The sequence below is a fragment of the uncultured Winogradskyella sp. genome, assembly GCF_947495255.1.
Classification (GTDB): domain Bacteria; phylum Bacteroidota; class Bacteroidia; order Flavobacteriales; family Flavobacteriaceae; genus Winogradskyella.
In genome coordinates, this window is the sequence record NZ_CANLYI010000005.1 from 230,686 (window position 1) to 288,356 (window position 57,671).

At 32.1% G+C, this 57,671-nt stretch carries 55 protein-coding genes and 1 tRNA gene (2 of these 56 only partly in view); 18 read left to right on the top strand and 38 right to left on the bottom strand.

Going from position 1 to position 57,671, the window contains the following annotated elements; genetic code table 11:
* From Q0807_RS09570 to Q0807_RS09600, 7 genes are all read right to left on the bottom strand, one after another.
* Window positions 1–262, bottom strand: partial view of a chloride channel protein gene (locus Q0807_RS09570; protein ID WP_299109049.1) — the start only. Its footprint begins 1,523 nt before the window's first position; only the first 262 of its 1,785 coding nucleotides appear in the window; the start codon lies at window positions 260–262; the stop codon falls past the left edge of the window.
* A 119-nt stretch (window positions 263–381) separates the two neighbouring features.
* Entirely contained in the window at window positions 382–2,169 is a 1,788-nt protein-coding gene (locus tag Q0807_RS09575) for a chloride channel protein (RefSeq protein ID WP_299109051.1), read from the bottom strand.
* Between the two features lie 45 nt (window positions 2,170–2,214).
* Window positions 2,215–3,969: an aspartate--tRNA ligase gene (aspS, locus tag Q0807_RS09580; protein WP_299109053.1), complete on the bottom strand. Its 1,755-nt coding sequence runs from the start codon at window positions 3,967–3,969 to the stop codon at window positions 2,215–2,217.
* Between the two features lie 78 nt (window positions 3,970–4,047).
* Window positions 4,048–7,590, bottom strand: coding sequence for an efflux RND transporter permease subunit (locus Q0807_RS09585; protein WP_299109056.1), 3,543 nt, complete (start codon window positions 7,588–7,590; stop codon window positions 4,048–4,050).
* Entirely contained in the window at window positions 7,583–8,770 is a 1,188-nt protein-coding gene (locus Q0807_RS09590) for an efflux RND transporter periplasmic adaptor subunit (protein WP_299109058.1), read from the bottom strand. Before Q0807_RS09590 ends, Q0807_RS09585 begins: the two co-directional genes overlap by 8 nt.
* Window positions 8,771–8,776: 6 nt before the next feature.
* Window positions 8,777–10,123 (bottom strand): TolC family protein, encoded by a 1,347-nt coding sequence (locus Q0807_RS09595; protein WP_299109060.1) that lies wholly within the window; start codon window positions 10,121–10,123, stop codon window positions 8,777–8,779.
* A gap of 3 nt (window positions 10,124–10,126) precedes the next feature.
* Window positions 10,127–10,729, bottom strand: coding sequence for a TetR/AcrR family transcriptional regulator (locus Q0807_RS09600; protein WP_173302018.1), 603 nt, complete (start codon window positions 10,727–10,729; stop codon window positions 10,127–10,129).
* A 151-nt stretch (window positions 10,730–10,880) separates the two neighbouring features.
* Here Q0807_RS09600 and Q0807_RS09605 point away from each other — a divergent pair, with 151 nt between their 5' ends.
* The 5 genes from Q0807_RS09605 (at window position 10,881) to Q0807_RS09625 (ending at window position 14,809) form a co-directional block, all read left to right on the top strand.
* A complete protein-coding gene (locus tag Q0807_RS09605) occupies window positions 10,881–11,855 on the top strand; it encodes a polyprenyl synthetase family protein (protein ID WP_299109063.1) in 975 nt (324 codons plus the stop codon).
* Complete coding sequence (locus tag Q0807_RS09610; protein WP_299109065.1) at window positions 11,855–12,205, top strand: hypothetical protein; 351 nt, start codon at window positions 11,855–11,857, stop codon at window positions 12,203–12,205. The genes Q0807_RS09605 and Q0807_RS09610 overlap by 1 nt, the downstream gene beginning before the upstream one ends.
* 76 nt (window positions 12,206–12,281) lie before the next feature.
* Window positions 12,282–12,716 carry an Rrf2 family transcriptional regulator gene (locus Q0807_RS09615; RefSeq protein ID WP_299109067.1) on the top strand — a complete coding sequence of 145 codons (435 nt, stop codon included), beginning with the start codon at window positions 12,282–12,284 and terminating at the stop codon, window positions 12,714–12,716.
* Between the two features lie 50 nt (window positions 12,717–12,766).
* Window positions 12,767–13,498 (top strand): iron-sulfur cluster repair di-iron protein, encoded by a 732-nt coding sequence (ric, locus tag Q0807_RS09620; RefSeq protein ID WP_299109069.1) that lies wholly within the window; start codon window positions 12,767–12,769, stop codon window positions 13,496–13,498.
* A gap of 114 nt (window positions 13,499–13,612) precedes the next feature.
* Entirely contained in the window at window positions 13,613–14,809 is a 1,197-nt protein-coding gene (locus Q0807_RS09625; protein ID WP_299109070.1) for a hypothetical protein, read from the top strand.
* Here Q0807_RS09625 and Q0807_RS09630 read toward each other — a convergent pair.
* The 13 genes from Q0807_RS09630 to Q0807_RS09690 all read right to left on the bottom strand — a co-directional run bounded on the left by Q0807_RS09630 (window position 14,779) and on the right by Q0807_RS09690 (window position 26,479).
* Window positions 14,779–16,779, bottom strand: coding sequence for a TonB-dependent siderophore receptor (locus tag Q0807_RS09630; protein WP_299109072.1), 2,001 nt, complete (start codon window positions 16,777–16,779; stop codon window positions 14,779–14,781). The two genes, Q0807_RS09625 and Q0807_RS09630, sit on opposite strands and share 31 nt — an antisense overlap.
* Window positions 16,780–16,881: 102 nt before the next feature.
* On the bottom strand, window positions 16,882–17,727 hold the full coding sequence (locus tag Q0807_RS09635) for a hypothetical protein (RefSeq protein ID WP_299109074.1): 846 nt from the start codon (window positions 17,725–17,727) through the stop codon (window positions 16,882–16,884).
* 99 nt (window positions 17,728–17,826) lie between these two features.
* Window positions 17,827–18,225 carry a hypothetical protein gene (locus tag Q0807_RS09640; protein WP_299109076.1) on the bottom strand — a complete coding sequence of 133 codons (399 nt, stop codon included), beginning with the start codon at window positions 18,223–18,225 and terminating at the stop codon, window positions 17,827–17,829.
* Between the two features lie 44 nt (window positions 18,226–18,269).
* Complete coding sequence (locus tag Q0807_RS09645) at window positions 18,270–18,695, bottom strand: hypothetical protein (RefSeq protein ID WP_299109078.1); 426 nt, start codon at window positions 18,693–18,695, stop codon at window positions 18,270–18,272.
* 30 nt (window positions 18,696–18,725) lie between these two features.
* Window positions 18,726–19,508, bottom strand: coding sequence for an ABC transporter permease (locus tag Q0807_RS09650; RefSeq protein WP_115817051.1), 783 nt, complete (start codon window positions 19,506–19,508; stop codon window positions 18,726–18,728).
* Window positions 19,501–20,208 (bottom strand): ABC transporter ATP-binding protein, encoded by a 708-nt coding sequence (locus Q0807_RS09655; RefSeq protein ID WP_179318964.1) that lies wholly within the window; start codon window positions 20,206–20,208, stop codon window positions 19,501–19,503. The genes Q0807_RS09650 and Q0807_RS09655 overlap by 8 nt, the downstream gene beginning before the upstream one ends.
* Window positions 20,202–21,437 carry a nitrous oxide reductase family maturation protein NosD gene (locus Q0807_RS09660; RefSeq protein ID WP_299109088.1) on the bottom strand — a complete coding sequence of 412 codons (1,236 nt, stop codon included), beginning with the start codon at window positions 21,435–21,437 and terminating at the stop codon, window positions 20,202–20,204. The genes Q0807_RS09655 and Q0807_RS09660 overlap by 7 nt, the downstream gene beginning before the upstream one ends.
* A gap of 4 nt (window positions 21,438–21,441) precedes the next feature.
* Window positions 21,442–21,879 carry a nitrous oxide reductase accessory protein NosL gene (locus Q0807_RS09665; protein WP_299109091.1) on the bottom strand — a complete coding sequence of 146 codons (438 nt, stop codon included), beginning with the start codon at window positions 21,877–21,879 and terminating at the stop codon, window positions 21,442–21,444.
* A 26-nt stretch (window positions 21,880–21,905) separates the two neighbouring features.
* Window positions 21,906–22,526 carry a hypothetical protein gene (locus Q0807_RS09670; RefSeq protein ID WP_299109093.1) on the bottom strand — a complete coding sequence of 207 codons (621 nt, stop codon included), beginning with the start codon at window positions 22,524–22,526 and terminating at the stop codon, window positions 21,906–21,908.
* Between the two features lie 151 nt (window positions 22,527–22,677).
* Window positions 22,678–24,648, bottom strand: a complete 1,971-nt coding sequence (gene nosZ / locus Q0807_RS09675) for a Sec-dependent nitrous-oxide reductase (protein WP_299109095.1) — start codon at window positions 24,646–24,648, stop codon at window positions 22,678–22,680.
* A 28-nt stretch (window positions 24,649–24,676) separates the two neighbouring features.
* Window positions 24,677–25,243, bottom strand: a complete 567-nt coding sequence (locus Q0807_RS09680) for a fasciclin domain-containing protein (RefSeq protein ID WP_299109098.1) — start codon at window positions 25,241–25,243, stop codon at window positions 24,677–24,679.
* 6 nt (window positions 25,244–25,249) lie between these two features.
* Entirely contained in the window at window positions 25,250–25,735 is a 486-nt protein-coding gene (locus tag Q0807_RS09685) for a cytochrome c (RefSeq protein ID WP_299109100.1), read from the bottom strand.
* Between the two features lie 252 nt (window positions 25,736–25,987).
* On the bottom strand, window positions 25,988–26,479 hold the full coding sequence (locus tag Q0807_RS09690) for an alpha-ketoglutarate decarboxylase (protein ID WP_299109102.1): 492 nt from the start codon (window positions 26,477–26,479) through the stop codon (window positions 25,988–25,990).
* A gap of 164 nt (window positions 26,480–26,643) precedes the next feature.
* Here Q0807_RS09690 and Q0807_RS09695 point away from each other — a divergent pair, with 164 nt between their 5' ends.
* Window positions 26,644–29,403, top strand: a complete 2,760-nt coding sequence (locus Q0807_RS09695; protein WP_299109103.1) for a 2-oxoglutarate dehydrogenase E1 component — start codon at window positions 26,644–26,646, stop codon at window positions 29,401–29,403.
* 43 nt (window positions 29,404–29,446) lie between these two features.
* The gene (odhB, locus tag Q0807_RS09700; protein WP_299109105.1) at window positions 29,447–30,661 is read left to right on the top strand and encodes a 2-oxoglutarate dehydrogenase complex dihydrolipoyllysine-residue succinyltransferase; all 1,215 of its coding nucleotides are present in this window, start codon (window positions 29,447–29,449) and stop codon (window positions 30,659–30,661) included.
* A 531-nt stretch (window positions 30,662–31,192) separates the two neighbouring features.
* Here odhB and Q0807_RS09705 read toward each other — a convergent pair.
* Entirely contained in the window at window positions 31,193–31,816 is a 624-nt protein-coding gene (locus Q0807_RS09705) for a response regulator transcription factor (protein WP_299109107.1), read from the bottom strand.
* A 65-nt stretch (window positions 31,817–31,881) separates the two neighbouring features.
* On the bottom strand, window positions 31,882–32,322 hold the full coding sequence (locus tag Q0807_RS09710; RefSeq protein WP_299109110.1) for a retropepsin-like aspartic protease: 441 nt from the start codon (window positions 32,320–32,322) through the stop codon (window positions 31,882–31,884).
* Window positions 32,323–32,358: 36 nt separating this feature from the next.
* Between Q0807_RS09710 and Q0807_RS09715 the strand changes: the two genes are divergently transcribed.
* From Q0807_RS09715 to Q0807_RS09750, 8 genes are all read left to right on the top strand, one after another.
* Window positions 32,359–33,126 (top strand): TatD family hydrolase, encoded by a 768-nt coding sequence (locus tag Q0807_RS09715; RefSeq protein WP_299109113.1) that lies wholly within the window; start codon window positions 32,359–32,361, stop codon window positions 33,124–33,126.
* The gene (locus tag Q0807_RS09720; protein ID WP_299109117.1) at window positions 33,127–34,155 is read left to right on the top strand and encodes an asparaginase; all 1,029 of its coding nucleotides are present in this window, start codon (window positions 33,127–33,129) and stop codon (window positions 34,153–34,155) included.
* 74 nt (window positions 34,156–34,229) lie between these two features.
* A tRNA-Ser gene (locus tag Q0807_RS09725) sits at window positions 34,230–34,317 on the top strand.
* A 76-nt stretch (window positions 34,318–34,393) separates the two neighbouring features.
* A complete protein-coding gene (locus Q0807_RS09730; protein WP_299109121.1) occupies window positions 34,394–35,161 on the top strand; it encodes a MotA/TolQ/ExbB proton channel family protein in 768 nt (255 codons plus the stop codon).
* Window positions 35,162–35,172: 11 nt separating this feature from the next.
* Window positions 35,173–35,619, top strand: coding sequence for a hypothetical protein (locus Q0807_RS09735; protein WP_299109124.1), 447 nt, complete (start codon window positions 35,173–35,175; stop codon window positions 35,617–35,619).
* Window positions 35,620–35,625: 6 nt separating this feature from the next.
* Window positions 35,626–36,261 carry a biopolymer transporter ExbD gene (locus Q0807_RS09740; RefSeq protein ID WP_299109126.1) on the top strand — a complete coding sequence of 212 codons (636 nt, stop codon included), beginning with the start codon at window positions 35,626–35,628 and terminating at the stop codon, window positions 36,259–36,261.
* 11 nt (window positions 36,262–36,272) lie between these two features.
* Window positions 36,273–36,737 (top strand): biopolymer transporter ExbD, encoded by a 465-nt coding sequence (locus Q0807_RS09745; RefSeq protein ID WP_299109128.1) that lies wholly within the window; start codon window positions 36,273–36,275, stop codon window positions 36,735–36,737.
* A gap of 95 nt (window positions 36,738–36,832) precedes the next feature.
* Window positions 36,833–37,531, top strand: a complete 699-nt coding sequence (locus tag Q0807_RS09750) for a porin family protein (RefSeq protein WP_299109129.1) — start codon at window positions 36,833–36,835, stop codon at window positions 37,529–37,531.
* Here the strand turns inward: Q0807_RS09750 and Q0807_RS09755 are convergent.
* The 11 genes from Q0807_RS09755 to rplM all read right to left on the bottom strand — a co-directional run bounded on the left by Q0807_RS09755 (window position 37,526) and on the right by rplM (window position 49,374).
* Complete coding sequence (locus Q0807_RS09755; RefSeq protein ID WP_299109132.1) at window positions 37,526–38,134, bottom strand: hypothetical protein; 609 nt, start codon at window positions 38,132–38,134, stop codon at window positions 37,526–37,528. The genes Q0807_RS09750 and Q0807_RS09755 overlap by 6 nt on opposite strands.
* Window positions 38,135–38,144: 10 nt before the next feature.
* Window positions 38,145–39,611: an RNA polymerase factor sigma-54 gene (rpoN, locus tag Q0807_RS09760; RefSeq protein ID WP_299109134.1), complete on the bottom strand. Its 1,467-nt coding sequence runs from the start codon at window positions 39,609–39,611 to the stop codon at window positions 38,145–38,147.
* 77 nt (window positions 39,612–39,688) lie between these two features.
* Window positions 39,689–41,134: an asparagine--tRNA ligase gene (gene asnS, locus Q0807_RS09765; RefSeq protein WP_299109136.1), complete on the bottom strand. Its 1,446-nt coding sequence runs from the start codon at window positions 41,132–41,134 to the stop codon at window positions 39,689–39,691.
* A gap of 108 nt (window positions 41,135–41,242) precedes the next feature.
* Window positions 41,243–43,651 carry an RND family transporter gene (locus Q0807_RS09770; protein WP_299109138.1) on the bottom strand — a complete coding sequence of 803 codons (2,409 nt, stop codon included), beginning with the start codon at window positions 43,649–43,651 and terminating at the stop codon, window positions 41,243–41,245.
* A 64-nt stretch (window positions 43,652–43,715) separates the two neighbouring features.
* A complete protein-coding gene (locus Q0807_RS09775; RefSeq protein WP_299109141.1) occupies window positions 43,716–44,996 on the bottom strand; it encodes a DUF5686 family protein in 1,281 nt (426 codons plus the stop codon).
* 72 nt (window positions 44,997–45,068) lie between these two features.
* Window positions 45,069–45,623: a ribosome recycling factor gene (gene frr, locus Q0807_RS09780; RefSeq protein WP_299109144.1), complete on the bottom strand. Its 555-nt coding sequence runs from the start codon at window positions 45,621–45,623 to the stop codon at window positions 45,069–45,071.
* 48 nt (window positions 45,624–45,671) lie between these two features.
* The gene (gene pyrH / locus Q0807_RS09785) at window positions 45,672–46,376 is read right to left on the bottom strand and encodes a UMP kinase (RefSeq protein WP_299109147.1); all 705 of its coding nucleotides are present in this window, start codon (window positions 46,374–46,376) and stop codon (window positions 45,672–45,674) included.
* A 129-nt stretch (window positions 46,377–46,505) separates the two neighbouring features.
* Window positions 46,506–47,480: a translation elongation factor Ts gene (gene tsf / locus Q0807_RS09790; protein ID WP_299109150.1), complete on the bottom strand. Its 975-nt coding sequence runs from the start codon at window positions 47,478–47,480 to the stop codon at window positions 46,506–46,508.
* Window positions 47,481–47,562: 82 nt separating this feature from the next.
* Window positions 47,563–48,360 (bottom strand): 30S ribosomal protein S2, encoded by a 798-nt coding sequence (gene rpsB / locus Q0807_RS09795; protein WP_299109153.1) that lies wholly within the window; start codon window positions 48,358–48,360, stop codon window positions 47,563–47,565.
* A gap of 171 nt (window positions 48,361–48,531) precedes the next feature.
* On the bottom strand, window positions 48,532–48,918 hold the full coding sequence (gene rpsI / locus Q0807_RS09800; protein ID WP_020894710.1) for a 30S ribosomal protein S9: 387 nt from the start codon (window positions 48,916–48,918) through the stop codon (window positions 48,532–48,534).
* On the bottom strand, window positions 48,919–49,374 hold the full coding sequence (gene rplM / locus Q0807_RS09805; protein ID WP_299109163.1) for a 50S ribosomal protein L13: 456 nt from the start codon (window positions 49,372–49,374) through the stop codon (window positions 48,919–48,921).
* A gap of 285 nt (window positions 49,375–49,659) precedes the next feature.
* Here rplM and Q0807_RS09810 point away from each other — a divergent pair, with 285 nt between their 5' ends.
* Genes Q0807_RS09810 through Q0807_RS09820 form a run of 3 tightly spaced genes read left to right on the top strand, consistent with a single transcriptional unit; the run spans window position 49,660 to window position 52,624 of the window.
* Window positions 49,660–50,409: a hypothetical protein gene (locus Q0807_RS09810; RefSeq protein ID WP_299109165.1), complete on the top strand. Its 750-nt coding sequence runs from the start codon at window positions 49,660–49,662 to the stop codon at window positions 50,407–50,409.
* Complete coding sequence (locus Q0807_RS09815) at window positions 50,402–51,448, top strand: glycosyltransferase family 2 protein (protein ID WP_299109167.1); 1,047 nt, start codon at window positions 50,402–50,404, stop codon at window positions 51,446–51,448. Before Q0807_RS09810 ends, Q0807_RS09815 begins: the two co-directional genes overlap by 8 nt.
* A 39-nt stretch (window positions 51,449–51,487) precedes the next feature.
* Window positions 51,488–52,624: a hypothetical protein gene (locus Q0807_RS09820; RefSeq protein WP_299109168.1), complete on the top strand. Its 1,137-nt coding sequence runs from the start codon at window positions 51,488–51,490 to the stop codon at window positions 52,622–52,624.
* Here the strand turns inward: Q0807_RS09820 and Q0807_RS09825 are convergent.
* The 5 genes in view from Q0807_RS09825 to Q0807_RS09845 are tightly spaced (each overlapping or abutting the next) and all read right to left on the bottom strand, a layout consistent with a single transcriptional unit that may run on beyond the window.
* Window positions 52,621–53,370 carry a bifunctional 2-polyprenyl-6-hydroxyphenol methylase/3-demethylubiquinol 3-O-methyltransferase UbiG gene (locus Q0807_RS09825; RefSeq protein WP_299109169.1) on the bottom strand — a complete coding sequence of 250 codons (750 nt, stop codon included), beginning with the start codon at window positions 53,368–53,370 and terminating at the stop codon, window positions 52,621–52,623. The two genes, Q0807_RS09820 and Q0807_RS09825, sit on opposite strands and share 4 nt — an antisense overlap.
* The gene (locus Q0807_RS09830; RefSeq protein ID WP_299109171.1) at window positions 53,370–54,758 is read right to left on the bottom strand and encodes a radical SAM protein; all 1,389 of its coding nucleotides are present in this window, start codon (window positions 54,756–54,758) and stop codon (window positions 53,370–53,372) included. The genes Q0807_RS09825 and Q0807_RS09830 overlap by 1 nt, the downstream gene beginning before the upstream one ends.
* Window positions 54,755–55,531, bottom strand: a complete 777-nt coding sequence (locus tag Q0807_RS09835; protein WP_299109173.1) for a class I SAM-dependent methyltransferase — start codon at window positions 55,529–55,531, stop codon at window positions 54,755–54,757. The genes Q0807_RS09830 and Q0807_RS09835 overlap by 4 nt, the downstream gene beginning before the upstream one ends.
* The gene (locus Q0807_RS09840) at window positions 55,524–56,987 is read right to left on the bottom strand and encodes a radical SAM protein (protein ID WP_299109175.1); all 1,464 of its coding nucleotides are present in this window, start codon (window positions 56,985–56,987) and stop codon (window positions 55,524–55,526) included. Before Q0807_RS09840 ends, Q0807_RS09835 begins: the two co-directional genes overlap by 8 nt.
* Window positions 56,980–57,671: the 3' portion of a nucleotidyltransferase domain-containing protein gene (locus Q0807_RS09845; protein ID WP_299109177.1), read on the bottom strand. The gene runs 214 nt beyond the window's last position; only the last 692 of its 906 coding nucleotides appear in the window; its start codon lies beyond the right edge, outside the window — the gene reads right to left on this strand; the stop codon is at window positions 56,980–56,982. Before Q0807_RS09845 ends, Q0807_RS09840 begins: the two co-directional genes overlap by 8 nt.

Below are 57,671 nucleotides of genomic sequence, written 5' to 3' on the forward strand. Positions count from 1 at the left end.
TTAACCAAGTCTGTTTGATGATATAAACTAATAACAACCCAATGATTGGAAATATAAAATAGAGTGCCTGGTGATGATTTCTAAAAGCCCTTAACTCAAACAACATGCGAATGTAGTGTGTTAAGTTTTTTAATACTACAGTACCTATTCCTGCTAAAAACCCTACGAGAATACTAAGAATATAAACAAATTGACGTTCGGAAATATGTTTATATTTCCAAATTAAAAATTTACGTAATAAACTTTTGGTTGATATTGACATTAGTTAATTAGTTCACAATAAAATTACTAAAAATTACACTATTGAGTTAGTTTTAAGAGTTTAACTTTAATAGGTGCTTATTTTAAACAAATATGTACGGTCGCTTTCTTTTTCAACAATTAGTCTTGCAGATTTATTAGTTGTCGTCTATAAGCAGTTAATAGTTTCGACTTTGTAATGAAACCATAATATTTTCCATCTTTTATTACAGGTAAATTCCAAGCACCACTATCTTGAAATTTTTTCATTATATCTGTCATTTTATCATTATTCAAGTTAATAACTTTGAGTGGTTTTTGCATCATGTCTGATGCGATAACATTTTGATACAAGCTCTGGTCAAACATTATAGGACGTAAATCGTCTAAAAGAATAATTCCTTGTAGTTTTTGATTTTTGTTATTTACAACAGGATAAATATTACGTTTCGATTTTATTACCCCTTTTTGAATAATTTCTTCTAATGTCATATTCGGGCCTAAGACAGTGAAATTGGTTTCAATAACTTTATCAATATTCATTAAGGTTAAAACCGCATGATCTTTATCGTGGGTTATTAATTCGCCTTTTCGTCCTAGTTCCATATTGTAGACCGAATGTGGTTTAAAATACTGGGTAATACTAAACGATATGGTTGAGGTAAGCATTAACGGTATAAAAAGTTCGTAACCACCTGTGAGTTCTGCAATTAAGAAAATAGCCGTAAGTGGAGCGTGTAAAACGCCTGCTAATACGCCAGCCATTCCAACTAATGTAAAATTACTTTCAGAAATCGATGTCCCAAACAAGCCAATATTATTTATTGTTTTAGACATGCAAAAGCCTAGAATACTACCCATAAATAAAGTTGGTGCAAAAATTCCACCAACGCCTCCTGCTCCAAAAGTGAGCGCACTTGCAACAATCTTAAAAAGCATAAGTATTGTTAGAAGTATAACTATATTCCATATGTTGCTTAAATCGATATGAAATAAATTGTTCTCTAGTGCCTTTTCAGGATTTCCAATTATGAGGTTATTTATAACATCGAAACCTTCGCCATATAAAGGAGGTATTAAAAATACTAACACTCCAATACCAACACCTCCTACAATTAGTTTTTTTATGGGACTCGTTAACTTATCAAATAATTTCTGAATGCGATCGTACACTTCCGTGAAGTATATAGAAACAAAAGCAGCAACAACTCCCAGAATGATGTAAAAAGGAGCATCAGAAAGGTAGAATTTATCTTCAATTCTAAATGGTAAAAGCACATCACCTCCGAAGAAAAATCTTGAGGTTAATATTGCAGAAAGTGATGCCAATAATAAGGGTAGCATAGAGGCTATTGTTAAATCTAGGCTAAACACTTCAATAGCAAAAATAATTGCTGCAATTGGTGCTTTAAAAATTGAACTCATAGCACCTGCTGCTGCACATCCTATTAGTAAAGTTCTGTTGGTTTGGTTCATGTGAAACATTCTAGAAATGTTAGAACCTAAAGCAGCACCAGTTGCAACAGTTGGGCCTTCTAAACCAACAGAACCACCAAAGCCAACGGTTATTGGAGCTGTTAAAATAGAGCCAAACATTTGAAAAGGTTTCATGATGCCTTTGCGTTTAGAAATGGCATAAAGCGTTGATGGTATACCATGACTTACTTTGTTGCGGATAATATATTTTATACTAAAGTAAACGAGAGTTAAACCTAAAAGCGGAAATAAAAAGTAAAATGCATGGTGGTAATACTTTATTAATTTGGTTTCTAATAAATGCTGAATGAAGTGTGTGAGGTTTTTTAAGATAACAGCACCCATTCCTGAAGCAAAACCAATAATTATGCTTAATAGGTAAACAAATTGACGTTTGGAAATGTGTTTGGCTCTCCAAATAAGAATTTGTTTTAAAATGCGTTTTCTGGGCATAATTATATAGACTAAAAAATCCTGCTAGAAGCAGGATTTTTTATTTTATGATTTCAAATTAAGTTTTAAACTTAATTCGGTTAATTGTTCATCGTCAATAGGAGCAGGAGCGTCAATCATTACGTCTCGTCCTGAATTGTTTTTTGGGAAGGCAATAAAATCTCTAATGGTTTCTTGTCCTCCTAATATTGCAACTAGTCTATCTAATCCAAAGGCTAAACCTCCATGTGGAGGAGCGCCATACTCAAAAGCATCCATTAAGAATCCAAATTGTGCTCTAGCATCTTCTTCAGAAAAGCCTAAGTGTTTAAGCATTATTGCTTGAGTTGCTTTATCATGAATTCTAATAGAACCACCTCCAATTTCGTTACCATTTAATACTAAATCGTAAGCGTTAGCTTTTACGTCGCCAGGATTAGTATCTAGCAATTCTATTTGTCCTGGTTTTGGTGATGTAAATGGATGATGCATTGCATGGTAATGACCAGTTTCTTCATCTAATTCTAATAATGGGAAATCAATAACCCATAATGGAGCAAATACTTTAGGGTCTCTTAATCCTAAACGTGTTGCTAATTCCATACGTAATGCACTTAATTGTGCTCTTACTTTATTAGTGTCTCCCGATAGTACACAAACTAAATCTCCTTTTTTAGCACCTGTAATTTCTGCCCATTTTGCTAAATCATCTTGATCGTAAAATTTATCTACGGATGATTTGTATGTTCCATCGTCGTTACAACGAGAATAAATCATACCTAATGCACCAACTTGTGGACGTTTTACCCAATCAATTAATTTATCAATTTCTTTTCTGGTGTAACTGTTTCCTCCAGGAACTGCAATACCAACAACCAATTCAGCATTATTAAAAACACCAAATTCTTTATGTTGTGTTACAGCATTTAATTCACCAAACTCCATTCCAAATCTAATGTCTGGTTTGTCATTTCCGTACAAACGCATAGCGTCGTCGTAAAGCATTCTTGGGAATTTTTCAACTTCAACACCATTCACTTCTTTTAATAAGTGACGTGTTAAGCCTTCAAAAACATTTAATATATCTTCTTGCTCAACAAAAGCCATTTCACAATCTATCTGTGTGAATTCTGGTTGTCTGTCTGCACGTAAATCTTCATCTCTAAAGCATTTTACAATCTGATAATACTTATCCATGCCACCAACCATCAATAGTTGTTTGAAGGTTTGAGGCGATTGTGGTAATGCATAAAACTGACCTTCATTCATACGAGAAGGTACAACGAAATCTCTAGCGCCTTCTGGTGTAGATTTAATTAAATAAGGTGTTTCCACTTCAATAAAACCATCACTAGAAAGGTAATTTCTAACTTCTTGCGCCACTTTTGCTCTAAAAATCAGACTGTTTTTTACAGGATTACGACGAATATCTAAGTAACGATATTTCATACGTACATCGTCTCCACCATCTGTTTTGTCTTCAATAGTAAAAGGTGGTACTAAAGAACTGTTTAATATGTTAAGCTCAGAAACTAAAACTTCAATATCTCCTGTTGGAATATTAGGGTTTTTTGAAGCACGTTCAATTACATTTCCTTTAACTTGAATAACAAACTCGCGTCCCAATTTAGAAGCCTGTTCCATAATGGCTTTTGGTGTGCGTTCTTCATCAAAATATAATTGTGTAATTCCGTAGCGATCACGAAGGTCTAAATAAATCATAAAACCTTTATCGCGAACACCTTGAACCCAACCGGAAAGTGTAACTTCTGTATTGCTGTGTGATGCTCTTAATTCACCACAATTGTGACTTCTGTACATAGATTTTTATTAGAAATGCAAAAGTAAAAAATCCGAAGTAAAGACTTCGGATTTTTCTATTTAATTAAAAAATTATAATTAATTGTTGATTGTGATTGTTGAAGTATCTTCAATTTCACTAAACGTTTCTGTTTCAGAAGTCCTCAATGGTTGTGATGTAAACTTTACTCTCAACCACATTTTAAGTCTTACACTTAAGAAGAATAAAATTGGAACTACAATTAAAGTTAAGAACGTAGCAACAAATAAACCGTAAATAACAGTCCAAGCTAAAGGTCCCCAAAATACCACGTTATCTCCACCCATATAAATGTTAGGGTCAAAGTCTGCAAACAATGTAAAGAAGTTAATATTTAAACCAATTGCCAACGGAATTAAACCTAAAATAGTTGTAATTGCCGTAAGTAAAACTGGTCTTAAACGGGCTTTACCTGCTTTTAAGATACTATCAAATAAATCTTCTGTTGTTAAATAATCAGTTTCACCAAGATTTAAGTCATTCTTCTTTCTGTCAATTAGTAATTGGGCGTAATCTAAAAGAACCACACCATTATTCACTACAATACCAGCAAGCGAAATGATACCAACCATGGTCATCATAATTACGAATGCACTACCCGAAATTACAATACCACCAAATACACCAATGAAGCTTAAGAAAATAGCAATCATTATAATGGTTGGTCTAGAGATAGAGTTAAATTGAAATATTAATATGAAGAATATTAATCCGAGACCAGTAAAAAATGCACCCATTAAAAATGCCATTTGCTTGTTTTGCTCTTCAATTTGTCCTGTGTAATCAATATGAATATCTTCAGATAAACCTTCATAACTCTTCATTTCATTCTGAATCTGAGTTACAATAGCTCCAGCATCAGTAAAACCAGGTGCTAATGCAGAATAAACTGTAACGACACGTTTGGCATCTTTATGTTTTATGGCATTAAATCCTGAGTTATTTTTTTGTTTTGCGACAGCAGATAATGGTACTTCTTTTAATTGACCAGTATTATCTCTAAAGGTTATATTTTGATTGAATAAGGCACTTGTATTATATCTGTTTTCTTCATTAAAACGAACATAAATATCAAAATCGTCACCATCTTCTTTATAAATTCCGGCTTTAGATCCAAAAATAGAATTTCTTAATTGGCTACCAATTTGATTTGCAGTCACACCTAATTCACCAGCTTTTTGTCTATCAATTTCAACAAGCATTGTTGGCTTATCTTTATTTACATCAATCTTAAGCTCGTCTATACCTGCGACGTTTTTAGAGTTTATAAACTCACGCATTTTTTCTGCAGTAGCAATAAGCTCAACATAATCATCGCCTTCAATTTCTATATTAATTGGTGATCCAGCAGGTGGTCCATTAACATCTTTTTCAACTGAAATTAAAACGCCTGGATAAATACCAACCAAAGCAGCTTGTACTTTTTGACGTAAAATTTCACTGTCTTCACCACGACGATATTTATACTCTCGCATCGACGCTGTAATTTTTGCTTTATGCGGCATTTCTGCAGCAGAACCAGAATCGGTATTTGGATTTCCGGCACCTTCACCAACTTGTGATACAGCACTTTCTACTAAGAAGTTTCTGTCGCCATCCATGTAGTAATCATCATTGATAACCTCATAAACGCGATTCTCAATTTGTTTAGTAATGGCGTTTGTTTTTTCTATCGCAGTTCCTTCAGGATATTCGATGTAAACAATAATCTGATTTGGTTTATTATCTGGAAAGAATTCAACCTTTGTACGTTGAGTCGCTAAGGATACAACAAATACAACTACGGCTATAATTAATAATAAAACTGTACTTGCGCTTAGTATTTGAGGTTTCCAACCAGATAAGGCCCAACGTAATTTACGCTCATACCAATTTTCTAATTTTACTAAAGATTTGTTTTGGAAACTGTTAGCCCATTTTCTTATGAAAAAACGATAAGCCCAAAGCATTACAGCTGTGAAAATCATTATGGTTCCTAAACCTCGGTATGTGCCTCCAAAGAGAAGAATAAGTAAACCAATAGCACCAACAATAACGGTTATTTTAATGATTTGACTTATTGGCATATCCTTATCTTCAATAGTCATGTATCGTGATACTAAAACGGAGTTGAAAAATATGGCAACAAATAATGAAGATCCTAAAACAATAGATAATGTTATTGGTAAAATTTTCATGAATTCTCCCATGATTCCTGGCCAAAGACCTAATGGAACAAAGGCAGCAACTGTTGTTGCTGTAGAAATAATAATAGGAAAAGCAATTTCACCAATACCTTTTTTAGCAGCTTCAATTCTGCTCATGCCTTCCTCTTCCATTAATCTGTAGACATTTTCAACAACTACAATTCCGTTGTCTACCAACATACCAAGTCCCATAATTAAACCAAAAAGTACCATAGTGTTTAAACTATAACCAATAAGGCTTAATATCATTAGAGACATAAACATTGACATTGGTATAGCAAACCCAACGAAAAGTGCGTTTTTAAATCCTAAAAAGAACATTAAAACGGTAACCACTAAAATAACTCCAAAAATGATATTGTTAACCAAATCATCTACTTGCCCAATAGTTTTTTCAGATTGGTCGTTGGTAATAGAAACCACTAAATCTTGAGGAAATACATTCGCTTTAGCTTCTTTTACAATTTCTTGAATTTGCTCAGCAGCAGCCACCATGTTTTTTCCTGCTCGTTTTTTAACATCGAGCATAACTACTGGTTTGCCAGATTTTCTAGCAAAAGTTGTTTTGTCCTCTTCTTCAAAAGAAACTGTAGCCACATCTTTTAGATAAATAGCATTTCCGTTTTCAGATTTTACTACAAAGTTTTCTAATTCAGACGGTTTTTCTATTTCTCCAATTATTCTAATCGTACGACGTTGACCACTACTTTTTAAATTACCAGCGGATTGTGTAACATTACCATTACCAATAGCGCCAAGAATATCATTAAATGTAACCTTAGCAGCCATCATTTTATAAATATCAACAGCAACTTCTACTTCTTTTTCTTGAGCACCTCTAATGTCAGCTTTTTTAATTTCTTGTAAATTTTCAATTTTATCTTGAAGATGTTCGGCAAAATCCTTTAATTTTTCGATAGGATAATCCCCTGAAATATTGATGTTAAGAATTGGCATTTCTTCTGAAAGGCTTAATTCAAAAACATCTGGTTCTACTTTTGCACCATTAAAAGTTGGCCAATCTTCACTAGCGGTTTCCGTATCAATTTCGTCCTTTACTTTTTGTAAAGCACGTTCTACAGTAATATGCTCGTCAAACTCAACAATTAACATTCCGTAATCTTCTTGAGATGTAGACGTTGTTTCTACAACATTACTAACCGTTTTTAGTTTATCTTCTAAAGGGTCTATAATTAGCTTTTCAATATCCTCAGCTGTATTACCAGGATAAATTGTACTAACGTAAATTTTAGTTTCGTTTACTTCTGGGAAGTTTTCTCTAGGCATGCTAAAAAATGCAGATACACCTAAATAGAAAAAGACAGCAATAAGAACATACATTGTAGTTTTATTGTTAATTGCCCACGACGAAAGTCCGAATTCTTTTTCGGTATTTTTTTTGTTTTTCTTACTCATTACCTTTCTCTTTATAACTGATTACCTCAACTGATTGTCCGTCTTTTACACTACGAGCACCTTCTTTCACAATTTCAGCTCCTGGTTCTAGATTTTTTAAAACTTCAATAACATCACCTTGTGTTTTTCCTGTTACAATAATTATACGTTTAACAGTACCTATTCCTTTTGCATTTTTATCGGTAACAACGTAAACATATTGTTCTCCATCTGCATTTTCTGAGATTACACTTTGCGGAATTAATATTGCATTGTCGCTCGTGTAATCATTAATTTTTAGACGCGCTGTAAGGTTAGGTTTGATGTCTTTATCTTTATTAGCAACTTCAATTTCTGCTTTAAATGTTCTGTTAGCAGGATTAATAAAATCACTTGCTTGGCGAATTTTTGTTTCTATTGTTTTTCCAAGAACAGGAATTTCAACTTCAACCTTTTTACCTTTTACAACATTAGAAATGTAGCTTTCTGGTACTTCAACCTCAATATACATTTCATCAAGATTTACAATACGCATTAATGGCGTTTGTCCGGCAGCAACAACACTTCCTTGCTCTGTAATAACATCGTCAATTGTTCCAGAAAAAGGTGCTTTAACAGCTGTTTTAGCAATTTGTTGTTGTAATTGACTTACGGCTTCTTGTTGAGACTCATAAGTAGACTTTGCTTGTAAATACTGAATTTCACTACCAATGTTTTGGTCCCAAAGACGCTTTTGACGCTCAAAAGTTGTTTTAGCTAATTCAGATTGAATTTTTAATTGAGCAACTTGCTGACTTAATCCTCCATCATCAATTTTGGCAAGTAGCTGGCCTTTTTTAACGCGTTGTCCTTCTTTTACATAAACACGAGTTAAAATTCCGTTATACTCTGGTGTTATAGTTAAAAGGTTTTTTGTAGTTACATTACCTTGAAGATCCAATACATGTTCAAACTTTTCAGCCTTAGCAGTAAATGTTGTTATTAATGGTACGTTTTGGGTTGTATCTAAAGTCTTTATTTTTTCGTCTAATAATTTAATTTGATCGTGAATAGCTTGTTGCTCATTAACTAATTCGCCTCTTTTTTTACGAATAGTTTCTAAACTATTACTTTCTAAAATGTTCTCTGTAGAGTTTTTTTTGTCGCCTCCACACGAGACTAAAAGTAATGCGATTATTACGATTGAATATATGTTTTTCATGATTGGTTAGTTTAATGTTGTAGTGTTTAATGCAGTTTCTAAAGTTGCTTTTTTGTTGATAACGTCTAGCATAGCTTGAAGCAACTCTTGCTGCGCAGAATATAATTGAGTTTGTGCTTGGCGTAACTCAAAACTAGAGCCTATACCTTCAAAAAATTTGGTTTGATTTTTTGTTTCTATACGTTCTGCTAATGCTAAATTTTCTTTTTTATTTTCATAATCTTCAATTGCGAATTGATAATCGCTTTTTGCGGATGCTATCTGAAGTTTTATGCGTTGCTCAGTATCTGTTAAATCTGTTTTAGCTTTTTCTAGATTGATTTCTGCACGCTGCGTAGAAGCATTTCTCATACCTGAACTGAAGATTGGGATATCTAAGCTTACACCAAATAATGAGGATCCAAACCAATCTTGACTTTTCTTAGTGAAATTAAACTCGTCACCATAACCAGAATACCCTCCATTAATAAAAGCATTAAGCGTTGGTAAAGCTTTACTTTTTTCTAGTTTAACCAATAACTCCTTTGCTTTTGTATCATTTTTGGCAATTAAGTAATCAATGGTGCTTTCTGGGTTGTTTTCTGCTTCAAGAATTGACAATGAGATATTTTGATCAGTCAATGTTTCTAGATTGTCAGTTAATACTAGGTCGTTGTAAACATCTAAACCTAAGTTGATATTTAGCATTTGGTAAGCTAAAGTCTTTAATCTTTCAACATTATTTAAGTTGCTTTTTACGCCAGATAATGTGATTTGAAGTTGCTCAACGCTTTCTTCTTCTCCCAGTCCGTTTTCGTATATTTTTTGGGTTTCGAAGAGATTTTTTTCTAGTACTTCTATATTGCGCTCAAAAATTTGAATGCTTTCTTCTGCTAAAAGCACATTTCCATAAGCTTCAATTACTGCTTTTCTTACTTCAAGATCTGTTTTTACTTTAGCATTTTCTGAAATCTCTAAAAATACTTTCGCAGACTGTAATCCTACAAGGTAAGAACCATCAAATATTTTTTGATTTAAAGTAGCAAAAGCAGTTAAGCTCTGTTTAGTACTAAAAACAACTTCTTCATAGGTTCCTGGAGCACCTCCAAAGAATTCTGCAGGTATTACTGAAACCTGTTGTTTTAAAAAGTTTTGGTAATCTATACTTGCGCTTACTTGTGGTAATCCACTTGCTGTAGTTTCCCATTTCTGTTGTTTAGCAGCTTCGATATCTCGAGCTGCATTAATGGCAGTTCTATTGTTCTCCAGTGCATAGTCAATGGCTTCTTGAAGCGAAAGACTTTTGGGTTGGTCTTGCGAAAATCCCATTTGAAAAAAAATGAAACTTAAGACTATTATTAGTGTTTTTTTCATTACTTATTTTTGGTTGGTATTTAATTGTGTTAGTTTTTCTAATCCTTTTGTGGAGCAAATGCCTCTTAAGTGGTATTCTAAATAATTATTCATTAACATCACCATCGAGAAATTCTCGCGAGGAAAAATGTTTTGGTCTTTTAAAGACACCATGCCATTAAAATAAAGTCGCGCTACAAAATCTATTTCTATAGAATCTCTATAAAGACCTTGAGTTACACCACGTTCTAAATTTTGTGTTACGCAGCCTAACATTTTTTGAAATTGCTTACCTTTTACAGAGGCATAGATCTTGGGATAATACTTTTGAAGTTGGTATTGTGGAGACGATTTCTCATCCTTAAGATTGTGCATTACAAATCTTTTAATTTCATAAACCTCTTCAATTGGGTTTTTATTTAACGCACAAATATTATCAATACCACAAGAAATATTTTCAAAAACATGCAAAGCTGTGGCTTCAACTAATTTTGTTTTATTCTGAAAATGCTGATATATGGTTTTTTTAGAAATACCCATTTCATTAGCAATATCATCCATCGTAACGCTCTTAAACCCTAAGTTTAAGAACAAGTCCGTAGATTTAAATATTATTTTTTCTTTCATTTTTTAAGTTCCGTTGGTTCGGAATCATTTTAATTATGGCGCAAACTTACAACAGGAAACTTTAAAAACCTAAAAAGTTTCCAAAGTTTTAATGATTTTTTAACATAGCCAACATTAGCTTAAAATATGTTTAAAACATTATTTTTGTCTCATGCAACAAATAGAACACTATCAAGAGTCGTTTCTAAACCATTTAGAAGGATTTACAGTACACAAAGAGCCAAAAAATTTATATAATCCTATTAACTATATATTAGAGTTGGGCGGAAAAAGGTTACGACCAGTTTTAACTTTAATGACGGCTGAGGTTTTTGGAGTAAACGCTCAAACGGCTATGGATGCTGCCTTATCTATTGAGGTGTTTCATAATTTTTCTTTAGTACATGATGATATTATGGACGATGCACCTTTACGCAGAGGAGAAGAAACTGTGCACGAAAAATGGGATTTAAATACAGGTATTCTTTCAGGAGATGCTATGCTTATTATGGCATATCAACTTTTTGAGAATTATGAGGCTGAAACGTTTCAGGCTTTAGCTAAACTTTTTAGTAAAACCGCTTTAGAAGTTTGTGAAGGTCAACAGTATGATATTGATTTTGAAACACGAAATGATGTTACTATTTCTGAGTATCTAAAAATGATTGAATATAAAACAGCTGTTTTGGTTGGTGCTGCTATGAAAATGGGAGCTATTGTTGCTAAAGCGTCTAATGAAGACCAGAATTCTATATATGAATTTGGAAGGCTTTTAGGAATTGCTTTTCAGTTACAAGACGATTATTTAGATGCTTTTGGTAATCCTGAAACTTTTGGAAAACAAGTAGGAGGCGATATTATTGAAAACAAAAAGACCTATTTATATCTTAAAACGATGGAATTAGGAACCAATGAAGATGAAAAGGAATTTTTGTTTTTGATGCAGAACAATGTGTTATCTAATGCAGCCAAAGTTAAAGCTGCTAAGCAATTTTTTGAGGATACTGGTGCAGCCAAAGCAACGCAAGAAGCTGTAAAAGATTACACCAATAAAGCCTTTAAAGTTTTAGAAGGTTTAAATATACCTGAAGACAAAAAACAATTACTTAGAGTATTTGGAGAACAATTAATGACCAGACGTGTTTAATGAGTTTACCATCGAATTTTGAAGATTTAATTTCTGAAGCCGAAGGTTTAAGCTTGTACAAAAAACTTATTGTTCAGCTTAATAAAGATTTGTTATACGCTAATATTGATTTAGAATTTGATGAGGAAACGTTGCCAACGAGTTTAAAATTTGTGTTACAAGAAAGCGTTTTTAACCTCATAAATTCTAAATTTTCAGACTATCTTAATTTACTTTATATCGTAGATGTTTCCGAAGCTAAAGTTAGAAGTTTAGATGGTGGTGATACATTAAAATTATCCGAAGATGTTACGTTTTTAATTCTTCAACGCGAATGGCAAAAAGTGTGGTTTAAAGCAAAATATTCTTAATAATAAATTATATCGGATAAAATTATCTCATATTAAAATAATTAGTATTTTTGTATTATAATTTAGTCTCAAAAATATGTTTTCTAAAGCTTGTGAATATGGAATTAAAGCCGCAATTTTTATTGCTGTAAACTCGTCTGAAAACAATAGAGTTAGTCCAAAAGAAATCTCAGAAGAGATAGATTCACCACAAGCATTCACAGCCAAAATTTTGCAAGCCTTAGTAAGGAATCATGTCATAAAATCTGTAAGAGGTGCTCATGGTGGTTTTGAAATAGCAAAGGATAAAATTGCAACGACTAAATTATCTGAAATTGTTTATGCAATTGATGGTGATGGTATTTATAAAGGTTGTGGTTTAGGCTTACATACGTGTAATGAAAATCATCCTTGTCCTGTGCACGATAAGTTTAAAGTGGTAAGAGAAGAATTGAGAGAGATGCTAGAGAATACAAGTTTAGAACAATTAGCTCTAGATATTAAAGCTGGAGTTTCATTTTTAAAAATCTAAAAAAAATTTGAATATAAATAGGATAAATTTATCCTAAATAAAACTATAATATGGAAACACTTCAAGAAAATACAACAAAAGAAATAGGGCAGTATGTTGCAGACGATTTTAGAACAGCAGCAATTTTTTCTAAATACAAAATTGATTTTTGTTGCAATGGTAACAGGACAGTAGAAGAGGCTTGCGACAAAAAAGGCATTGATAGCACTATCTTATTAGATGAATTAAACCAAGTTTTAGATTCTAAAGGTGGTGAAAGTATAGATTATAAATCTTGGCCATTAGATTTGTTGGCTGAGTATATAGAAAAGAAGCATCATAGATATGTAGAAGAGAAAATTCCTGTATTGCTTCAATTTTTAAATAAATTATGTCGTGTGCATGGTGAACGTCATCCCGAATTATTTAAAATCAATGAATTGTTTACAGCTTCTGCAGGCGAATTAGAATCACATATGAAGAAGGAAGAATTAATTCTTTTTCCTTTTGTAAAAAGAATGGTAAACGCTACTCTAAAAAATGAAGCGATTCAATCACCACAATTCGGAACTGTTGAAAATCCGATTGAAATGATGATGGAAGAACACGATACAGAAGGACAACGTTTTAGAGAAATAGCAGAATTAATGGATAATTACAATCCACCAGCAGACGCATGTAATACTTATAAAGTAACGTATGCTATGTTAGAAGAATTTGAAAAAGATTTGCATTTACATATTCATTTAGAAAACAACATATTGTTTCCTAAGGCTATAAAATTAGAACAACAATTTGGTTAATAGCAATCCCTAATTAGTTTCTACTTTTGAAAAAAAATCCTGAGATGTTTTCCCTAAACATTTTGGGGTTTTTCTTTTTATAATCCTTAAATTTCTAATTCGTAAATTCAAACAATGCCAAAAAAGTTAGTAGTAATATGTTTAATTAATTTTCTCATTGCTGCTTTAATGGGTTTGGCATTACGCTTTTCATCTCTTGAAGCCATTGGTTTAAACTACAGATTTCTAACACACGCACATTCTCATGTTGCTATGTTGGGCTGGGTTTATTTAATGTTATATACGCTATTTGTACATTACTTTATTCCAGAGAAACCCAAGGTTTTCAATCGATTATTTTGGGTAACGGAATTTGCTGTGGTTGGTATGATGCTAAGCTTTCCGTTTCAAGGTTATGCTGCCATTTCCATTTCCTTTTCAACATTGCATATTTTTTGTGGCTACTACTTTGCATATCTCATTTTTAAACATCATAAAACCAATTCTGTAGTAAGTGAAAAACTATTAAAAACAGCACTCATTTTTATGGTGGTTTCTACTATAGGTGTTTGGTGTTTAGGTCCTGCAGTTGCAACGCTTGGACAAGCTTCTGCGTTTTATCAAATTGCGATTCAGTTCTTTTTACATTTTCAGTTTAATGGTTGGTTTTTAATAGCTGTGGTTGCTGTCTTTTTTCATCTTTTAAAGGTTGAAGATTCTAAACAATTCAGACATTTTTTTACATTATTAATAGTCTCGACGGTATTAACCTTTGCATTACCCATACAATGGTTTTTACCACATCAATCGTTACTATTTATTAATGGATTAGGTGTGCTGCTTCAAGTTGTAATGCTATATAAATTTATTCAACTTACAAAACCTAAATTAGAGGTTTTGATGACTAATGCGCATAAACTTATGAAGCATATGTTCATGTTTGCGCTTGTTTGTTTTGTATTAAAAGTAGTGTTTCAATCCCTTTCCATTTTACCTGAGTTTTCGGCAGTTGTTTATGAGCATCGCAATTTTGTAATTGGTTTTATTCATTTATTAATGCTCGGTGTTATTTCAGGATTTCTATTTGCTTTTATCTTAAAAAGTGGTTTGGTAACGAACTCTAAAAGCTTAACTGTTGGTATATATAGTTTTGTTTTAGGCTTTCTTTTAACCGAAATATTATTATTAATTCAAGGAATAATGTTCTTTTATGGTATAGGCATACTTCCTAATTATTATTTGCTACTATTTCTTTTTAGCATCTTTTTGCCTTTAGGAATCGGCTTCATTTTATTCAATATTTATGGAAACACAAAAGATAAATTCACATAAAAATTACGTCCTTGTCTCGGAAAGTTATTCCAATCTGCATAGGTAGAATATTTAGTGTCTAATATGTTTTCAACACCATATTTTAATACTATTTTTCCGAGTTTATTATGGAAAACGTTTCCTAAATTAAGATTTAGAATTGCATAATCAGCAGTTTCATTTTCACCATATTGACTACTATAATTACTTTGGTTTCCGTTACCATCTAATTGCAATGCAGCATTAAATTTAGGTGTATTGTAGTTGAATTCAGCAAAGTAAGAAAACGGTTTTATGAGTGGTAAATTTTCACCATCATTTCCTTTTCCGTAATTGTAACCAACCGTTCCGTTGATTGCAAAACGTTCCGATAGTTTATAACTACTATTTACATACGTATTAAAAATAGAGGCATGGTCTAATGCTGTATAAACACGCACGCCATTTGCACCAATAGTCATTGAGCTTACGTCTGTCGCAATCTCACCAATAATATAATCCATAATATGGAAGTAGGATGATTCTAAACCAATTTCAAAATCATTGAATTTTTGTTTAAAGCTAAAGTTTGCTTCTAAAGCTTTTTCGTCTTTTAAATTTGGATTGCCTATGTAATCGTAATTATCAAAACTGTTGAATAAGAAAAAGCCATAACCTTCACTAACGGAAGGTGCGCGTTCGCCATAACCTAAACCAACAGATAGATTATAATTCTCTTTTTTAAGTTGATATGTAGATGCTAAACTCACTAAAAATCTATTGTTTTGGTCATCTACAGTATCATATAAAATTTGAAGACTTTGTACCCCAACTTCTTTTGCTATTTTGTTATTGTGATAGCCTAAGCGTATTGAAGATGCGAGTGTTTCATATGCACTAAAATGAAAATCATCTTTAATAAAAATACCAGAATATAGTGTTCTAATGTCTGGCCAAGTGTACATAAACATATCAGGTTCATCTGGATTATTAGAAAACATGGTCATTTCTGCTAAGGACTTATTATAGAATCCATTCAGGTTAAGTGTGAAATGATGTTTGTTTTTCATCAGTTCGGCTTTACTGTAAAATCCATACGTATCACTCCAACCTGGCATGTCCATTCTAATAGCTACAACAGGTCGCTTTGTATCATCCATAATATGCGTTATGGTATTAAAATACAATTTGGTTTCTAAAGATTTTAAGGCTTTATCTTCTGGTTTGTAGTAGTGCGTTAGGGATGCAATTAAAGCTTCAGCTAAAGAAACATCCATTGGCAAAGCAGGATAACCTACATCTGTAGCTTTATCATAAATAACGTTGGCATCTATGCTTTGAGTTTCTGAAAATTTGTAGCCCGTTTTTAATGAGATATTATACTTTTCGAATTGAGAATATAAGATTTCTTCGTTGCCACCTGCATCATAATTATCAGATTTTCTATAAATACCGTCAGCGCTAATAAAGAATTTATTGCCTGTGTATTCTAAATCTAATCCTGTTGCTTTATAGTTGCCGTTAGTTTCATAACCTAAGTCTAATCCAGATTTAAAACCAGAACCATTAAATTTAGAGGATGGTAATTTTAAATCAATGCCACCACCAATTGAATGTCCGTTTTCTGTGCCTTCTTGACCAGAACCAATAGTTACTTTTTCGAGATTAGAAACATCAACGTAAGACGTTATTGGGTCCATTTTATCTGTACAGGCACCAAAAATTTGCATACCATCGATAGTCACTACCAAACGCTCGCTTGTCATGTTGTTAATGGTTGGTTCCCAAGCGTAATTACCACGTTTTATCATGGTTACTTTATTAGATTTTTCAAGATAGTCATCAATGCTAGACAGTGTTTTTTCTTGTCTGTGATTGCTTAATTTGCGTCTTGAAAGTACGAGGACTTCTTCTAATTTTGTAGTGTCTTTTTTTGTCTCTTTATTTTCGTCCTGGGCAAATCCTAAAGAAGACAATAGCAGACATAGAATGACTGTTATTAGCGTTTTCATAGCTAAAAATTTTAGTGTTTAAAATGTTTTTGAAAACCTATTTGTCATATTGAGCGTAATAAAAATGTATTTAAATTACGCTCAATAGACAGTAGGAATAATTTAGAATTCTAATTCTAAATACAAGCTACTCGCTTCGTTTTCATCGGTAACGTCTTCGCCTTTTAAAACATCATCATTAGCGTTCATTAATTTTAGGTTTAGTTTCCAATAACCTGTCATTGTTAATGATAAATCCCCATAATAGAAGTTATCAGCATTATTATAGGTTAAATTAGTATTGTTAGGTGATGTATGATTTCCCATACCTGGCATACGTGGGTCTAAAGCGATAGTATAATCTTCAACAACAGGAAAAGTCATCATATTTTCCATTTTAAACAAACCAACTTTCATTTCGTTTATAGCAATACTTGGGTCTTTTGGTTCAATTAACGCTAAGATATAATTGGTACCATCGCTACCCATAAAAGTTGCTGTGTTTTGGTTTTCATATTGCATTACAGAGATAGTTTCAGTAACTGAATAATCTGTACCATCTATATTATAGTTTAAAGTTAATGACCAACCAGAACCATCTGTATTTGTCATTTGGTAGATAATAAAACCTTCATAAACGGTATCTTTTCCTAAAGCTTTTGAAATTGAAGATTTAGGCGAAGAATGTTCCATAGTTGGCATTTGCATCATTGGCATCCAAGAAAGGGTAGCATCTTCAATATAGCTATCTGTTGTGTTATCTTTAATTCTAAGACTAATCATATTATAGCCAGTTTCAAACATACCTTTCTCGTTGTAAAGCTCAATAGTTTCGTTGCCATTAACAATGGTTTGAATAAGTTCTAAGCCTTCAACTTCATTAAATATTGTTGTGTTGTCGTCGTCGTCTGTTGAACATGAAAAGAATAGCGCAATAAATGCGATTGGTAATAAATATTTAAGTTTCATTTTAAAGTGTTTAAGTTATTTTTAAATGTAAGTATCCTGTTTGAAGCCGATTTGGTTTCAAAAAATAGAAGTTTGCCCTAAGTAGAGCTTCAAAAAAAATTAACTTAAATCTGGTGGAGGCGTATGGATAGAATAAAAGCCAGAAACAGGTTGTTTTATTCTGTAATGTGAATTGTTTTGGAATCTTGATAATTGATTGAAATTATCAATGGTGTGGTTTGCAGTTTCATAAATAACAAAAACGTCTAAGCGCGTTCTGTCAGTGGATGGTAATGGTGCGTCTGAGCCAGAATCTGTGTTACTCTGTACGAGTTGCTTTGCTAAATGACATTTACCATTACAACCTTTTTGGTCGTCTTTTTGAATACAAAGCGTTTTAGCAATAAAATCTTGGTTCACCACAAAATCGGCTACAATAACCACGTTGTTAATATTGTTCGCTAATAAAACGAACGTTAAAAACAAGGCAATGGCTTTATATATAACCTTTAATATCATAGTGCTAAATTCGGACTATTTTATCCTTAATTAAATGATTTTTATCAGTTAATCTTAAAATATTCAAAATAAGTGGCTGTTAAGCGTTGCAAATTTGTCACTTTTTTCTCTAATTCTGAAGTGTTTTCTACATCTTTTATATCTGTAATTTCTTCTAGAATAGGAACGAGTACCACATGAAGTTGGTCGTGTGCTTCGCCTTCCATATCGCAGCTTTTTATAATATAGCTTGTTTGTTTTGAAAGTATGTCGCCTAATACTTTTCCACTTGTTGAAGTATTATTCTTTAAAATAGAATCAATACGCTTCATGCCAATATGAGTTTCTTCATTAGCAATCCACTTTTCGTTATTGTTGAGTGTTAAACCTTCAAGTTGAATTGCTGAATGTATTTCAGGCTTAACAGTTTCGTTTTTACAACCAAAAGTTAATGCTAATAGCAACGTGATTATTACATGTTTTATTGTCATGATTCTAAATATTGAGATACCAATTATTGACTAAAAATCTTTTTTCTTCGATTTGAATACGATGCGTAAAACAGGCATCACAACCCAAATGGTTAACATCACAAAAGATACAATTAACCCAAAACTTGTTCCGAAAAATTGTTTGAAAACAGCACCTGTGTAACCTAATAGGGCTGAAATGTCTAGTTTTAAAAGAATAAGTGTTCTAGATAAATCTATAGGATTAAGCATAGTGCCAATAAGTGATACTTTATCTAGTGGGTAATCTTCAAATAAAATTAGTGTCATTAAAAAGAGTCCATCATAAATAACGGCCAAGAACAACCAAAGTAAGATGGCATAACCAAAGCCTTTAATTTTATTCTCGTTAGATAACGCAATGTTGAACGCTAAAGCGGTAAAAATTAATGTTAAAAATGTACCTGTAATTAATAGCAGTGAAAAGTCCCAAATGGCACTGCTTTCAAATAAACCATAAAACACAAACGGGATGCCTAATCCTAAAATTAAACTCATAGAAAGTGATAAAGCAACACCTAAATATTGTCCTAAGAATATGGACGACCGTTTAATAGGTTGTGCTAAAAGTAACTCTGTAAATTCTTGTGAATTATAATAATACATCACGCCAAAAATGGTACCTATTAATGGCACTAAAACGATGATGACGTTCATTAAAGTAATAACTGCTTTTGATAAATCGTTATTCAAAAACAATAAGACAACACCTAATAGTAAATAAAAGGCGAAATACACGTAACTCCAGCGACTACGCATAAGGTCGTAAAAACTATATTTTAATATCTTAAGCATGGTTATCGGTTAATATAGACGCAATCGCATGTTCAAAATCGGGTTGATTGGTCTTGGTTTTTAATTTTTGAATGGTGCCTTTAAAGTAAATTTTTCCTTCAAGGATAAATACAATTTCATCTGAAATTTCTTCAACAAAACTCATGATGTGTGAGGTAATAAGAACTGTTTTTCCTTTGGCTTTTTCTGCTTTAATTAAATCTTTTAATCTAATGAGTGAAATTGGGTCTAAACCTGTGGTTGGTTCGTCTAAAATAATTAACGGACTATCAAACATAAAAGTTAAAACGAGATTCACTTTTTGCTTAGTTCCACCGGAAAGATTACCTAATTTTTTGTCTAAAAAGGGTTCTAATCTAAAAAGCTCAATTAAGCGTTCATCTTCATTGGTTGGTTTACGTAAATCCTTAATCATTTTGATTAATTCTTTAACACGTAGGTTACTCGGAAAGTTGGCTATTTGCGGTAAATAATCAATTTTATGTCTGTATTCAGAATTCTTTTTAATGTTTTCGCCAAGTACAGTGATGTTTCCTTTATCTGGAATTACCATACCCAAAACCGATTTTATCAACGTGGTTTTACCTGAGCCATTAGGTCCAAGTACAGCAAAAATTCCGCCTTCGCTAATGTTGAGGTCAACACCACTTAGCACTTGGTTTTTTCCGAATTTTTTATGTAGATTTTCTATGGTTACCATGTTAGTTTTTTTATTTGTGGGTTGTTGTCCAATAAATCATCTGGTGTAAAAACAGGTGATACCTTTTCAGAAAAGTCAATGATATCTATAAACATACTTCGCAGTAAAATGATGGTTTCTGGCGTACGATTTACGATATAAGAAAAGAGTTTTACTGGTCGGTAAGGGATATCTCCAATACCATTTTTATCTAAGTCGTATCCTGTGTAACTGCTCCAGTAATTTTTGTCGAAAACATTATCATTAACATTACTGTTGTAGGCTATGTCAAAAGAATTGTATAGAAAATTATTTTCTGTAAACGTATTGGCATAGCAAGCCCCTTTTACTTTAATAGCCCAACCGTTATTTGAGAAACTATTATGTTTGTAGGTAATACGGTTAGAGCCCTCTATGTTGATACCAATAGTATTGTCTTCAAAAGTATTTCCGATAATTTCAGCATCATTAATCTCTTTTAATAGCATGCCATAAGAAGCAGTTCCCCAATTCTCTTTAAAAAGATTGTTATACATTTTTATTCGTTTGGAAAACATAACAGCGACTCCTGCGCCATTGTTTTCGAAAGTATTATCTTGATAAATGTCATCATTAGAAAACATAAAATGTAATCCGTAACGCACATTTAGGGTACTAATATTGTTTTTAATTAAGCAGTCGTCTGAGAATTCTAAGTAAATACCATCTCTTACATGCTCAACATAATTATGTTCAATTTCTACATTTTTACTGTACCATAACTGTATACCATTTCCAGAATTATATTCTTCTACAGCATCTCCAATTATTTTGTTATGATATACTTTTCCATCTCTTGATTTTTCGATATAAATACCAAAGAATAATTTTTCTAAGACTAAATTTTGAATAATAAAGTTCTTGCTATTTTTAACTCTAATAGCAGCATAATCTTCAGTATAGCTAGTGCCAACGTTTATGATAAATAAGCCATCAACTGTTACGTTGTCTGCTTTTATAGTAATGATTTCACCTTTTTTTTCACCATCAATTATTGGGTAATTTTCGCCAATAATGGTTAGTGGTTTATCTATATAGATTGAGTGTTCTTTGTAAGTGCCTTTTTTAATGATTATAGTATCTGAATCTTTAGCCTGAGTAATAGCATCTGTTAAAGTTGAAACAGGACATGTTTTACAAACCTCAATTGTTTGGGCAATACTAGTGTTAGCTATAAAAATAGCTATAATAAAAACAATTAAATTTTTCATATTACTAGTCTTTAAAATGTGCTAGTAATTCTGTCCATGAATAGAGTTTTCCGCCTTTTTCTGCTTGTATTTTTTCTGCTTCAGATTTATTCTCGAAAGCTGTTAAAAACGCTCCCATTGGACTTGGGATGTTTTTACTTATTAAATATGTTGCTTTAGTAGCGTCTGTTAATGCTTCAGGTTTAGAAAAATAATTAGTGAGGTATAATTCTATTTCCGACGTATCAAATTCATCGAAATAATTAATCATACATTCTGTTGCATCAAATTTATAAACTTTACCTTTTTTGGTAATAAACTCTGTAGCATGTACTTTATCTACAATGGTCATTTTACAAAAGTGACAACCATCGCTTCCATATTCTATGGGTTTTGGTGATACATTACAACTTGAAAAAATTAGTAGTAATGTAAGTATTGAATAGTGTTTTAGTGTTTTCATTTTTTTAGTGTTTTAATAATGTAATACTAGGATGTTGTTTTCTTTAAACTCGTTTTTCGGCCTAGCCAAAAAGAAACAAGCGTTAAAGACATACCAATAAACATTAAATATCCTCCTGTATGAGGTAATGAAGTAACATCAAAATTTAAAAGTTTTTTAAAACCTATTAATGGTGGTTTGTATGACATTGGTGTGCCATCTGGGTTTGTTACTTTTATAATAGCGTGTGGATCTAAATTGCCACCATAATCTGCTAACCAATTATTAAAATCGTACATACCTAACACTCCTAAAATAGACATTAAAACAAACCAGCCTATAAAATATTTATAACTTACTTTATTAAAAAATCCTAACAGACCAATAACAATTCCTAACAAGACCATGCCGAATATTACTTTGGGAAAGACTGAGAATTCCCACATTTCTTCAGCTTTTGGAATGGTTTTCATCCCAATATAATGATTTAATCCGTCAATATTTTGTAAATCAAATTCAGATACACCTTTTATACCATCAATATGAATGTTCATTCCTAAAGGGTCAGGATATTGAGGTGCTCCAAGCATAATGTTCCATAAAGGAAATTTAAAAAGTCCTAATAACAGTAATGAACCAATTATCATTATAATGCTAGCCTTTTTCATGATTTGTAATATTTAGTATTCTTTTCAGTGAGGTTTCTGCGTAAACAGAATAAAGTGTTTTAAAAAAGAAAGGCGAGAGCGAAAACTCAACTCTCGCCTTAATTAGAGAAATAAACACTAAAACAAAATTTCTCTAATTCTTCAAATTAATTTACTCAATATCTTCTCCTAGAGACCACTTAATTGGCACATCTGAATCTGCAGCAGAAACTCTTATGTAACCTTGCATCTCTTGGTGTAATGCAGAACAGAAATCTGTACAATAGAATGGCCAAACACCAACTTGTTTAGGTTCCCAAACCGATGACTTTGTTTGTCCTGGCATTATAAGTAATTCTGAATTGTTTTGACCAAGGACCGCAAATCCATGTGGTACATCAAAATCTTGCTCTAAATTAGTAACGTGGAAATATACTTTGTCTCCTACTTTTACACCTTCAATGTTATCTGGTGAGAAGTGACTTCTAATTGTCGTCATATAGATATGTACTTCGTTTCCGTTTCTTACTACTTTAGTATCAGCATCAGATTTTGCAGCATATGGATGCTTGTTATCTGCTAACTTATAGATTTTTTGAGATTGTTCTTTAATGATACTTGCTTCCATTGCAGCAGCATAATGTGGCTCTCCATGTGTCGGGAAATCTAAAAGTAATTCCATTTTATCTCCAGAGATATCATATAACTGTGCACTATGTTCCATTTCTGGACCTGTTGGTAAATAACGGTCTTTTGTTATTTTATTCATTGCAAACATGTATTTACCTTGTGGTTTTCCAGAATTTCCTCCAGGAATTGTTAAGTGACCAACAGAGTAATATGTAGGTTTTCTATCTATAACTTCCCATGTTCCTATTTTCCATTTTACAACTTCAGAAGATATAAAGAATGTAGTATATGCGTTTCCTTTTCCATCAAACTCTGTGTGTAATGGTCCTAATCCTGGTTGCTCTACAACGCCAGCTAAAACATCTTCAAAGTTTAAAATTGGAATGCCGTAAGCTTCACCTGCAAATTTCTCTTTTTCAATAGCATCTAACATTTTTGTAAATGAATGCACTGTTAAGTTTGCAGAAAGTTTACCATTACCTACAATGTATTCTCCAGAAGGGTCTACATCACAACCATGTGGTGATTTTGGTGTTGGAATAAAATAAACAGCTCCAGGAACATCAATAGGGTTAACAACACGTACTTCTTTTTTCATAGTAGAAGTTGCTGTATGAGTATGCTCATCATAAAGATTGTGAGCGTAATTAGCTGGCATCATTTTTCCACCACCATTATTAACGTACTCTTCAATTTTTTTCCAGTTTACAGCTGCGATAAAATCTTTATCATTTTGTGAAGCGTTAACTTCTAATAATGTGCTAGCTTCTTCAGTATTATATGTTGTAAAGAAGAACCAACCGTGAGATTTTCCACGTCCAGGATGTGATAAATCGTAGTTAAAACCTGGCATTAATACCTGGAATTTAATATCCATGTTACCAGTTTCTGGTGCTACACTTATAAAAGATAAGGCACCTTGAAAGTTACCTTTGTAATCTTTAATTGGCATATCACGTTGTGGAATTGGAACAGAAAAACGTGTTCCTGCAACTACGTATTCTGTGTTTTCTGTTACAAATGAAGAACTATGATTACCAGCACTATTTGGAACCTCAATAATTTCTTCGGTTTCAAATGTGGTAAGACTAATTCTTGCAATACGAGGTGTGTTGTTTTCATTTATAAAAACCCAACGACCATCTAACTCTCCTTTTGATTGAGAAATATCTGGATGGTGAGAATCTCCCCAAGGTACAAATCCGTGAGATGTGTTTAACATTGGTTTCGTTTCTTCAGAATAACCATAACCAGAAGTTGCAAATTGAGAGAATACTGGGATTTCTTTAAACATTCTACCAGATGGTAATCCGTAAACAGTAATGTTACCACTATATCCACCCGAAATGAATGCGTAATGTGAATCGTATTCTCCTGGTGCTACGTATACTTTTTCTGCAATATTGTTAGACAACGCTCCAGACTTACCGCCAGATTGGTTACCATTATTACAACTGGTAAATCCTAAAAGGATAACGAGCATTGCAATACTTGATGTTATTATATTTTTCATTTTGTTTAAATATTAAGTTAGTTATTAATTATTCTGTTGGAGGTAATAAAACTTTGTCTATTACATGGACAATTCCGTTACCAGCTTTTATGCTAGCCAATATTTTAGCTCCTCCAATCATTGGTTCTTCATCTACTACTTCAACTTTTACATAGCCATTATTAGCTTGACCAAGTTTTTTGAATTTCTTTAAAAAGTCTTTAGAATAGTTACCAGGTGTCACATGATACTTTAAGATATTAGCTAAAGCATCTTTATTTTCTGGTTTTAGTAAATTCACTACTGTTCCTTCAGGTAAGGCTGCAAATGCTTCATTTGTAGGAGCAAATACCATTAATGGTCCTGCATTTACTAAAGCATTTTCTAATTGAGCAGCTTGCACTGCAGCAACTAAAGTAGTGTGGTCTTTAGATCCAATAGCAATACTTAAAACTGTAGTACTACCATCATCTTCAATAAAGGCTTGGCCAGTTCGTTCTGTAGATTCTGTTTTTACTTCTGATGACGTGGTTGAAGCGTCTTTGTTCGCATCTTTACATGAGCTAAAAAGAGCCACAATTGTAAAAACTATAAACAGGTTTTTGGTTAGTTTCATAAATTATCATTTTAAGGTTCTAAAATATTCTAATACAGCTCTCGCTTCTTCTTCTGTAAGATGTTGGTTTGCCATTGGTGCACCATTAAATTCTAATAATAAATCTTGAGCTAATGGATCTTGTTTAATCATTTCTTCAGGATTCAAAATCATATTCATTACCCATTCTGGACTTCTTCTAGATAAAATGCCGGTTGGTGCAGGTCCAATGAATTTTTTGTCTGCTTTATGGCAGGCCGTACACATTTTTGTGTAAACATCCATTCCGTGTTTAGCCATCTCTTGATTAATTTCTGCTGCTAACGTTACAGATGTTATTGGTCCGACTCCTTTATTAGAAAGTTCAATTCGTTTAGAAGCGGGTTCTTTCTTCTCAGTTTTTACAGGTTCTTTTTTACCGTAGCCTGGTTCTTCTTTCTTTTTGTCACCACCTCCACAACTAACTAAAGTTGCTATAGCGATCATTGTTAAAAATTTTAGTGATTTTTTCATTGTCTAAAGATTTAAGTTTGGGCAAATTTAAATTTGATTTAACTTAAAAAACATGATAATTATCATAAATAGGATAAATATGTCCTATTTAAAACATTTGTAAAGAAAAAATGAGTGTAAGATGTATGTTTTGAGGGTGTTATATGTAAATTACACTATAGCGTAGAAGGATAGAAAAATAATTAAATAAGTGAATGTCACCATATTTAGTTGAATATGGTTAAAATTTAGTGCTAGAAAAGATTGAGTTGCTTAAAAGTAAAATCGTACAAAAGGCATCCAAGCTTCAGAATAGATGCTCTTGTCTTCATTGTAAAGTACGTCGTATCTGATACCAATAGTAACATTATTACTAGAGTAGCCAAGACCTAAGAATAATGCAGGGTACCAATAATCATCATCAGCATTTGAAACAAAGTTTTCGTTAAAATTTCTACTTACGTGTAATTGTTCAAACTCAGTTGATATTTGCACCAGTTCGTATGGATTAAATAACCCTATAACGCTTGCACCTAAAACTGTAGATTTAAAGATGTTTTTTTGGGAGCTATATGAGAAATTTAAACCAACACCTGTTGCTATATATGGACTAAATCTATATAATGCGTTGGGAGAAACAGTTGTGCTAAAATAACCATCTCCAAAATTTAAACCTAAACCACCTCCAAATTCTACGTTATTCCAAAATTCACTTTTAGTTTTAGAATCTTGCGCAAATGAAAATAAAGTAAAAAAACATAGCAAAAGAATACTTAATTTAGTTTTAATGTTGCAGAAATGCTTGAAATTTGTGATAGTCATAATTGTTTTTTCAATTTGTTATAAATATAATAAAACCTTATCTATTTTTAGTAAAAGTTGTATTTTTGAATAAATTATGTTGAAACGACAACGTCTCAAAAAGTATAATGGATAAATATTCCTTTCTCAACGCAGCACATACAGCATACTTTGCTGATTTATACGACCAATATTTAAAAAACCCAGATTCTGTAGAACCAAGCTGGCGTGCCTTTTTTCAAGGTTACGATTTTGGTTCAGAAAATTATGGAATAGAAGGCGAAATTGTTGAAGGTGTTTCTGCACAGATACCAGAACAGATTCAAAAAGAATTTCAAATTTTAAAACTTATTGACGGTTATAGAAGTAGAGGTCATTTGTTTACAAAAACAAATCCGGTTAGAGCCAGACGTAAATATGCGCCTACTCTCGAAATAGAAAACTTCGGATTAACTGAAAATGATTTGCAGTCGGCTTTTTCTGCTGGTGAAGTTTTAGGCTTAGGTTCTAATGCTACATTACAAACTATTATAGACCATTTAGAAAGTATTTATTGCGATTCTATTGGTATAGAGTATATGTATATTAGACAACCAGAAGAGATAAAATGGATTCAGAATAAATTGAATGTTAATGATAATCATTCGTTATTTACAACGGATGAAAAAAAGTACATTCTAAAAAAGTTGAATCAAGCGGTTTCTTTTGAATCGTTTCTTCATACTAAATATGTTGGTCAAAAACGTTTTTCTTTAGAAGGAAACGAATCTTTAATTCCTGCAGTAGATGCTATTATTGAAAAAGCAGCTGATGAAGGTGTAAAAGAGTTTGTAATGGGAATGGCTCACAGAGGTCGTTTAAGTACATTAACAAATATCTTTGGGAAATCTGCAAAAGATATCTTTAGTGAGTTTGACGGAAAAGATTACGAAGAAAAAGTATTTGATGGTGATGTGAAATATCACTTAGGTTGGACCAGCAATCGTGAAACCTACAATAACAAAAAAATTAATCTAAATATTGCTCCTAACCCTTCTCACTTAGAAACTGTTGGAGCTGTAGTGCAAGGTATTGCGAGAGCAAAACAAGATAAAGACGAAATAACAGACGCTTCACAAGTACTTCCTATTGTTGTTCATGGTGATGCTGCTATTGCAGGACAAGGCTTAGTTTACGAAGTTGTGCAAATGGCAAAATTAGATGGTTATAAAACTAATGGAACCATTCATATTGTCGTTAATAACCAAATTGGTTTTACAACCAATTATTTAGATGCTCGTTCTAGTACCTATTGTACAGATGTAGCAAAAGTAACTTTATCGCCAGTTCTTCATGTTAATTCTGATGATGCCGAAGCTGTAGTTCACGCTGCACTTTTTGCACTTCATTTTAGAATGAAATTTAAACGCGATGTCTTTATTGACTTATTAGGTTATAGAAAATATGGACATAATGAAGGTGATGAGCCTAAATTTACACAACCACTTTTATATAAGGCTATTGCAAAGCATAAAAATCCAAGAGATATTTATGCACAACGCTTACTTGATGAAGGTGTAATAACTGATGGTTATGTAAAGCATATAGAAAAACGATATAAAGAATCATTAGAGGAGAAATTAGAAGATTCTCGTAAAGAAGATAAAACTGAGATTACTGCTTTTATGCAAGAGGAGTGGAAAGGTTTTACGAGAGTTACAGAAAGTAAAATGGTAGAACCTGTAGATACAACTGTGTCTAAAGAAGTGCTAAAAGATATTACTAAGGTTATTTCTAATTTACCATCTGATAAGAAGTTTATTCGCAAGATTCAGAGATTAATTGAATCGCGTCAAACAATGTTTGATGAAAACAGATTAGATTGGGCAATGGCAGAGCATTTAGCTTATGGTTCATTATTATCTGAAGGTTTTGATATTAGAATTTCTGGTCAGGATGTAGAACGTGGTACATTTTCGCATCGTCATGCTGTAGTTAAAGTAGAGGATAGTGAAGAAGAAATAATTTTACTTAAAAATGTTTCTAAAGACCAAGGTCAATTCAACATATTTAATTCATTATTATCAGAATATGGTGTTGTAGGTTTTGATTATGGTTATGCCATGGCAAGTCCTAATTCATTAGTTATTTGGGAAGCACAATTTGGAGATTTCAGTAATGGAGCCCAAATAATGTTAGATCAATATATTTCTTCTGGTGAAGATAAATGGAAGACTCAAAATGGTTTGGTAATGTTATTACCTCACGGTTATGAAGGTCAAGGAGCAGAGCATTCTTCTGGTCGTATGGAGCGTTATTTACAAATGTGTGCAAAAGACAATATGTTTATTGCAGATTGTACAACACCAGCAAATATGTTTCATTTGTTACGTAAGCAAATGAAAGCTAATTTCAGAAAACCATTAATCGTCTTTACACCAAAGAGTTTATTGCGTCACCCTAAAGTAGTATCTACTGTAGATGAATTTGCAAACGGAAGTTTCCAAATGTTAATTGATGATGCTACTGCAAAGGCAGATAAAGTGAAAACTTTAGTTTTTGTTACAGGTAAATTCTATTATGACTTATTAGAAGAGCAAGAGCAACAAGGGAGAGAAGATATTGCATTGGTAAGAGTAGAACAATTATTCCCTCTACCTGCAAAAGAGATTAGAGCAGTTATTAAGAAATATAAAAATGCGGATGATTTAGTTTGGGCTCAAGAAGAACCGAGAAATATGGGAGCTTATAGTCATATTTTGATGCATTTAGATGAAGCAAAACAATTTAGAGCAGCAAGTAGAAGACCTTATGGTGCACCAGCAGCTGGTAGTTCTACCCGTTCTAAAATTAGACATAAAGAAGTTATAGATTACGTTTTTGATAAAACCAAAAACAACCAGAGATAAAAATAAAACAACTCAAATTAGAGCTTAAACAAAAATAAAGCCCATGATTTTAGAAATGAAAGTGCCTTCGCCAGGCGAATCAATTACTGAGGTAGAAATTGCAGAATGGTTAGTGGAAGATGGAGATTACGTAGAAAAGGATCAAGCCATTGCTGAAGTAGATAGTGATAAAGCAACTTTAGAGTTGCCAGCAGAAGCTAGTGGGACAATAACACTAAAAGCAGAAGAAGGAGATGCTGTTGCTGTTGGTGCGATTGTATGTTTAATTGATACAGGTGCTGCTAAACCAGAAGGTGGTGAAGCGCCTGCAAAAGAAGCTAAAAAAGAGGAAGCTCCTAAAAAGGAAGAGTCTCAACCAGCTGCAGCAGAAACTAAAACTTATGCTACAGGAACTGCGAGTCCTGCTGCTAAAAAAGTTTTAGCTGAAAAAGGAATTGATGCAAGCTCAGTTTCTGGAACAGGAAAAGCAGGAAGAATAACACAAGAAGATGCTGTAAACGCTGTACCATCAATGGGAACTCCAACAGGAGGAAACAGGGGAACAACACACAGTAAAATGTCAATGTTACGTCGTAAAGTAGCAGAACGTTTAGTTGAGGCTAAAAATACAACGGCAATGTTAACCACATTTAATGAGGTTAATATGACACCAATTTTTGAACTACGTAAACAATATAAAGAAGACTTTAAAGCAAAACATGGCGTGAGTCTTGGGTTTATGAGCTTCTTTTCTTTAGCGGTTGTGAGAGCATTAAAAATGTATCCTGCTGTTAACTCTATGATAGACGGAAAACAAATGTTAACATACGATTTTGTTGATATTAGTATTGCAGTATCTGGTCCTAAAGGATTAATGGTACCTGTAATTAGAAATGCTGAAAATTTAACCTTTAGAGGTGTTGAGTCTGAAGTAAAACGTTTAGCATTAAGAGCTAGAGATGGTCAAATAACTGTTGATGAAATGACAGGTGGAACATTTACTATTACAAATGGTGGTGTCTTTGGTAGTATGTTATCTACACCTATTATTAATCCTCCTCAAAGTGGAATTTTAGGAATGCATAATATTATACAACGTCCTATTGCTGTGGATGGAAAAGTTGAAATTCATCCTATGATGTATGTCGCTTTATCTTATGATCACAGAATTATTGATGGAAAAGAGTCTGTAGGATTCTTAGTAGCAGTAAAAGAAGCATTAGAAAACCCGGAAGAATTATTAATGGATAATAATGTAAAGAAGGCTTTAGAAATGTAAGTCTAAATTATATAAAATATAAAAAGCGCAATTCTATTAGAATTGCGCTTTTTTGTTCCTAACTAACTAATAAAAGAACAACTAACTGCTTTATTTAACTAAAAAAATTCACAGCGATATTGGCGGATATTACGACGACAGAGCTAACGATTAGTAAAGCGATAAAGATTTTGTCTCGTTTTGATGATTCATTTTTAATTGTTTCCATAGTTTTAATTGTTTTAAAAGCTCTGAACTATAACTTGTATAATTCAGAGCATTAATAATTTAACTTGAAGTATTGAATTAATAGCTGATGTAAAATTGCAAATAAATATGAAGCAATACAATACGTAGATCTACGTATTTTTTGACTTTTTTTAATGAAAAAGCCTCGAACAAATGTTCGAGGCTTTAATAATCCCCTAAGAACTAACTATTAGCTCGTTATTAACCCTTAATTAATAACCATGATTAAATTGATAAAACTTAATCACTAGGGTAAAGGTCTTAAATATTTTGATGCAATACTATACGTAGATCTACGTATATTTAGAGATATCTTGAATTTTCTTTCGCGAACAAATACAAACTCGTTGATTTTGAGCTAAGTGCGAGTTTTTTTCTAATGTGACTTTTATGCTTTTCTACTGTTCTAGACGAAATAAATAGCTCTTTTGCTATTTCTGAAGCTGTTTTGTTATCTCCAACAAGCTTAAGAACCTTAGTTTCGGCTTCGGTTAGTGTCTTTAATTTTGATGGTCCTTGGTTTATTTCTATGTAAGAAATCAATTCTGGACTAAAATATGCTTTATCGTTAATTACTGAGGAGATACAATTTTCAATTTCTTCTAAAGCAAATTCTTTTAAAACATATCCATATACGCCTAAAGCCCTTGCTTCATTATATGTTTTTTCGTCTTTTTCAAACGTTATAAGAATAATTTTGGTAGAGATATCATCGGTTTTACACTTCTCTGCTATTTGAATGCCAGTAAGAAAAGGCATTTTTATATCTAAGACGGCTATATCTGGAGCGTGTGCTTTTATTAATGTAAGCGCTTCTTTTCCGTTTTTTGCAGTTGCAAGGACATTAAAATTCTTTTCAATTAAAAAATCTTTTAATCCTTTTAGTACAAGCGGATGGTCATCTGCGATAATAATTTTAGGGTCCATTTTGCTATTAATTCAATGAAGTATTAAATTTAAAGATAGCAAGAATCGTTAGTTTTTAGAATAAATTATAACTTTAAATACAAGTTTTTCTTTTCGTAATCAATAATTGCTTTCCCTTTTTTTAAAACATCCGCACCTATAATACCATCTACAGGTTCTGCATTATGATTTATTAGGCCATTGTTAACATGCGAAAGATTAAATAAAATTAGAGAAACTCTACTCTTTTTCCATTTACCAACTTTAATAATATTAGATTTTGAAATTTGAGTCATCATATCAGAAGCGCCAGCACCAACAGCTTTAATCTCAGAATCTTTTACCTTTAGGTTAAACCGCTCAATGGCTTCAAAACCAACACAACTATTTGATGCTCCTGTATCTAAGATAAAACGACCTTTAATGCCATTAATTGAAGCTTTAATTTCAAAATGATTGGTTTTTGTAAATTTTAATTTAATCTTAGAATAGCCTTTGTTTTGAAGGAAGTCTTTGAGTGTTTCCATTTTTCAATTTTTGTAAATATAACTTACTTTTACAAAATGATAATAACAGATACACATACACATTTATATAGTGATGCTTTTGATGATGACAGAGCCGAAATGGTCGAGAGAGCTATTAAATTAGGCGTAAAACGTTTTTTTATTCCGGCTATAGATTCCAGCTATACAGAGTCAATGCTTCAACTTGAAAAAGACTTTACAGAGCACGTGTTTTTAATGATGGGTTTGCATCCAACTTCCGTAAAAGAAAATTATAAAGACGAATTAGCTCATGTTGAAGAACAATTATCTAACAGAACTTTTTGTGCTATTGGGGAAATAGGAATTGATTTATATTGGGATAAGTCTACATTAGAAATTCAAATAGAAGCTTTTAAGCATCAAATTAATTTAGCCAAAAAGTATAAGTTACCTATAGTTATTCATTGTAGAGAAGCATTTGACGAAATTTTTGATGTGTTAGAAGAAGAGAAATCGGATGATTTATTAGGGATTTTTCACTGCTTCACAGGCAATCTTGAACAAGCGAAAAAAGCTATTTCTTATAACATGAAATTAGGAATTGGAGGTGTGGTAACGTTTAAAAATGGCAAAATAGACGAATTTGTAAATCAAATAGACTTGAAGCACATTGTTTTAGAAACGGATTCACCTTATTTAGCGCCAAAACCTTTTAGAGGAAAACGAAATGAAAGTTCATATATATATAAAGTATTAGAAAAATTATCGCAACTTTATGGCAAAAGCGTGGAAGAAATTGCTGACATTACTACAGAAAATTCAAAAGCTATATTCGGAATCTAAATGATAAAACAACCTCACATCCTATTAGTATATACTGGTGGAACTATTGGTATGATAAAAGATGCTGATACAGGCGTATTAAAAGCATTCGACTTTACGAGTTTACTTGTCAAAATTCCAGAACTACGTTTGTTAGATTGTTCAATTGAAACCATTTCTTTTGAGCATCCGATTGATTCTTCCAATATGAGTCCTAAATATTGGATAGAGATTGCAACAATTATAAGAGATAATTATTCGAAATTTGATGGGTTTGTGGTGCTTCATGGTAGTGATACAATGAGTTACACTGCTTCGGCATTAAGTTTTATGTTCGAGAATTTGGCAAAACCTGTAATATTAACAGGGTCGCAATTACCAATAGGAGATTTGAGAACTGATGCGAAAGAAAACCTGATTACATCAATTGAAATGGCATCTTTACAAAAAGATGGACAGCCAATAATAAGAGAAGTTGGTCTCTATTTTGAATACAAATTATATCGAGGAAATAGAACTACTAAATTAAGTGCGGAGCATTTTGAAGCATTTGAGTCTTTAAATTATCCAAATCTTGCGGAATCTGGAGTGCATTTAAAAGTGAATTCAGAATATTTATTGAAACCAAAATCCAATTCAAAACTAATTGTGCGGACCGCAATGGATTCTGATATAGGTGTATTAAAATTATTTCCAGGAATATCTAGAGCAATCTGTGAAGCTGTCCTAACAAGTAAATTAATAAAAGGACTTATTATAGAAACTTATGGTTCTGGCAATGCTACCACAGAATCTTGGTTTATAGATTTATTAAAAAAAGCGATTACTAATGGTTTACATATTGTAAATGTTACGCAATGTGTTAGAGGTAGCGTAAACATGGGACAATACGAAACGAGTTCGCAATTAAAAACTATTGGTATAATTTCAGGAAAAGATATTACTACAGAAGCTGCTATAGCAAAAATGATGTACCTTTTAGGTGAAAATTTAGATGCTCAACAATTTCAATATTATTTTGAGAAATCGTTAAGAGGAGAAATGTCTTAAAAATAATGTTATAAATTTTAGGGTTTGAAGTTTTTTTCGTTATTTGGCAGTCTGTAATTTTTTAATGAATATATAGAGAGGTGGCCGAGTGGTCGAAGGCGCACGCCTGGAAAGTGTGTATACTCCAAAAGGGTATCGAGGGTTCGAATCCCTTCCTCTCTGCTGATATTTTTATGCGATAATTGCAATATTTTTTTTATCTTTAACACTTTAACTAATAAAATTAAGATTCAGAACAATGAAAAGATTATTTTCTATCCTTGCCATAACATTTTTAATGGCCATCGGAACTGTTAATGCCAATGCAACAACAGCGTTTGCAAGTGCAACAGCAACTGTAACAAGTGTAACTCAAGAAGAGCCAGCGGCAGAAGACTTGACGTTTCACCAAGAATTAAAGAAACGTTTTATAGAAGGTGGTCCAGGCTTTATGGGTATCGTACTACTTTGTTTAATTCTTGGATTAGCGATAGCTATTGAGAGAATTATCTTTTTAAACCTTTCTACAACAAACACTAAAAAATTAACTCAAAATGTAGAAGATGCACTAAATTCAGGTGGTATTGAAGCTGCAAAGGAAGTTTGTAGAAATACAAAAGGACCTGTTGCTTCTATATTCTATCAAGGTTTAGACAGAGCCGATGAAGATATTGATGCTGCAGAAAAAGCTGTTGTAGCTTATGGTGGTGTACAAATGGGACAATTAGAGAAGAATGTTTCTTGGATTTCATTATTTATCGCTTTAGCACCAATGCTTGGTTTCATGGGTACGGTAATTGGTATGATTTCTGCCTTTGATAAAATTGAAGCTGCAGGTGATATGAACCCTTCATTAGTAGCAGGTGGTATTAAAGTAGCACTTTTAACAACAGTATTTGGTCTTATAGTAGCTATTATACTTCAGATTTTTTATAATTATATCATTGCTAAAATTGATAGCATTGTAAATGATATGGAAGATGCATCAATTACTTTGATGGATTTATTAGTGAAACACAAAAAATAAGATTTTAAATTATGAATTTTAAAACTATATCAAAAATACTAGTAGCTATACTCGGTTTTTTAGGTATCATTTTCTTAGTGCGAATTGTAGCAGCAGGAGATGAAGCTATAAAGACAGGTGGAGAAGATGGCCTAGTAGATCCAATGGCTTATATAGCATATGTCATTTTGGCTTTAGTATTAGCATTTGTATTGTTTTTTGTATTAAAAAACTTATTTACAAATACTGCTGGCCTTAAAAACACTTTAATAGGTGTTGGAGCATTTGCTGCTGTATTACTTATATCTTATGTTGTTTCTGGTGGAGACGTTATGAAATATGCACTTCAAGAAGGTGGTTTCGCAACGGATAGTACTTCACAATTAGTAGGAGCTGGTTTAACAGCTTTTTATTTATTGTTGGCAGTTGCCGCAGTAGCAATGGTTTTTGCAGCTGCAAAGAAATTAATTAGTAAATAGAGTAATATGGCAAAGAGAGCAGCACCCGAAGTAAATGCAGGATCAATGGCTGACATTGCCTTCTTATTACTTATCTTTTTCTTAGTAACAACAACTATTGAAAAGGATAAAGGTTTATTAAGAAGTTTGCCACCTATTGATGACTCGCAAGTTGAGCCGCCAATTATTAAACAAAAGAATTTATTTACTGTTTTAATAAATCGTAATAACCAATTGTTAGTCGAAGAAGAACAAATGGATATAAAGGATTTGAGACAAGCAGCAATTGATTTCTTAGATAATGGAGGAAGTACAAATGCAGCAGGAGAATCTTGTACATATTGTAAAGGGAAAGGTTTATCAGATTCTTCTGACCACCCTGACAAGGCAATTATCTCTATGAAGCATGACAGAGAAACTTCTTACGAACAGTACATGGATGTACAAAACGAATTAGTAGCAGCTTATAACATCTTAAGAGAACGTGAAGCGGCAAGACTATATCAAAAGTATTATCCAAATGCAGAAAAAGTTTTTACTGCAATGTTAGAAGAGAAGGAGAAGAATCAATATAGTAAGGATGATGTTCTTAACGAGCGTATAGAAACCGTTAAGAAATTATTTCCTATGAAGTTGTCTGAAGCAGAACCTGATAAAAATTAAAAGAAACAAATATGTCTAAATTTAGAAATAAAGATAAAGGTGAATTGCCAGCGATTTCAACGGCTTCACTTCCAGATATTGTATTTATGTTACTTTTCTTTTTTATGGTAGCTACAGTAATGCGTGATAGTTCTTTGATGATTGAAAATAGTTTGCCAAGTGCAGATCAAGTTGAAAAATTAAAAAAGGATAGAACCGTTTTTATATATGGTGGTAAACCAAATGCTCAATATAAGCAATTTGGTACTGAGCCTAGAATTCAATTTAATGATGCTTTCATTGGTGTTGAAGATGTAAGAGCTTCGGTTATACAAGCTATTTCAGAACTTAATGAAGATTTACAGAGTAAAGTTGTTATTGGTTTAAAAGTCGATAAAGATACTAACGCTGGTTTAGTTTCTGATATTAAGCAAGAATTACGTAAAGCAAATGCATTAAAAGTAATGTACATTGCAAATACAAAAACTGAGAATTAAATAAATAATATTCTTAATTTTATAGATAAAACGTTCTGAGTAATCAGGACGTTTTTTTGTTTAATAGATATTAAAGATTTTGTAGCTTTATCAGCATGAAAGTTTTGGTTTTTCTTTTACTTACATTATTTGGTTTTTTTGGATTTTCGCAAAGTGATAAATTTAAAGATACCGAAGCAGACGAGAGCTATAGAGAGGATCAATTCTATGCCTCAGCTACCTATAACTTAATTAATGATAAGCCATCTGGAGTTAAACAAAGTGGGTTTTCTTCTGGTTTTCATTTTGGTTTTATTAGAGATATGCCTATTAATAAAAAAAGGAATATAGCACTCGGATTAGGATTAGGGCTTTCTTCTAATTCTTACAATCTCAAAAACATCCTTATTGAAAAAACAAATAATGAGGTGGTATTTAGTATTATAGATGAAGATGACTATAACGTTTCTAAAAACAAGTTTACAACCTATTTAGTTGAAGTACCTTTTGAGTTGAGATGGAGAACATCTAATGCCGAGGATTATAACTTTTGGAGAATCTATACAGGTTTTAAAGTGGGTTATCTACTCTATAATAGTGTAAAGTTTAAAAGTGACGTTACGAATTCTGAACTTTCTAACATTGATGGTTTTGAAAAAATTCAATACGGGTTCACACTTAGCGCTGGTTATAGCACATGGAATTTTCATTTATATTATGGTCTTAATCCAATTTTCGATTCTAATTCTAAATTAGACAATAGCACAATTGATATGAAATCCCTTAAGATAGGACTAATGTTTTATATTCTATAACCAATAATTTAGAAGAATAAGCTGAGGTGTAAAGCCTGTAAATATTCCTAATATTAATTCTTGATTGGTGTGTGCCTTTAAATGTAAACGCGACGTCGCAATTGCTCCTAAAATTATCATCATAAGTGCAATAGTACCATTGATATTTATATGGTAATGAACACCTATATTAATAGCGAACATAAAAAAGCCTGCAGCTGCAATCATATGAATACTCGCCTTTATCTTAAAAACGGCGAATACAAAGCAGATAAAAGTTGAAAATAATATTCCTAAAAAGAAATAGAATAAAGCTATAATTTCACTTGGTGGTAATACTCTAATTAGAATTAATATGATAATTACACAATTAATAAATAAGGGTATTAAGCGTTCCTTTGTACTCTTTAGGTAGATTGAATTAACCTTATTGATGGTCTTTAACAAAAAGAAAAGTAGAATAGGTAATATAATAGTAAGAATTACTATAGAAAATATTTTAGCCTTCATTACTGGCTCAGGAATATATCGAGGCGTTTTAGAAAAATAAAACAGCACACCCAATAAGGGCATGATTAAAGGATGAAATACAAACGATATACTCTTTAAAATAAAATTTTTCATCCAAGGCTTATTAAAGTTCCTTTCTTAAACGTGCCACAGGTATATCTAATTGTTCTCTATATTTTGCAACCGTACGTCTAGCTATAGGATATCCTTTTTCTTTTAGAATTTTAGAAAGTGCTTCATCAGTTAAAGGTTTCTTTTTGCTTTCTTCTTCAATTACGGTTTCAAGAATCTTTTTAATTTCTCTAGTTGAGACTTCTTCACCTTGGTCATTAGTCATAGATTCTGAGAAGAATTCTTTAATTAATTTGGTGCCATAAGGTGTATCTACATATTTACTATTTGCAACACGAGAAATGGTAGAGACATCCATTTCAATTTCGTCTGCAATATCCTTTAAAATCATAGGACGCAAATTACGTTCATCACCCGTTAAGAAATATTCCTTCTGATAATGCATAATTGAGCTCATAGTAATAAACAATGTTTGCTGACGTTGCCTAACCGCTTCAATAAACCATTTTGCGGCATCTAACTTTTGCTTAATAAACATTACAGCATCCTTTTGAGATTTAGATTTCTCTTTAGTCTCTTTATACCCTTTAAGCATGTTGTTGTATTCTCTTGATACATGCAATTCTGGAGCATTTCTACCATTAAGAGTTAACTCTAATTCACCATTTACAATCTTAATAGCAAAATCTGGTACAATATGTTGAACAATTTTATTATTGCCAGCGTAAGAACCGCCAGGTTTAGGGTTAAGATGTTCTATTTGTTCTACAGCATCTTTGAGTTGTTCTTCATCAATGTTAAATTTTTGCATTAATTTTTTATAATGCTTTTTTGTAAATTGATCAAAAGCCTTATCTATAATAGCTGTTGCCATTTCAACATCAGGACGCTGTTCCTTTCTGTGTAATTGAATACTTAAGCACTCTTGAAGATTACGAGCACCAACACCTGCAGGATCTAATTGATGTACAATTTGTAATACTTTTTCAACCTCCTCTTCAGTTGTATATACATTTTGAGTAAAAGCTAAGTCATCAGTAATATCAGAGAGAGAGCGACGTATATAACCACTTTCATCTACACTACCAACTAAGAAATAGGCAATTTCTTCTTCTTGATTAGATAAACGAAAGGTATTTAATTGATTTGTTAAATGTTGTGTAAAAGATGTTCCGGCAGCATATGGTACAGATTTATCTTCATCATCAGCACTATAATTATTAGCTTGTGTACGATATTCTGGTATTTCATCGTCGCTTAGATATTCATCAATATTAATATCATCTGCTTCAATAGTTTCGTTGTCATCATAAGTCTCCTCAGAATTATCAAATTCGTCTAGGTTGTCTTCTGACGCTTCGGATTCTTTGCCTGTGTCTAAGGCAGGGTTTTCTTCTAACTCTTGCTTTAAACGTTGCTCAAAGGCTTGTGTAGGTAACTGAATCAACTTCATAAGTTGAATCTGCTGTGGCGAAAGCTTTTGTGAGAGCTTAAATGATAAAAACTGCTTTAGGGACATAAAATTTCTGTTGATTATAAATGTAATAAAAAAAACCTGACAGGTTTCTAAAACCTATCAGGATTATCATTTAACAATTAAAATTCAGCGTTCTGTGGTGTTCTTGGATAAGGAATGACATCTCTAATATTACCCATTCCTGTTGCGAACATTACTAAACGTTCAAAACCTAATCCAAAACCAGAGTGAACTGCAGTTCCGTATTTACGTAAATCTAAATACCACCATAATTCTTCTTCAGATATATCTAAGGCTTTCATTTTTTCTTTTAAAACGTCTAAACGTTCTTCTCTTTGAGAACCTCCAACCATTTCACCAATACCTGGAAATAAAATATCCATGGCTCTTACTGTTTCTCTTCCTTCACTGTCTGGCTCATTTAAACGCATGTAAAATGCTTTGATGTTTGCCGGATAATCAAATAAAATTACAGGACATTTAAAGTGCTTTTCTACTAAGAATCGTTCGTGCTCAGATTGTAAATCTGCTCCCCATTCTTCAATGATATATTTAAATTTCTTCTTCTTATTTGGTTTACAGTTTCTAAGTATATCTATTGCTTCAGTATAACTTACACGTTTAAAGTTGTTGTCTATGACGAACTTAATTTTTTCAATTAAACTCATGTCGCTGCGTTCTGTTTGAGGTTTTGTTTTCTCTTCGTCTAATAAACGCTTATCTAAAAACTCTAAATCTTCTCTATTTTTTTCAAGAACATAACTTAAAACAGATTTCATAAAATCTTCAGCTAAATCCATGTTGCCAGCTAAATCCATAAAAGCAACTTCTGGTTCTATCATCCAGAATTCTGCTAAATGACGGGTTGTATTAGAATTTTCGGCTCTAAATGTTGGTCCAAAAGTGTAAACTTTACCTAAAGACATCGCATAAGTTTCAGCTTCTAACTGACCAGAAACAGTTAAGTTAGTTTCTTTTCCGAAGAAGTCTTCTTTATAATTTATTGAACCATCGTCATTTAATGGTGGATTTTTTGCGTCTAAATTTGTTACTTTAAACATTTCACCTGCACCTTCAGCATCACTTCCGGTTACAATAGGTGTGTGCATATAGTTAAAGCCATTCTCATTAAAATATTTATGAACAGCAAATGATAAAGACGAGCGTAAGCGCATTACAGCACTAAACGTATTTGTTCTTGTACGTAAATGAGCATTTGCTCTTAAAAATTCAAAAGTGTGTTTCTTTGGCTGTATAGGATATGTTTCAGGGTCAGAATCTCCTAAAATCTCTAATGTTTTTACAACGATTTCAACAGACTGTCCTTTTCCTTGACTTTCAACCAATTCTCCGGTTACATGCACTGCAGCTCCTGTAGTAACACGTTTTAAAAGGGCTTCGTCAAAATTTTCAAAATCAACAACACATTGTATATTATTTATAGTTGAACCATCATTTAAAGCAATAAATCGGTTTGCTCTAAAAGTTCTTACCCAACCTTTAAGAGTCACATCTTGTAAGGTTCCATCTTGCGATAATAATTCCGCTACAGTTTTTGAAGTCATTTTTTTTAATTATTTTGTATGCTAATATATATGATACCAAGTAAACATTAAAATTAACCATAAAGCAGAATTTACTTTAAGTTCATTTTTAAAATTCATTGATTAATGTTATTCTTTTTGTTCTGTGTTGTCTTCGGCTTCATCTTCCGAAGGAATAATATTTATTGAAGGCTCTCTTAATACTTCTTTATTTGCAATATTTCGCTCCAAAGATAACAACAGCGAAGGTAATAACAGTAAGTTAGAAAGCATTGCGAATAATAAAGTTATAGATACTAAAGCACCTAATGCTACTGTACCACCAAAGCTTGAAATTGTAAATACTGAAAACCCGAAGAATAATACAATAGATGTATATATCATACTCACACCAGTTTCTCTTAGAGCTGCGTAAACTGATTTTCTAATTTTCCAATTATTGGCTTGTAATTCTTGTCTGTATTTTGCTAAAAAGTGAATGGTATCATCCACAGAAATACCAAATGCAATACTAAATACTAAAATGGTTGAAGGTTTAATCGGTACGCCAAGATAACCCATTAAACCTGCTGTTACTAAAAGAGGCAGAAGGTTAGGGATAAGCGATACAATTATCATTCTAAACGAACGGAAAAGGTATGCCATAAATAGGGCAATTAATACAATCGCTAAGGTCAATGATATGATTAAGTTTTTAACCAAATACTTTGTTCCTTTCTGAAATACTAATGCTTTACCTGTCATTATTACGTGGTAACGTTCACTAGGAAATACTTTGTCTATTTTAGTTTGAAGATCTTCTTGAATACGCTCCATTTTAGCAGTTCCAATATCTTTCATAAAGGTTGTAATACGAGCATATTGACCTGTACTATCTACAAAACTGCTTAATAAATCAACATCTGAAGTTGAGTTTTTAGCATAAGATAGAATAAAACTATTTTCTTGACTTGTTGGTAATTGATAGTATTTAGGATTACCGTTATAGTACGCTTGCTTGCTATATTTTACTAAACTAACTACAGAAATAGGACGTGATAACTCTGGGATTTCATCTATAACTTCTTCTAATTGTTCCATGCGTTTTAAAGTTGCTAACTTCATAACACCTTTTTTACGCTTCGTATCAATCATAATTTCTAATGGCATAATACCATCGAATTCAGATTCAAAAAACCGAATATCTTTAAAGAATTCTGTGTCTTGAGGCATGTCTTCAATAAGACTTCCTGATATTTTAATTTGGTAAATTCCTATAATACTACAAATGATTAAAACAACGGCTGTACCATAAATGGTGATTTTTCTGTCTTTCACCATTCTTACCATCCAGTTAACAAAGGCACTAATCCAGCGTTTATTTAAATGTTCTAGGTGACGTGCTTTTGGATAAGGTAAAAAGGTATATAGAATAGGAATTATAAGTAGACATAAAATAAAAATTGCAACAATACTCAACGAAGCAACAATACCAAACTCCTTTAATAATTTACTTTGTGTAAAAATAAATGTAGCAAAACCAGAAGCTGTAGTAACGTTGGTCATTAACGTTGCGTTACCCACTTTTGTAATAACGCGCTGTAGTGATTTAATTTTGTTACCATGTAATTTTACTTCGTGCTGGTATTTGTTAATTAAGAAAATACAGTTAGGAATACCAATAACGATAATTAATGGTGGAATTAAAGCTGTAAGAACTGTAATTTCATAACCTAAAAGACCTAAGATTCCAAAGGTCCACATAACTCCAAAACATACAACTATTAGTGAAATAAATGTGGCTCTAAAAGATCTAAAGAATAAGAAGAATATAAATGAAGTCACAAAAAGCGCTGCACCAATAAAAATTGGAATTTCATCTACAATATTCTGAGCATTTAAAGTTCTGATGTAAGGCATTCCTGAAACACGAACGTCAAGTCCTGTTTCAGCCTCAAAAGCATCTATTTTTGGTAAGAAATCATCAATAACGAAATCTTTCCTAGCAGACGTATTAACAATATCCTTCTTTAAATAAATAGCAGTACGAATTGTTTTCGTTTCGGCATTAAACAAAAAGTTATCATAGAACGGATATTGTTTAAATAATTCGTTTTGAAGTTTATCTATTTCTGCAAGGCTATGAATAGAATCTTTAATAAAAGGTTCTAAGTCAAATTGTTTCTTCTCGTTGTTTTTAACAAGTTTCTGAAGGTCTTTTATAGATAGAACAGACTCAACGGCATCATAACTTTTAAAAGAATCACCAAGTTTATTCCATGCATTAAGTTCTTTAACAGAAAACAAACTAGAATCTTTAACGCCTAATACAATAAGATTTCCTTCTTCACCAAAGACTTCTAAAAAATCATTATAGACAAGATTTACTTCATGGTCATCTGGTAGAAGGTTAGCTTCTGTAAAAGTAAAACGCATGTGTTTCCATTGCAAACTAAAAAACACTGTAGTCAGTATAATAGCTATAAGTATAAAAATCTTATTGCGAAGAATGAGCCTTGCGATGGCTTCCCAAAATCCTGTGGTTAAAAGTTTAATCATGCGCCAATTTAAATAAGCCGCAAAGGTAGAAAAAACCTAATGATTTGTTAGGTAATTATTTGGATTATAATGAAATATTAAACGTAAACTTAAAAGCCATATTATCTTCTAATTTTGGCAAGTGATAAGCTCCATAGCGATAAGCAAAGCTTAAACCGAAACCAAAAAATAGCTTATTGATTTCTATACCAGATTCGGAGTAAAGTTTTTCCAAGGTATTAAATTCTATTTCTCTGTGGTTGTTAATACTTTTCATTTCGCCAATGGCAAAGCGAGAAATTAAGACTAATTGTGGTTGAAAACGTTCTGTGATATTAAACGGCTTAAACGAATGTTTTAATTGTAATGTTGAGAATTTATCACTAAAAAATTCATTAAAGTACATTGTTTCAAAGCTATTTAAGCCTGATACCGAAAAACGATTAAGTATAGTTTCTTTGTTTATATTATTTGGATATGCATGGTACAAATGTGTTAAGGGAGCATCTCCTCCTGCAATACCAGCAACTAAAGTTATTTTAGTAACGTCTTCATTTTTATGAATGAATTGATGTATGGTTCTAAAATCTAGTTTTGCAAAATCGAAGTCACTTCCAAAAACTGACTTATAGCCTTGGGTGAATTGAAACGTAAATTTTGGATAACCATCTTTTGTTTCTTTAACCTTGTCATCTATTATAGAGAAATGGCTAAAAGGACTCCATTGTAAGCTCATTTTAATAGAACTTATATCAAAATTTTTATAAGTTTCGCCACCGGTAACATAATTATAATTGTAAGTCGGTGTTACTTTTGAAACTGCTAGTTGTGTCTCTGAAAGTAAATGGTTAGATACTTTATGTTGTATACCAATTGACTTTGTAATATGTCTATGAAATAAATTAATATTTATTAAACGCGGTTCAAAAAAAGAGAAAAATCGTTTGTCTGTTAGAAATTTGGAACTACCAGTTTCTTGTAAATCGTCAACATAAGATAGATTTATCCAAGTATTTGAAGCCTCATGAACTCTAAAACCTCCTCCGATTTTATATTTTAAGGCTTTGTCTCTAAACCCATAAACAAGGTAACCATCTAATCGATAGCGTTCTGAAAACCTATCGTTTGTTACACCACCTAAACCTGTTCTAAATCCTTCATATTGATTGAATTTAATGAGGTATCTTAAATCGAGATTAAAATAATTAAAAGGTAGAAATCCGTTTCCTATATTTTTTACAAATTGAGTTTTCTTTATGGAATCCCTCGCCTGGTCCGTAGAGTCTTTTTCTAAGGTAGGTGGTTGTTGCGCATAGCTAAACGTTATAAACGTTAAAAGAAAAACAACGAGTAGATGTTTTAACATTTTGGACCTTTAAATTGATTTAAAAAAAACATCCCAAAAAATATTGGGATGTTTAATGATGAAGTTATATAATTATACAGTCATAATTTCTTTCTCCTTAACAACTAAGGTGTCGTCAATTTTCTTAACGTAAGCATCCGTTAATTTTTGAATATCACCTTCTGCATTCTTTTGAAGATCTTCAGATACATCTGAATCTTTAATGTCGTGATTTGCATCTTTACGAGCATTTCTAATTCCAATTTTGGCATCTTCAGCCTCAGACTTTGCTTGCTTTGCTAAATCACGTCTGCGTTCTTCTGTTAAAGGTGGTACATTAATTATAATAGTATCACCATTATTCATAGGGTTAAAGCCTAGGTTAGCTAACATAATACCACGTTCAATTTCTTGAAGCATTGATTTTTCCCAAGGTTGAACTGTAATTGTTCTACCATCTGGAGTATTAACATTTGCAACTTGGCTTAATGGTGTTTGAGAACCATAATAATCTACCATAACGCTACCTAACATTGCAGGGCTAGCTTTACCAGCTCTAATATTTGCAAGTTGCTTTTCTAAATGCTTCATAGCATTGTCCATAGCTTCTTTTGCTGAGTCTATTATAAATTTTATGTCTTCGTTCATAATGTTGAAATTTTAATGTTAAGTTATCAAAATTTAAGCCAAAACCTCTTATTTGACTTTAGTACCTATGTTTTCTCCAGAGATTACTTTTAATAAGTTTCCTCTTTTGTTCATATCAAAAACAATAATTGGTAAGTTGTTTTCTTGACTTAAAGTAAAGGCAGTTGTATCCATTACTTTTAGGCCTTTGCTTAAAACATCTTTAAATGAAATATTATCGAATTTTATTGCATTGGAATCTTTTTCTGGATCAGCCGTATAGATTCCATCTACACGAGTTCCTTTTAAAATAACATCTGCTTCAATTTCAATAGCACGTAAAACGGCTGCTGAATCTGTTGTGAAATACGGATTACCTGTTCCACCTCCAAAAATTACAACTCTGCCTTTTCTTAAGTGGCTCATTGCTTTTCTTCTAATAAATGGTTCTGCCACTTCGTTAATTTTAATGGCAGTTTGCAAGCGTGTTTTTACGTCAGCGTCTTCTAATGCATTTTGTAAAGCCAAGCCATTAATAACAGTGGCTAACATGCCCATATGGTCACCTTGTACACGATCCATACCATTCATAGCACCTGCTACACCTCTAAATATATTTCCGCCACCAATAACTATGGCAACTTCTACACCTAAGTCAGTGATTTCTTTAATGTCTTGTGCATATTCTGATAAGCGTTCTGGATCAATACCATATTGACGGTTTCCCATTAAGGCTTCACCAGATAATTTTAGAAGTACTCTTTTATATTTCATTATATAGATTAAAAGTTGAGCAAAGCTACGTAATTATTAGCATCTGTAAAAGTGAAAAAAAAGCAAAAAAAAGGCTTCTCAATATTGAGAAGCCTTTTTTATTATAATAAGGTAATTGAATATTATAAATTATCCAACAGTTGCGCGTTTAAATCCTGTAACTGCAACATCACCGTAAGTTTTTACGTATGCAGCAACAGTTTGCTTTTCATCTTTAATAAACTTTTGGTCCAATAAACATTTTTCTTGATCTAAAGTTGTATTGTCAGAAATGAAACGTTCCATTTTACCTGGTAAAATTCTATCCCAGATTTGTTCTGGCTTTCCTTCAGCTTTTAATTCTGCTTTTGCAGTTTCTTCAGCTTCAGCAATAACTTCAGGAGTTAATTGAGCCATAGAAATATAGCTAGGTACATTTTTCAATGTTTTACCTAAACGACCTAATTCAATATTGTCTTTTTCAATAACAGCAATACGAGCTTCAGTTTCTGATGCTATAAAAGCAGGCTCAAAATCTTTGTAAGATAATGTAGTTGCTCCCATTGAAGCTACTTGCATTGCAACGTCTTTCACTAAAGTTTCAACGTTATCAACTTTGGCAGATAAACCAACTAAAGCAGCAATTTTGTTAATGTGAACGTATTGACCTACGTATGGTGCTTCTAATTTTTCAAAAGAAGTAATGTCTAATTTTTCACCAATAACTCCTGTTTGCTCAATTAATTTTTCAGCAACAGTCATTCCACCAAAGTCAGCAGCTAAAAATGCTTCTTTTGTGTCATGGTTTAAAGCGATATCTGCTAATTGGTTAGCTAATGCTACGAAGTTTTCGTTTTTACCAACAAAATCAGTTTCACAACCTAAAACGATAGCAACACCAGAAGTGTTATCAGCATTTATTTTTGCGATTGCAGCACCTTCAGAAGAGTCTCTGTCGGCTCTTTTTTCTGCAACTTTTTGTCCTTTTTTACGTAATACTTCAATGGCTTTATCAAAATCACCACCAGCTTCAACTAAAGCTTTTTTACAATCCATCATACCAGCACCAGTTGCTTGTCTTAGCTTGTTTACTTCTGCTGCTGTAACTTTTACAGTATTTTCCATAGTTTTTAAAATTTAAAAAGTCATTTAATTAATTTTCAAAATGAAAAGAACCAAATGACTTTTAATATTGTATAAATGTTATTTATTCTTCTTCTTGAGCTGCTTCTGGAGCTTTTTCAGCTTTTTTAGCTGGTTTTGCTGCTGCTTTAGCTTCAGGTTTTTGAGATTTTGCATCTTTTTCTGCACGTTCAGCTTTTCTTTCGTTTAAGCCATCAGCGATTGCAGATGTTACAATAGATAAAATTTTATCTACTGATTTTGAAGCATCATCGTTAGCAGGAATTAAATAATCTACTTCACGTGGGTCAGAGTTAGTATCTACCATCGCAAAGATTGGGATATTTAATTTTTGAGCTTCTTTAATTGCAATATGCTCACGCATAATATCAACTACGAATATAGCACCTGGTAAACGTGTCATATCAGAAATAGAACCTAAATTCTTTTCTAATTTTGCACGTAAACGATCAACTTGTAAACGTTCTTTTTTAGATAAAGAGTTAAATGTACCATCTTTTTTCATTCTATCAATAGCAGCCATTTTCTTTACGGCTTTTCTGATAGTTACAAAGTTAGTTAACATTCCACCAGGCCAACGCTCTGTAATATAAGGTTGGTTTACAGCACCTGCTTTCTCAGCTACGATGTCTTTAGCTTGTTTTTTTGTTGCAACGAATAAGATTTTCTTTCCTGATGCTGCTATTTTAGCTAGAGCTTCAGAAGTTTCTTGAATTTTTGCTGCTGTTTTGTAAAGGTTGATAATATGGATACCATTACGTTCCATATAGATGTAAGGAGCCATGTTTGGGTTCCACTTACGAGTAAGGTGACCGAAGTGTACACCTGCTTCAAGTAATTCTTTTACTTCAATTTTTTCCATTTTGTAAATAGTTTACGTTCTGTTAAATTAGCAATGTTCCATTTGGCTTTTGCCGTTGGCTTCATTTAGATGCTAAACTTTAAGTTCCGAAAGTGTTTCAGAATCTTATCAATAAAATAAAATAATTCAGAACCTGAGAAATCAAGTTCTGAATTAAGTGTTGTTTGGATATTAACGTTTCGAGAATTGGAATTTCTTACGGGCTTTCTTCTGTCCGAATTTCTTTCTTTCCACCATTCTTGGATCTCTAGTTAATAGACCTTCTGGCTTTAATACTAATCTGTTTTCAGGATCTAACTCGCACATAACGCGAGAAAGGCCTAAACGTATTGCTTCTGCCTGGCCGGTGATACCACCTCCATATACGTTAACAGTAATATCAAAGTTGCCATCATTGTTAGTCAAGGCTAAAGGTTGGTTTACTTTATACTGCAATGTTGCAGTAGTAAAATAATCCGCCATGTCTTTTTTGTTCACTGTGATTTTGCCACTACCTTCGGCAACGTACACACGAGCAACAGCCGTCTTTCTACGGCCAATTTTGTGAATTACTTCCATTTAGTTAATTTCGTTTAATTTCATTGTTTTAGGTTTTTGAGCTGCATGAGCATGCTCTGTACCTGTAACAACAGTTAAATTTCTGAAAAGAGCTGCACCTAATTTGTTTTTAGGTAACATTCCTTTCACTGACTTCTCTACCAATCTGTTTGGGTCTTTCCCAAATAATTCAGTAGCTGTCAAACTTCTTTGTCCACCTGGATAACCTGTGTGACGGATGTAACTTTTTTCCGTCCATTTGTTACCAGTTAAGTTGATTTTTTCAGCATTAACAACTATTACATTGTCACCGCAATCAACGTGTGGCGTAAAGTTAGGTTTGTGCTTACCTCTTAAAAGTATTGCTACTCTCGAAGCTAAGCGACCTAAAGTTTGTCCTTCAGCATCAACTAAAACCCACTCCTTATTAACGGTAGCTTTGTTTGCTGAAACTGTTTTGTAGCTTAATGTATCCACACTAATTTGATTTGTAATTGTGCCGTAAAGCACAATAGATTAAACATTCCTCTTCTTAAAAAAGAGTTTGCAAATTTACGATAAACTCTGAGATTACCAAACCTAGATTAAGGTTTTTTTGTGCTGAGAATCAGTTTAGTAATAATCTATAGAAATTGACCTAGAGTAAAATCATGCTTGAATCTATTTTCTTAATTTGTAATTGTATTTATTTAAGCATTAAGTTCAGATGCCTTTTATATATTTACAAATCAATTGCTTTTTAGCGTATATAAAACAACAAACGTGTTATTTAAAACTCCAGAAGATGCTTTTTATAAAGAAAAATCTACATTAGATATTTTGGACCTTGTGACTTGGAAGAAACAAAATAATTCCTATAACTTTAAAAGTTTACCAAAAACAGCAATACTAACCCATACCAATATTATAAGTAAAAGGACAAGACTTTTTTCTAAAACACTCAAAGGCTTAACAGGAAAAAACTATTTGTTATCTAAGTCTCTTTTAATGTGCACTGGTTTTGGAAATGGAGCTCCTGCAATTGTTAGTTTAATGGAAGAGTTAAGGGTTTTAGGTGTTACAGATTTTGTTTTTATTGGTTTTGCGGGTAGATTAAATAACAAGATGACTGAAGGTGAAAGCTGTATTGTAGATAAAGCATTCTCTACAACTGGCTGCTCTATCTTTTATAGTGCCAAGGATAATTTTATACCAAATAATAATGATTGGTTTGTAAAGTTAAGAACTCAATTAAATTTAAAGAATGTTACATGTTGGAGTACAGATGTACCGTTTAGAGAAACTCCAAGTTTAATAAATATCTACAGGGAAAAAGGTGCTGACTTCGTAGATATGGAATGTGCGGCTATTTACGCCTTTTCTCAGTTTTACGCTTTGAATGCGTTTTGTGTTTTGATTGCTGCAGATGGCTTATTTAATAATCAATGGATTCCACCAAAAGAAATGAAGAAAATAAATGCGGCAATGCTTAATACGTTGAAAAAATTAATAAAATTTAATAGTAATGATTAGTAATCAAATTCCGATATCATTAATTACTACATTTTATAATGAGGAGATTCTATTATCTAGATGCTTAGATTCTATTTTAAATCAAACCTACAAAAACTTTGAGATTATATTGATTAATGATGGGTCAACAGATTTGTCATTAGAAATTGCAGAGAAGTACGTGTCTAAATTTAATGATGTAAAACTTATTTCTACCGTAAACTTAGGACACGCAGAGGCTAGAAACTTAGGTTTAAAAAATGCAACAGGAAGATATGTTACATTTTTAGATGCGGATGATGAACTTGAGGCGCATATGATGCTTCAGTTTTACAATAAAACGCAAGAGCAAAATATAGATTTAATTATTAGTGATTTTAAAGCTGTAGATGAAATAGGGAATAACGAACTAACAACCAAATGGAATAAGGCATTCTTAAATATTACATCTACGCAAGAATTGGCTCATTTAATGTATACGGAAAAAATACAGGAAACTATTTGGGCAAAACTCTTTAAAACAGAAATCGCAAAAGAAATTAGTTTTAACAAAGGTCTTTGGTTTGATGATAGACCCTTTTTAATAGAATTCTTGTTTTTATCTAAAACTGTAGATTTTATTCATGAAAAATTAGTTATTAATTATGCTAGAAAATCATCGATTACAAGACGAGTTTTAGAGAAAAAAAGAATCGAGGATGTCTATTATTTATTCAATGTAGAGTTAGATATAATTGAAAGATGTAATCAAAATTCTTTTTATAAAAAAAGTGTATTTAAGAATACATTAGATTTTTTTATAATCACTTATTTAATTCAAATTATTGATAATGATAAAATTTTAAACATAAAAGAAGTTCAAGATACATTTCAGATAGTCTTTGGAAAATTTAGAAAAAATATAAAGAATGAATCGATAAAGTTTAATTTTAAAAAAACGGTTCAAATATATTTATTAACGCTGCCCAAATATATAGGTTGGTCTAATGTTAACTTGTTACTTAGTCTATTCAAGAAAAAGAGTATTCAACATATAAAGAAATTAAAAGACGTTGATTAATATATGGAGATAAATCATTTATTAATAAAACGTTTTAGTTTGCTCAGTATAGTGCAAGTTGTGAATTCTGTATTTCCCATTGCATTATATTTATTATTAATAGATAGATTAAGCATCTCAACTGTAGGTGTTATTATGTCTTGGCAGATGGTATTTTCAATTTTGGCCAGCATAAGTAACTATAACTTCCCTACGATATTAATTCCTATTGCCGAAAAATTAAAAAGCCAACGCATTCTATTTGTATATTGGAATAGGTTGTTGCAAATTCGTTTTTTCGTAGCAGGTATTGTCGCTTTCATTACTATAATATGTATTGGTTTTTTATCAGAGGTTGCTGCACTATCATTGATGATTTTAATAGGTAAATTATTTAATCCAAGTGCTTATTTCATAGTGTTGTCTAAAAATAGATTATTACTGATTTATAACTTTTGCATACGTTTATTATCGTTTATTATTGTTTTTTTATTTGTTACCAAAGCAACATATCAATGGACAAATTTTATTATTGGTTGCTCTGAATTATTAATCTCTGTAATTGTTTTAAAACAAATAAAATGGTCTATTGGTTTTAAATTTATTAAAGTATCAAAACTTTTTAAATTTTTAAAGAGAGAGCGTTTGCCATTTTATATACAATCGGTAAATGCTTTAATTATAATGATTACCATTCCGTTGTCGCATTTATTTTTTGGAGCTTATATAGCAGGTGTTATTTCTGTTGTAGAAAAAATGTTGATGCTAGTGAGAGGTATTTCTGGTAACTTGTTTTTTAGTGTATTGCCAGAAACTTGGCATAAAAATGATAGCAGAACTATTGTATTAAAGTCTATTCCTGTTTTTCAGAAAATAACATTTGCTATTATTCTAGGTTCGGTGGCTTTTATCTTTTTATTCAAAGCCATTATAATTGAAAAGTTCAGCGCAGAAATGCCATATTATTTATTACTGGCAATTGTGTCATTTATACCTATTATTTTAAGTACACCTTTTCAACTATTGTGTTTTAAATTTAAGAGATTTAAAACTATCTTTTATATTTCTAAGGTGCATCTGTTTACTTTAGTAATTGGTGTTGTGGTATTTGGAAAGCTTTTTGGTGTTTACGGAATTATAAGTTCAATAATAATTCATGAAACCTCGTGTTATTATTTATATCGTAGGTTGAATTAATCTTTATTTAGGTAACATAACCACGGAAAAGGCGAATCCTTTTTAAGTAAAATTTTATTTAGAAATTTATTTTTATTCGAATATAATGTTTTGAATTCTAGAATATCATCAACAGAATGATGAAAATAATTAGATGCCATTTCAGGAAATCCTATGGATGTATAATAATTAAGCGTTCTTTTTTTAGCTTCAGTAATGGCATCGTTTTTATAAAACGGACTATCAATAATATGAATTTCTCCAGTTGGTTTTAAAAACGATTTTAGGGTAGAAAACAAGACTTTAAAATCTGAAAAATATTGAACACAACTATTTAGTGTAATGATATCGAATTGGCGAATAAAAGCATCTTCAATTTTAAAAATATCACAATAAACAAATTTTAAATTTTGTCTTTCAAAAACACGAGCAGCTTGTTCTAATTCTTCACTATTTACATCTAGTCCAATGACTTCATTTTTTTCAGAAACAGCAGCTATTGCATTCGTAAACCAACCATTGCCACAACCAATATCTAGAATATTTAAGGCTTCATTCTTAGAGCTTATGTAATTTATAAATCGCTCGGTAGATTTTATTCTAAACTCCCATTCATTCCGCTTAATATAAGGTAATAATGCAACGTCATTATCTGTTAAAACACGTTGTTCTTTATCTCTAACAGCAATGTAAATATCAGAGAATAAATTAGTCGCTTCCGTAAGATAAATAACCTTGTTTTTTATATGTGATTTACTAAAATCCATTATCCTCTATATAATTTCATAGCAGTTTGTGCTAAAATAGATTTCGTTTTTAATTTAAAAGTCGTTAAAAGGTTTTTATCAGGTCCTTTTAAAATTTCCTTAGTATAATTTACCTCGTTTACAATGCGTCTCACTGCATAATCATAATACTTTCGAGAATGAGTTCTTGTAAAATCAATATCTCTATCTGTTGAAGTTTCCCAATTAGGTTGCACCGTTATTTTATCTTTAATTTCGTTATATAAAGATGTGCCTCTTATTGGGTATGCTACAGTAATTGTAAAGTGTGTTGGGTTGGCAGCTTTTAAATAGGTAATGGTTTCATTAATATCTTTTTCATCTTCCCCAGGATAACCAACCATAATAAAAGTACCGGTTTCCATACCTAATGCATTCGTATTTTGAATCGCAGACTTTACAACATCTACATCGACACGTCTATCCATAGCATCAATGATTTTTTGAGAACCACTTTCTGCACCAATCCAAATTCTAAAACAGCCTGCTTCTTTTAATAATTGCAAAATTTCGTCATTGAGTCGTTCTGCTCTGGTAATACATTCAAAAGGAATTATAGCATCTTGTTTAAGGACTTCTTTATGAAATTCTCTTATCCATTTATGGCTCACAGAAAACACATCATCTACAAACCAAATACCATCCGGATTATAAGTGTCTTTTAGCATCCGCATTTCTGCAGCCACCATTTCTGCTGGTCGTCTTCTGTAACTTTGTCCGTAGACAGCAGTACTGCACCATTTACACGTGTATGGACAACCACGCTGTGTGCTTATAGTCATGGAGCTTTGGCCATGATGTGTTTTCCAAGTACTTAAATATTTTTCTACAGGAATAGCAGCTCTGTTAGGCAAGGGCAAATCTGATAGGTCTTTCATTTTAGCTCTTGGAGGCGTTTTTATAACGTTTCCGTTTTCTAAGTAAGCCATACCTGTAATTGCGCTAAAGTCTTCATTATTTGCAATAGCATTATATAATTCTAAAGTGGTTTGTTCGCCTTCTCCAATGATGAGAAAATCAACACCAGTATTGAGATAGTTTTTGCAATTATAGGTAATATCTGGACCTCCTAAAATTAGTTTTGGAAAACCATATTTAGCGTCGCTTTTAAGGATTTTTACTAATTTAATCACATTAATTTTTGTCATTAAATTGGTGTAAATCGCGACAGCTTTAGGTTGTTTTTCTTCTATAAAAGCCAGTTGTTCTGCTTTAGAATAAAAAGTGGAATCATAGACATGGTTTTCAATAGAATTCTCATCTAAGTAAGCAGAAATATATAATAACCCAAGTGGTGCATAGGGTTTCATAATTTTCTGTTCCTTGTCATCTTCAAGAAGATAATAAGTATGTGTGAGTATAATACTCATAGTTTAGTGAGTTCTATTAAAAAGTGATCAGCATATTTAGGCCAAAATGATCCTGTCATTATAGTGTCAACACTTTTTAAAATGGATAAAAAAGGTTGTTTAGATAAAAATGATTTTTCAAGATAAGAAGGAGGTATAGCAAATCCTATCGGTTTTATGTTTTCTTTCTTAAACGATGATTTAGAACGCTGCAGAATATCTTCAGGATTATAATACCACGTTTTAACTTTTATGCCATCTACATTAGCAAAAACAGATGCTGTTGATTGCCTTCTTTTAGCATTTTTAAAATCACCTTTAAGTGAAAAATATAGTTTTTCCCACAAACAATGTTTCGGCATAATCACTAAAACTATCTTCCCATTAGGATGAAGCAAATGACTTGCTGTTTTAAAAAAAGTTTCAATTTCGGTTGTTGATAAACAATTAAAGCCTCCAAAATTTGAAAAAATTAAATCGAATTTTGTCTCAAATGAGTTTTCATGCAAAGTGTTTATATCTTGAATTTGGAAACTGACATTTTTAGATTTTGCTTTTGCTACGTTTATCATGCCTTTAGAAATATCTGTAGCAATAACATGATGTCCTAATTTTGAAAATTGAATAGCATCTTCTCCAGTTCCACAATTCAATTCTAAAATCGAAAGCTTTTTATCTTGATGAATTATAGGATTGAGATACTTTAAAACCATGCGTCGCTGTGCCTTTCCAATATTAGAAAACGTAAACTTAGCATCATACTTACTAGAAGCACTATCAAAATCATTAATCATTAGACAGTTCCATGTTTTTAAGTTGTATTTTATCTAAAAAAGCAGAAGGCAAATAATAGCCTAATAGCACAATTGATCGCCATTGAGGTTGCGATAACTTAAAAGGATTTTTAATTAATGTTTTCAAATTTTGAAACGCTTGACTTTTTCGATATTCCTTATGTACATAGCGTTGCAATTTTTTATAATATTTAGAGCTGTAAGTGCCTTTAAAAAGCATCGCTAAATCATCAGAGTCTGTCCAGTTGGCTTTAAGTTTTAAATCGTCTTTTACTTTATCGTAAAATGGGGTTCCAGGAAGCGGATAGGAAACCGAAACTCCAATATTATCTGGTGCCAATTCTTTAATCATGGCAATAGTTTTTGCAATGTCGGCTTTAGTTTCACCCAAATAGCCAAACTGAATAAAGAATGCCACACGTATATTTTTAGCTTTTAATAATTGGGTAGCTTCATAGATTTGTTCCACAGTGGTTTCTTTATCCATGGCATCTAAAATCTTTTGAGAACCACTTTCTGCACCAACCCAAACTTCTTTTAGTCCGCTTTCTGCTAAAGCACCAATAGTATCTTCTTTTAAGAGTAAATCAACACGACTTTGAATATAATATGAAATGTAAAGTTTCTCTTTTTTAAGTTCAATATTAAAATTCTGAACCCAATTGGGTTTCAATCCAAATATATCATCGCACATCCAAAAACGATTCACACCATAGGTTTCCGATAAATATTTGATGTGCTTTGTAATATATTCTGGTGAGTGCGAATTGTAGCGATTGCCATAAATAGGTTTAGCGCACCAATTACATTTAAAAGGGCAACCACGAGTGGTGGCGATGTTTAAAGTGAATTCATTTCCTCCACTTTTCCAAATATCTTTATAGGCATCAATGTCAATTAAATCCCAAGCAGGTAAAGGCAAAATATCTAAATCTCGTAAAACGGTTCGTTTCGGATTATTAATTATTTCTTCTTTATGTTTAAAGATTAACCCTTTAATTTCGGAGGTGTCTTCATGTTTTTCTAAAGTGTCTAAAAGTTCTTTTAAGGTAATTTCACCTTCGCCTTGTATTACAAAATCAGCTCCAGCATCTAAATACTTTTCATAATGATCTGTAGAATCCGAACTGCAAACTACCACTTTACAATGTTGCTTTTTAGCAATTTTTATCATTTGAAAAGCGGCTTCGCGCATGGTGGTTAAGCACATTTTTGTGAGATAGTTAAAGCCATCATCGTAAAGCACAAAAGTGGTTGGAGTATGTTTTTTTAAATAAGGTTCAATAGTTTTTGGGTCGTCCAACAGGTTAGCGTCAAAAACACCAACACTATACCCATTTTGTCTTAAATAAGAAGCAGCATATAAAGTGCCTAATGGAGGATAAGGTGTTTTATTATTCCATTGTTTAAGGTCAAATTTATAGTAATAAGAATGCGAAAAAACTACGTTAAGCATGTTCCATGGTTAGGTTTAGATTAAATGCTTTATTTTTATCATCATAGCGTTCGTTTAGCGAAACAATGACGCGTGTCTGAAAATTTTGTGGATGATGTTTAGAGACATCATTAGTAGATTTCATAGCGACTTCAAACTCTTTTTTCTTAAGATTTTTGAATTTAGATTTCCACTTATTAAGTGTTATTTTTTTGAAATAATAATCTAATTTTTCTCCGATTTTATTATTGAAAACAACTTCTAAAGATCTACTCCAAATCGGCTTTTTAAAATTCTCTTTAAGGGACGTTGTGTTTATAATTTTGTTTGGGTAATAATCTAAAACCCATTGGTTTTCTAAAACGAAATTGTTAAATATTTTTTTGCCATAAATTGGCTTTAATGTTATTAATTCTGTAGCTGTAAATTTATTTTGTTCATCAATTTTAAGATGATTGGAACTTATAAAATAATTGACGCAAAAATATTTGTTAGAATTAAGAAGAAACAGTTTTTTAAATAGAATTAAAAACGTCCTTGCTAACCATAATTTATTGGGTTTGGTAATAATAAAGTAATCAATATCACCATCATCATCATAGTAATCTTTAGCTAATGCTCCTGATAAACAAACGGATTCTACATAAGGAAATGACATAATAAGCTTAGCTCTTTTTAAAGCTTTTGGCATAATCTCGCGTGCCA

Excerpts from the sequence above, each read along its gene's own strand:
- Q0807_RS09575 (WP_299109051.1), bottom strand. The coding sequence starts at position 2,169 with ATGCCCAGAAAACGCATTTTAAAACAAATTCTTATTTGGAGAGCCAAA.
- aspS (WP_299109053.1), bottom strand. The coding sequence starts at position 3,969 with ATGTACAGAAGTCACAATTGTGGTGAATTAAGAGCATCACACAGCAAT.
- Q0807_RS09585 (WP_299109056.1), bottom strand. The coding sequence starts at position 7,590 with ATGAGTAAGAAAAACAAAAAAAATACCGAAAAAGAATTCGGACTTTCG.
- Q0807_RS09590 (WP_299109058.1), bottom strand. The coding sequence starts at position 8,770 with ATGAAAAACATATATTCAATCGTAATAATCGCATTACTTTTAGTCTCG.
- Q0807_RS09595 (WP_299109060.1), bottom strand. The coding sequence starts at position 10,123 with ATGAAAAAAACACTAATAATAGTCTTAAGTTTCATTTTTTTTCAAATG.
- Q0807_RS09600 (WP_173302018.1), bottom strand. The coding sequence starts at position 10,729 with ATGAAAGAAAAAATAATATTTAAATCTACGGACTTGTTCTTAAACTTA.
- Q0807_RS09605 (WP_299109063.1), top strand. The coding sequence starts at position 10,881 with ATGCAACAAATAGAACACTATCAAGAGTCGTTTCTAAACCATTTAGAA.
- Q0807_RS09610 (WP_299109065.1), top strand. The coding sequence starts at position 11,855 with ATGAGTTTACCATCGAATTTTGAAGATTTAATTTCTGAAGCCGAAGGT.
- Q0807_RS09615 (WP_299109067.1), top strand. The coding sequence starts at position 12,282 with ATGTTTTCTAAAGCTTGTGAATATGGAATTAAAGCCGCAATTTTTATT.
- ric (WP_299109069.1), top strand. The coding sequence starts at position 12,767 with ATGGAAACACTTCAAGAAAATACAACAAAAGAAATAGGGCAGTATGTT.
- Q0807_RS09625 (WP_299109070.1), top strand. The coding sequence starts at position 13,613 with ATGCCAAAAAAGTTAGTAGTAATATGTTTAATTAATTTTCTCATTGCT.
- Q0807_RS09630 (WP_299109072.1), bottom strand. The coding sequence starts at position 16,779 with ATGAAAACGCTAATAACAGTCATTCTATGTCTGCTATTGTCTTCTTTA.
- Q0807_RS09635 (WP_299109074.1), bottom strand. The coding sequence starts at position 17,727 with ATGAAACTTAAATATTTATTACCAATCGCATTTATTGCGCTATTCTTT.
- Q0807_RS09640 (WP_299109076.1), bottom strand. The coding sequence starts at position 18,225 with ATGATATTAAAGGTTATATATAAAGCCATTGCCTTGTTTTTAACGTTC.
- Q0807_RS09645 (WP_299109078.1), bottom strand. The coding sequence starts at position 18,695 with ATGACAATAAAACATGTAATAATCACGTTGCTATTAGCATTAACTTTT.
- Q0807_RS09650 (WP_115817051.1), bottom strand. The coding sequence starts at position 19,508 with ATGCTTAAGATATTAAAATATAGTTTTTACGACCTTATGCGTAGTCGC.
- Q0807_RS09655 (WP_179318964.1), bottom strand. The coding sequence starts at position 20,208 with ATGGTAACCATAGAAAATCTACATAAAAAATTCGGAAAAAACCAAGTG.
- Q0807_RS09660 (WP_299109088.1), bottom strand. The coding sequence starts at position 21,437 with ATGAAAAATTTAATTGTTTTTATTATAGCTATTTTTATAGCTAACACT.
- Q0807_RS09665 (WP_299109091.1), bottom strand. The coding sequence starts at position 21,879 with ATGAAAACACTAAAACACTATTCAATACTTACATTACTACTAATTTTT.
- Q0807_RS09670 (WP_299109093.1), bottom strand. The coding sequence starts at position 22,526 with ATGAAAAAGGCTAGCATTATAATGATAATTGGTTCATTACTGTTATTA.
- nosZ (WP_299109095.1), bottom strand. The coding sequence starts at position 24,648 with ATGAAAAATATAATAACATCAAGTATTGCAATGCTCGTTATCCTTTTA.
- Q0807_RS09680 (WP_299109098.1), bottom strand. The coding sequence starts at position 25,243 with ATGAAACTAACCAAAAACCTGTTTATAGTTTTTACAATTGTGGCTCTT.
- Q0807_RS09685 (WP_299109100.1), bottom strand. The coding sequence starts at position 25,735 with ATGAAAAAATCACTAAAATTTTTAACAATGATCGCTATAGCAACTTTA.
- Q0807_RS09695 (WP_299109103.1), top strand. The coding sequence starts at position 26,644 with ATGGATAAATATTCCTTTCTCAACGCAGCACATACAGCATACTTTGCT.
- odhB (WP_299109105.1), top strand. The coding sequence starts at position 29,447 with ATGATTTTAGAAATGAAAGTGCCTTCGCCAGGCGAATCAATTACTGAG.
- Q0807_RS09705 (WP_299109107.1), bottom strand. The coding sequence starts at position 31,816 with ATGGACCCTAAAATTATTATCGCAGATGACCATCCGCTTGTACTAAAA.
- Q0807_RS09710 (WP_299109110.1), bottom strand. The coding sequence starts at position 32,322 with ATGGAAACACTCAAAGACTTCCTTCAAAACAAAGGCTATTCTAAGATT.
- Q0807_RS09715 (WP_299109113.1), top strand. The coding sequence starts at position 32,359 with ATGATAATAACAGATACACATACACATTTATATAGTGATGCTTTTGAT.
- Q0807_RS09720 (WP_299109117.1), top strand. The coding sequence starts at position 33,127 with ATGATAAAACAACCTCACATCCTATTAGTATATACTGGTGGAACTATT.
- Q0807_RS09730 (WP_299109121.1), top strand. The coding sequence starts at position 34,394 with ATGAAAAGATTATTTTCTATCCTTGCCATAACATTTTTAATGGCCATC.
- Q0807_RS09735 (WP_299109124.1), top strand. The coding sequence starts at position 35,173 with ATGAATTTTAAAACTATATCAAAAATACTAGTAGCTATACTCGGTTTT.
- Q0807_RS09740 (WP_299109126.1), top strand. The coding sequence starts at position 35,626 with ATGGCAAAGAGAGCAGCACCCGAAGTAAATGCAGGATCAATGGCTGAC.
- Q0807_RS09745 (WP_299109128.1), top strand. The coding sequence starts at position 36,273 with ATGTCTAAATTTAGAAATAAAGATAAAGGTGAATTGCCAGCGATTTCA.
- Q0807_RS09750 (WP_299109129.1), top strand. The coding sequence starts at position 36,833 with ATGAAAGTTTTGGTTTTTCTTTTACTTACATTATTTGGTTTTTTTGGA.
- Q0807_RS09755 (WP_299109132.1), bottom strand. The coding sequence starts at position 38,134 with ATGAAAAATTTTATTTTAAAGAGTATATCGTTTGTATTTCATCCTTTA.
- rpoN (WP_299109134.1), bottom strand. The coding sequence starts at position 39,611 with ATGTCCCTAAAGCAGTTTTTATCATTTAAGCTCTCACAAAAGCTTTCG.
- asnS (WP_299109136.1), bottom strand. The coding sequence starts at position 41,134 with ATGACTTCAAAAACTGTAGCGGAATTATTATCGCAAGATGGAACCTTA.
- Q0807_RS09770 (WP_299109138.1), bottom strand. The coding sequence starts at position 43,651 with ATGATTAAACTTTTAACCACAGGATTTTGGGAAGCCATCGCAAGGCTC.
- Q0807_RS09775 (WP_299109141.1), bottom strand. The coding sequence starts at position 44,996 with ATGTTAAAACATCTACTCGTTGTTTTTCTTTTAACGTTTATAACGTTT.
- frr (WP_299109144.1), bottom strand. The coding sequence starts at position 45,623 with ATGAACGAAGACATAAAATTTATAATAGACTCAGCAAAAGAAGCTATG.
- pyrH (WP_299109147.1), bottom strand. The coding sequence starts at position 46,376 with ATGAAATATAAAAGAGTACTTCTAAAATTATCTGGTGAAGCCTTAATG.
- tsf (WP_299109150.1), bottom strand. The coding sequence starts at position 47,480 with ATGGAAAATACTGTAAAAGTTACAGCAGCAGAAGTAAACAAGCTAAGA.
- rpsB (WP_299109153.1), bottom strand. The coding sequence starts at position 48,360 with ATGGAAAAAATTGAAGTAAAAGAATTACTTGAAGCAGGTGTACACTTC.
- rpsI (WP_020894710.1), bottom strand. The coding sequence starts at position 48,918 with ATGGAAGTAATTCACAAAATTGGCCGTAGAAAGACGGCTGTTGCTCGT.
- Q0807_RS09815 (WP_299109167.1), top strand. The coding sequence starts at position 50,402 with ATGATTAGTAATCAAATTCCGATATCATTAATTACTACATTTTATAAT.
- Q0807_RS09825 (WP_299109169.1), bottom strand. The coding sequence starts at position 53,370 with ATGGATTTTAGTAAATCACATATAAAAAACAAGGTTATTTATCTTACG.
- Q0807_RS09830 (WP_299109171.1), bottom strand. The coding sequence starts at position 54,758 with ATGAGTATTATACTCACACATACTTATTATCTTCTTGAAGATGACAAG.
- Q0807_RS09835 (WP_299109173.1), bottom strand. The coding sequence starts at position 55,531 with ATGATTAATGATTTTGATAGTGCTTCTAGTAAGTATGATGCTAAGTTT.
- Q0807_RS09840 (WP_299109175.1), bottom strand. The coding sequence starts at position 56,987 with ATGCTTAACGTAGTTTTTTCGCATTCTTATTACTATAAATTTGACCTT.